This window comes from Parabacteroides goldsteinii DSM 19448 = WAL 12034 (genome assembly GCF_000969835.1).
GTDB lineage: Bacteria > Bacteroidota > Bacteroidia > Bacteroidales > Tannerellaceae > Parabacteroides > Parabacteroides goldsteinii.
In genome coordinates this window covers 115,343-173,013 of sequence record NZ_KQ033913.1, presented here as the reverse complement: position 1 = coordinate 173,013, position 57,671 = coordinate 115,343, and the positions used below count along the sequence as shown (strand labels likewise).

The 57,671-nt window shown below is 39.8% G+C and carries 50 protein-coding genes and 1 pseudogene (2 of these 51 running past the window's edge); 19 read left to right on the top strand and 32 right to left on the bottom strand.

Annotated elements, in window-relative coordinates; all coding sequences use genetic code 11:
• From HMPREF1535_RS13815 to HMPREF1535_RS13770, 10 genes are all read right to left on the bottom strand, one after another.
• Positions 1–1,690 carry the 5' portion of an alginate lyase family protein gene (locus HMPREF1535_RS13815; RefSeq protein WP_046146610.1) on the bottom strand. 182 nt of this gene lie to the left of the window's left edge, so 1,690 of the gene's 1,872 nt are visible here — the first part of the coding sequence; the start codon lies at positions 1,688–1,690; the stop codon falls past the left edge of the window.
• A 14-nt stretch (positions 1,691–1,704) separates the two neighbouring features.
• A complete protein-coding gene (locus tag HMPREF1535_RS13810; protein WP_046146609.1) occupies positions 1,705–3,828 on the bottom strand; it encodes a bi-domain-containing oxidoreductase in 2,124 nt (707 codons plus the stop codon).
• A gap of 2 nt (positions 3,829–3,830) precedes the next feature.
• The gene (locus HMPREF1535_RS13805; protein WP_046146608.1) at positions 3,831–4,826 is read right to left on the bottom strand and encodes a glycosyltransferase family 4 protein; all 996 of its coding nucleotides are present in this window, start codon (positions 4,824–4,826) and stop codon (positions 3,831–3,833) included.
• Positions 4,827–4,861: 35 nt separating this feature from the next.
• Complete coding sequence (locus tag HMPREF1535_RS13800; protein ID WP_148499114.1) at positions 4,862–5,998, bottom strand: glycosyltransferase family 4 protein; 1,137 nt, start codon at positions 5,996–5,998, stop codon at positions 4,862–4,864.
• On the bottom strand, positions 5,988–7,085 hold the full coding sequence (locus HMPREF1535_RS13795) for a glycosyltransferase WbsX family protein (RefSeq protein ID WP_046146606.1): 1,098 nt from the start codon (positions 7,083–7,085) through the stop codon (positions 5,988–5,990). Before HMPREF1535_RS13795 ends, HMPREF1535_RS13800 begins: the two co-directional genes overlap by 11 nt.
• Positions 7,085–8,527, bottom strand: coding sequence for an oligosaccharide flippase family protein (locus HMPREF1535_RS13790; RefSeq protein ID WP_046146605.1), 1,443 nt, complete (start codon positions 8,525–8,527; stop codon positions 7,085–7,087). The genes HMPREF1535_RS13795 and HMPREF1535_RS13790 overlap by 1 nt, the downstream gene beginning before the upstream one ends.
• Positions 8,527–9,714 (bottom strand): EpsG family protein, encoded by a 1,188-nt coding sequence (locus HMPREF1535_RS13785; RefSeq protein WP_046146604.1) that lies wholly within the window; start codon positions 9,712–9,714, stop codon positions 8,527–8,529. Before HMPREF1535_RS13785 ends, HMPREF1535_RS13790 begins: the two co-directional genes overlap by 1 nt.
• A complete protein-coding gene (gene wecB, locus HMPREF1535_RS13780) occupies positions 9,711–10,868 on the bottom strand; it encodes a non-hydrolyzing UDP-N-acetylglucosamine 2-epimerase (RefSeq protein ID WP_046146603.1) in 1,158 nt (385 codons plus the stop codon). Before wecB ends, HMPREF1535_RS13785 begins: the two co-directional genes overlap by 4 nt.
• Before the next feature lie 10 nt (positions 10,869–10,878).
• Entirely contained in the window at positions 10,879–12,087 is a 1,209-nt protein-coding gene (wecC, locus tag HMPREF1535_RS13775) for a UDP-N-acetyl-D-mannosamine dehydrogenase (protein ID WP_046146602.1), read from the bottom strand.
• A gap of 110 nt (positions 12,088–12,197) precedes the next feature.
• Positions 12,198–14,129: a polysaccharide biosynthesis protein gene (locus HMPREF1535_RS13770; protein ID WP_046147548.1), complete on the bottom strand. Its 1,932-nt coding sequence runs from the start codon at positions 14,127–14,129 to the stop codon at positions 12,198–12,200.
• Between the two features lie 672 nt (positions 14,130–14,801).
• On the opposite strand from HMPREF1535_RS13770, the pseudogene HMPREF1535_RS13765 reads away from it, so the two are divergent.
• Positions 14,802–15,056, top strand: a pseudogene (locus tag HMPREF1535_RS13765) (GNVR domain-containing protein); the annotation flags it as partial.
• 25 nt (positions 15,057–15,081) lie between these two features.
• On the opposite strand, the gene HMPREF1535_RS13760 reads toward HMPREF1535_RS13765, so the two are convergent.
• Positions 15,082–17,919, bottom strand: a complete 2,838-nt coding sequence (locus tag HMPREF1535_RS13760) for a bifunctional fucokinase/fucose-1-phosphate guanylyltransferase (protein ID WP_046147547.1) — start codon at positions 17,917–17,919, stop codon at positions 15,082–15,084.
• Positions 17,920–18,197: 278 nt separating this feature from the next.
• On the opposite strand from HMPREF1535_RS13760, the gene HMPREF1535_RS13755 reads away from it, so the two are divergent.
• The 5 genes from HMPREF1535_RS13755 (at position 18,198) to HMPREF1535_RS13735 (ending at position 22,338) form a co-directional block, all read left to right on the top strand.
• On the top strand, positions 18,198–18,800 hold the full coding sequence (locus HMPREF1535_RS13755; RefSeq protein ID WP_007657826.1) for a master DNA invertase Mpi family serine-type recombinase: 603 nt from the start codon (positions 18,198–18,200) through the stop codon (positions 18,798–18,800).
• Between the two features lie 619 nt (positions 18,801–19,419).
• On the top strand, positions 19,420–19,881 hold the full coding sequence (gene ndk / locus HMPREF1535_RS13750) for a nucleoside-diphosphate kinase (protein WP_007657824.1): 462 nt from the start codon (positions 19,420–19,422) through the stop codon (positions 19,879–19,881).
• Positions 19,882–20,165: 284 nt separating this feature from the next.
• Positions 20,166–20,675, top strand: coding sequence for a DUF4494 domain-containing protein (locus HMPREF1535_RS13745; RefSeq protein ID WP_044215177.1), 510 nt, complete (start codon positions 20,166–20,168; stop codon positions 20,673–20,675).
• Positions 20,672–21,340 carry a YggS family pyridoxal phosphate-dependent enzyme gene (locus tag HMPREF1535_RS13740; protein WP_007657822.1) on the top strand — a complete coding sequence of 223 codons (669 nt, stop codon included), beginning with the start codon at positions 20,672–20,674 and terminating at the stop codon, positions 21,338–21,340. Before HMPREF1535_RS13745 ends, HMPREF1535_RS13740 begins: the two co-directional genes overlap by 4 nt.
• A 20-nt stretch (positions 21,341–21,360) precedes the next feature.
• Entirely contained in the window at positions 21,361–22,338 is a 978-nt protein-coding gene (locus HMPREF1535_RS13735) for a dihydroorotate dehydrogenase-like protein (RefSeq protein WP_046146600.1), read from the top strand.
• A gap of 57 nt (positions 22,339–22,395) precedes the next feature.
• Here the strand turns inward: HMPREF1535_RS13735 and HMPREF1535_RS13730 are convergent, their stop codons facing one another.
• Positions 22,396–22,722: a cupin domain-containing protein gene (locus HMPREF1535_RS13730; protein WP_007657820.1), complete on the bottom strand. Its 327-nt coding sequence runs from the start codon at positions 22,720–22,722 to the stop codon at positions 22,396–22,398.
• Positions 22,723–22,892: 170 nt separating this feature from the next.
• Between HMPREF1535_RS13730 and HMPREF1535_RS13725 the strand changes: the two genes are divergently transcribed.
• Complete coding sequence (locus HMPREF1535_RS13725) at positions 22,893–23,258, top strand: MarR family winged helix-turn-helix transcriptional regulator (RefSeq protein WP_010800092.1); 366 nt, start codon at positions 22,893–22,895, stop codon at positions 23,256–23,258.
• Positions 23,259–23,324: 66 nt separating this feature from the next.
• A complete protein-coding gene (locus HMPREF1535_RS13720; RefSeq protein WP_046147546.1) occupies positions 23,325–25,781 on the top strand; it encodes a CoA-disulfide reductase in 2,457 nt (818 codons plus the stop codon).
• A 144-nt stretch (positions 25,782–25,925) separates the two neighbouring features.
• Here HMPREF1535_RS13720 and HMPREF1535_RS13715 read toward each other — a convergent pair whose 3' ends face one another.
• The 4 genes from HMPREF1535_RS13715 to HMPREF1535_RS13700 all read right to left on the bottom strand — a co-directional run bounded on the left by HMPREF1535_RS13715 (position 25,926) and on the right by HMPREF1535_RS13700 (position 29,766).
• A complete protein-coding gene (locus HMPREF1535_RS13715) occupies positions 25,926–27,218 on the bottom strand; it encodes a DUF3472 domain-containing protein (protein WP_046146599.1) in 1,293 nt (430 codons plus the stop codon).
• 96 nt (positions 27,219–27,314) lie between these two features.
• Complete coding sequence (serS, locus tag HMPREF1535_RS13710) at positions 27,315–28,589, bottom strand: serine--tRNA ligase (protein ID WP_010800095.1); 1,275 nt, start codon at positions 28,587–28,589, stop codon at positions 27,315–27,317.
• Positions 28,590–28,668: 79 nt separating this feature from the next.
• On the bottom strand, positions 28,669–29,199 hold the full coding sequence (locus HMPREF1535_RS13705; RefSeq protein WP_046146598.1) for a C40 family peptidase: 531 nt from the start codon (positions 29,197–29,199) through the stop codon (positions 28,669–28,671).
• Positions 29,200–29,358: 159 nt separating this feature from the next.
• On the bottom strand, positions 29,359–29,766 hold the full coding sequence (locus HMPREF1535_RS13700; RefSeq protein WP_046146597.1) for a DUF1848 family protein: 408 nt from the start codon (positions 29,764–29,766) through the stop codon (positions 29,359–29,361).
• A 220-nt stretch (positions 29,767–29,986) separates the two neighbouring features.
• Here HMPREF1535_RS13700 and HMPREF1535_RS13695 point away from each other — a divergent pair, with 220 nt between their 5' ends.
• Positions 29,987–30,451, top strand: a complete 465-nt coding sequence (locus HMPREF1535_RS13695; protein WP_007657813.1) for a YdeI/OmpD-associated family protein — start codon at positions 29,987–29,989, stop codon at positions 30,449–30,451.
• 189 nt (positions 30,452–30,640) lie between these two features.
• Here HMPREF1535_RS13695 and HMPREF1535_RS13690 read toward each other — a convergent pair whose 3' ends face one another.
• Together HMPREF1535_RS13690 and HMPREF1535_RS13685 are read right to left on the bottom strand one after the other, a co-directional pair.
• On the bottom strand, positions 30,641–33,022 hold the full coding sequence (locus HMPREF1535_RS13690; RefSeq protein ID WP_046146596.1) for an ABC transporter permease: 2,382 nt from the start codon (positions 33,020–33,022) through the stop codon (positions 30,641–30,643).
• Between the two features lie 12 nt (positions 33,023–33,034).
• A complete protein-coding gene (locus HMPREF1535_RS13685; RefSeq protein ID WP_010800097.1) occupies positions 33,035–33,733 on the bottom strand; it encodes an ABC transporter ATP-binding protein in 699 nt (232 codons plus the stop codon).
• A gap of 214 nt (positions 33,734–33,947) precedes the next feature.
• Here HMPREF1535_RS13685 and HMPREF1535_RS13680 point away from each other — a divergent pair, with 214 nt between their 5' ends.
• Both HMPREF1535_RS13680 and HMPREF1535_RS13675 read left to right on the top strand, forming a co-directional pair.
• The gene (locus tag HMPREF1535_RS13680) at positions 33,948–35,300 is read left to right on the top strand and encodes a sigma-54-dependent transcriptional regulator (protein WP_046146595.1); all 1,353 of its coding nucleotides are present in this window, start codon (positions 33,948–33,950) and stop codon (positions 35,298–35,300) included.
• Entirely contained in the window at positions 35,297–36,553 is a 1,257-nt protein-coding gene (locus HMPREF1535_RS13675; protein ID WP_046146594.1) for a sensor histidine kinase, read from the top strand. Before HMPREF1535_RS13680 ends, HMPREF1535_RS13675 begins: the two co-directional genes overlap by 4 nt.
• Here HMPREF1535_RS13675 and HMPREF1535_RS13670 read toward each other — a convergent pair.
• From HMPREF1535_RS13670 to HMPREF1535_RS13630, 9 genes are all read right to left on the bottom strand, one after another.
• On the bottom strand, positions 36,509–37,051 hold the full coding sequence (locus HMPREF1535_RS13670; RefSeq protein WP_046146593.1) for an RloB family protein: 543 nt from the start codon (positions 37,049–37,051) through the stop codon (positions 36,509–36,511). The genes HMPREF1535_RS13675 and HMPREF1535_RS13670 overlap by 45 nt on opposite strands.
• 8 nt (positions 37,052–37,059) lie before the next feature.
• Complete coding sequence (locus HMPREF1535_RS13665; RefSeq protein WP_046146592.1) at positions 37,060–38,304, bottom strand: AAA family ATPase; 1,245 nt, start codon at positions 38,302–38,304, stop codon at positions 37,060–37,062.
• Between the two features lie 331 nt (positions 38,305–38,635).
• The gene (locus HMPREF1535_RS13660) at positions 38,636–39,088 is read right to left on the bottom strand and encodes a DUF6078 family protein (RefSeq protein ID WP_007657808.1); all 453 of its coding nucleotides are present in this window, start codon (positions 39,086–39,088) and stop codon (positions 38,636–38,638) included.
• A 22-nt stretch (positions 39,089–39,110) separates the two neighbouring features.
• Entirely contained in the window at positions 39,111–39,524 is a 414-nt protein-coding gene (locus tag HMPREF1535_RS13655) for a DUF3592 domain-containing protein (protein ID WP_235438440.1), read from the bottom strand.
• Between the two features lie 96 nt (positions 39,525–39,620).
• Positions 39,621–39,887, bottom strand: a complete 267-nt coding sequence (gene rpmA, locus HMPREF1535_RS13650) for a 50S ribosomal protein L27 (RefSeq protein WP_007657806.1) — start codon at positions 39,885–39,887, stop codon at positions 39,621–39,623.
• Between the two features lie 22 nt (positions 39,888–39,909).
• Positions 39,910–40,227 (bottom strand): 50S ribosomal protein L21, encoded by a 318-nt coding sequence (gene rplU, locus HMPREF1535_RS13645; protein WP_007657805.1) that lies wholly within the window; start codon positions 40,225–40,227, stop codon positions 39,910–39,912.
• A 183-nt stretch (positions 40,228–40,410) separates the two neighbouring features.
• Positions 40,411–41,322 (bottom strand): helix-turn-helix transcriptional regulator, encoded by a 912-nt coding sequence (locus HMPREF1535_RS13640; RefSeq protein WP_046146591.1) that lies wholly within the window; start codon positions 41,320–41,322, stop codon positions 40,411–40,413.
• A gap of 21 nt (positions 41,323–41,343) precedes the next feature.
• Positions 41,344–43,539, bottom strand: coding sequence for a DUF262 domain-containing protein (locus HMPREF1535_RS13635; RefSeq protein WP_052716715.1), 2,196 nt, complete (start codon positions 43,537–43,539; stop codon positions 41,344–41,346).
• Complete coding sequence (locus HMPREF1535_RS13630; RefSeq protein WP_046147544.1) at positions 43,526–45,193, bottom strand: DUF262 domain-containing protein; 1,668 nt, start codon at positions 45,191–45,193, stop codon at positions 43,526–43,528. Before HMPREF1535_RS13630 ends, HMPREF1535_RS13635 begins: the two co-directional genes overlap by 14 nt.
• A gap of 810 nt (positions 45,194–46,003) precedes the next feature.
• Between HMPREF1535_RS13630 and HMPREF1535_RS13625 the strand changes: the two genes are divergently transcribed.
• Positions 46,004–46,816 (top strand): MBL fold metallo-hydrolase, encoded by an 813-nt coding sequence (locus tag HMPREF1535_RS13625; RefSeq protein ID WP_046146590.1) that lies wholly within the window; start codon positions 46,004–46,006, stop codon positions 46,814–46,816.
• Between the two features lie 7 nt (positions 46,817–46,823).
• On the opposite strand, the gene HMPREF1535_RS13620 is transcribed toward HMPREF1535_RS13625, so the two are convergent.
• Genes HMPREF1535_RS13620 through HMPREF1535_RS13605 form a run of 4 tightly spaced genes read right to left on the bottom strand, consistent with a single transcriptional unit; the run spans position 46,824 to position 49,265 of the window.
• Complete coding sequence (locus HMPREF1535_RS13620) at positions 46,824–47,414, bottom strand: Maf-like protein (protein WP_046146589.1); 591 nt, start codon at positions 47,412–47,414, stop codon at positions 46,824–46,826.
• An 18-nt stretch (positions 47,415–47,432) separates the two neighbouring features.
• The gene (locus tag HMPREF1535_RS13615) at positions 47,433–47,954 is read right to left on the bottom strand and encodes a KdsC family phosphatase (protein ID WP_007657803.1); all 522 of its coding nucleotides are present in this window, start codon (positions 47,952–47,954) and stop codon (positions 47,433–47,435) included.
• Entirely contained in the window at positions 47,947–48,714 is a 768-nt protein-coding gene (locus tag HMPREF1535_RS13610; protein ID WP_046146588.1) for a Rossmann-like and DUF2520 domain-containing protein, read from the bottom strand. Before HMPREF1535_RS13610 ends, HMPREF1535_RS13615 begins: the two co-directional genes overlap by 8 nt.
• Complete coding sequence (locus HMPREF1535_RS13605) at positions 48,711–49,265, bottom strand: nitroreductase family protein (protein ID WP_007657793.1); 555 nt, start codon at positions 49,263–49,265, stop codon at positions 48,711–48,713. Before HMPREF1535_RS13605 ends, HMPREF1535_RS13610 begins: the two co-directional genes overlap by 4 nt.
• Before the next feature lie 145 nt (positions 49,266–49,410).
• Between HMPREF1535_RS13605 and HMPREF1535_RS13600 the strand changes: the two genes are divergently transcribed.
• The 6 genes from HMPREF1535_RS13600 (at position 49,411) to HMPREF1535_RS13575 (ending at position 56,553) form a co-directional block, all read left to right on the top strand.
• Complete coding sequence (locus tag HMPREF1535_RS13600; RefSeq protein ID WP_046146587.1) at positions 49,411–51,825, top strand: TonB-dependent receptor; 2,415 nt, start codon at positions 49,411–49,413, stop codon at positions 51,823–51,825.
• A 200-nt stretch (positions 51,826–52,025) separates the two neighbouring features.
• Entirely contained in the window at positions 52,026–52,436 is a 411-nt protein-coding gene (gene mce, locus HMPREF1535_RS13595; RefSeq protein ID WP_007657779.1) for a methylmalonyl-CoA epimerase, read from the top strand.
• 37 nt (positions 52,437–52,473) lie between these two features.
• Positions 52,474–54,027: an acyl-CoA carboxylase subunit beta gene (locus HMPREF1535_RS13590; protein WP_007657778.1), complete on the top strand. Its 1,554-nt coding sequence runs from the start codon at positions 52,474–52,476 to the stop codon at positions 54,025–54,027.
• 22 nt (positions 54,028–54,049) lie between these two features.
• On the top strand, positions 54,050–54,934 hold the full coding sequence (locus HMPREF1535_RS13585; protein WP_046147543.1) for a lamin tail domain-containing protein: 885 nt from the start codon (positions 54,050–54,052) through the stop codon (positions 54,932–54,934).
• Positions 54,935–54,956: 22 nt separating this feature from the next.
• The gene (locus tag HMPREF1535_RS13580; RefSeq protein ID WP_046146586.1) at positions 54,957–55,388 is read left to right on the top strand and encodes a biotin/lipoyl-containing protein; all 432 of its coding nucleotides are present in this window, start codon (positions 54,957–54,959) and stop codon (positions 55,386–55,388) included.
• Positions 55,389–55,392: 4 nt separating this feature from the next.
• Entirely contained in the window at positions 55,393–56,553 is a 1,161-nt protein-coding gene (locus tag HMPREF1535_RS13575; RefSeq protein WP_046146585.1) for a sodium ion-translocating decarboxylase subunit beta, read from the top strand.
• 90 nt (positions 56,554–56,643) lie between these two features.
• On the opposite strand, the gene HMPREF1535_RS25970 is transcribed toward HMPREF1535_RS13575, so the two are convergent.
• The gene (locus tag HMPREF1535_RS25970) at positions 56,644–56,784 is read right to left on the bottom strand and encodes a hypothetical protein (RefSeq protein WP_165364434.1); all 141 of its coding nucleotides are present in this window, start codon (positions 56,782–56,784) and stop codon (positions 56,644–56,646) included.
• Between the two features lie 272 nt (positions 56,785–57,056).
• On the opposite strand from HMPREF1535_RS25970, the gene HMPREF1535_RS13565 reads away from it, so the two are divergent.
• A protein-coding gene (locus tag HMPREF1535_RS13565; protein ID WP_046146583.1) for an ATP-binding protein crosses the window boundary here: on the top strand, positions 57,057–57,671 show its beginning. It continues 1,128 nt past the right edge of the window; only the first 615 of its 1,743 coding nucleotides appear in the window; the start codon lies at positions 57,057–57,059; its stop codon lies off the right edge, out of view.

Here is a 57,671-nt window from a genome sequence, read left to right as displayed (position 1 = left end):
TCGGCTTACCATCCATATAATCCTCTATCTCCCACCTACATACATTTTTCCATTTTACAATTCTTCTATAATGTTTCATTTTTTTATTCAGATAAGTAAAACAGGAAACCGCCCCTTCAAATATGTAAGCATCCTCTGTCTCTTTCAATGAGCCTACTTCTGCCTGCGACCAATTATACCAAATAAATCGGGAGCCCTTCAACATCTGATCATATCCATCAAGCATTATTGTATTATGAGATTCAGTACCCATAAAATACCGAAGCAACTTCTCTGTTGTATTATATTTGTAACTGCCTCCATCAAATAACAAGTTTTCTCCCTGATACCAAATATCCAAATGCAAATTATCCGCATGCGCAGGCCGATCTTTATATTTTCCGCATCTGATAAAAGAAAAAGTATCTTTTTCACGAATACAATAATATCCCCCCGTCTCAAAAGAGATGCATCCCCACTGCTTTTTCACCGGCGGATACATGTATCGGTTTGCTTTCCACTCACACAAATACCATTCCCTATCTTCATATTGGCAATCATACAAATGTTCAGAAGTAAGTAAATAATGCAAAGCATCCAGTTGAGGACGATAGTCACGATAATTGCAATCGTTCAGTTTAAAAAACAAAGCTCCATCATTTGAACCGTAATTGGGCAACCAACCGGTTGAATCATCTTGACATTGATACAAAAAATTCACAGACCGATAAGCACGTTCATACACTTCCTTACAAAATAATTCCCCATTTCTATCTGCCAGCGTAATGGCCCATGTCAAAAGCTGAACCACCACCCGATGATAGTTCATACTGAACTGCAAATAAGTGCCATCTTCTGCCACCTGATATTTTATTTCCTCTTCAAACCATCTCTTTCCATTCTTTTTCCAATTTTTAGCTTCCGGAAATTGAGGAAACAGCATACCGACCAAATACAACGCCAATGTTTCCGTTATCGCATGATTATTACGAACAGCAATCCGAGAGAAGTTTATATTTGTACGTACATGCTTCATCTGCCCATAGACAGATTGAATGATTAACTTGAAAATATCTTCTGTCAATTCGGCTGAATCTTTATAATAGTAAAGGGCAAATACCCAATTCAAAACACGCAAAGAGATTTCCTGACTACATTTATAATTCGGTCCACAATTCAATGGGTTTTTATAAATCCAGTCCTTAATTTGAGAAAACACAAAAGCCGCATGATTTTCCCCGGATTCTTGGTCATAACGGATTATATCATAAAGAAAAGAAAAACGAGATTTTTCCCATACATATTTTATATCTCCTGCTTCAGCTACAATATCCTCTATTTCTGTCCAATGCACTTTAGAATCATATTTATAATTCGTATCAGGATTTGTCATCCAATCATAATCCATACCAAGATTGTACCAATGGGATGAAAAAAAGCAAAATTCACCACATAACATACGATTCACCTTTTCTGAAAGCAAAGTGATATCAGTGTTAGTGGATCTTACACTATCTCTATTTGAAAAGAAAAAAGGCATTGCATGACTTCTCCACTCAACCAATGACAAGTACTTCTTATTCTCCAAAGAAACCGGATACACTTTCTTCAACATTCCCCCCTTACGACGTATTTCATACTGAATACGAAACGTAAAGTACTTCATCCCCATGTTACGCAGTAACTGAAAATAAAGAAGATATTTATTCATAAAAAAACACTGAATTATTCTATATCAATCCACTTGTTCTGTTTCAAGCTATTGATACAAGCAAACGATGCTTTGGTCGTATTTACAATGGAATCAAATGGAATCAGAGCCTCTCCCCCTTTTATTATTCTATCATTCAATAAAGCGAATTGAGCCGTATGTCCTTTATCCATGCCTTTCTTCATTTTGGAAAATCCTTTACAACCATATCCTTTCAAAACCCTCCAATTATCAAGAACCAATGTTTTTTCTTGCGTATAGATTTCCACCCTTTCTTTCGAATAGGATTTACTTCCATTAGCAAAATAGTTTATCACGGCATTCGAACCATCCTCATATCTTAACAGAATACTCACATTATCCGTATTCTCTTCCGGATTTTCTCCCATTGCATTCATACATACCGAAACGACTTTGCTACCTGTAAAAAACGAACATAAATCAATGAAATGACAAGCCTCACCAATGATACGTCCTCCTCCAACTTTCAAATCATGCACCCATACTTCAGGTGGGATAAATCCAGCGTTCATCGTTGCAACTATATTCTTCACTCCATCCCCCGCAAGTTGTTTCATCTTTACTGCAAAAGGTGAAAAACGCCGGTTATATCCTACAGTCAACGTTATCCCTTTCTTTTGTACTTCTTTATAAGCTTCAGTTATCTCATTTAATTCCAACTGATTTAAGCACAAAGGTTTTTCCACAAACACATGCTTTCCTGCTTGTAACACATCCAATACCATTGGAGCATGAAGATTATGCCTGGTTGTAATCATTACTAAATCTACCGCCTCATCCTTCAATATTTCCTTGTAATCAGAAGTAGCCTTCATCGCACCTGCCTTTCGAGCTAAAACTTTAGCTGACAGTCCTTGCGCACTTGCAATATATCGGATATGTGCTCCAGTTTTCATCAAAGCAGGAAGCATGGTTGCCGATGTGAAATTTCCAGCACCAATAATACCTATCTGTCCCTTTGTTGCAGAGAATTTAGCAGAAGTAACATCAACTACCGTATTTTGCTTTGCATCAACAGGATATTTCAAGATGGAAGCTATGGAACCATGTTTACGCATGTCTCCGTATATCTTTTCATAATCGTTCAAGTCAACTTCTTCAGTGATCAATGATTTCACATCAATATTCCCCATGGATATTGCCTGTAAAATTGTTTCAAAGTTTCTTTTTTCAGTCCAACGCACAAAAGGCAACGGATAATCTATTCCTTTGTTTTCATAATCTTCATCATAACGTCCCGGACCATATGAACAAGAAACTTGAAATGACAATTCTTTTTTATAAAAATCATCTCTCCGAATATCCAACCCTATCACACCAACAAGAACGATACGTCCTCTTTTTCTTGACATCTCAGCAGCTTGATGAATCACTTCATCTGTTTTAGTCGAAGCTGTTATCAGTACAGCATCAGCTCCATGTGAAGCCGTTTCTTCAAGTACATACTTTACAGGATCAGTGCCTTTTGCAGGATTTATACCTATCACTCCCTTAGTGCGAGCCAATTCTACTTTTTCTTCATCAAAATCAATACCTATCACCTTGCATCCATTTGCTTTCAACAACTGAGCCGCTATTAATCCAATCAAACCCAATCCAACCACCACAACAGTCTCTCCCAACTGCGGATTCAGCAAACGAATACCTTGTAAACCAATAGAACCGATTACAGTAAAAGCTGCTTCTTCATTTGAAACATTATCTGGTATTTTAGCTACCAAGTTTTTAGGGACACAAACATACTCGGCATGCTGCCCATTAGATGCTACACGATCACCTACTTTAAATTCAGTAACTCCACTTCCCACAGCAACCACTACACCAGAGTTGCAATACCCCAAAGGCAATGGTTGACCCAATTTATTAAAAACAGCCTCTAATGTTGGTTGTAACCCGTCTGTTTTTATCTTATCAAGTACTTGCTTTACTTTATCTGGTTGTTGACGAGCTTTATCTATTAAATTTGCCTTTCCGAACTCAACAAGCATACGTTCTGTACCTAAAGACACTAAAGAACAGGATGTTTTAACTAAAACATAGCCTGATCTAACTTGAGGAACCGGTACTTCTTCAAGTACAGTTCTCCCTGATTTCATATCTTGAATGATTTGTTTCATAGTTATCCTTTATATTTTGTTACAACATTCATTATATCTTTTTCTCTTCTTGTCATTGAAAATAATGATTCAATCCTATTATGAGCTGCAATACTAATACTCTCTAAATCATTCTCCCAGTAATCCTCTACAGCATTAGCAATAGTTCTCGGTAATGTATCCTTTATTATTACCCCTGCATCTCCAACAACATTCAGTACTTCTCCAACATCTGTTGTTATAACCACAGCCCCACAACTCATAGCCTCCGCAATAGCCAGCCCAAAACCTTCATAGCGAGATGGCTGTAAATAAAAACGGCATTTTTTCAGATAACTCAATTTTTCATCCTCGGAAATTGAACCTAAAATATTAATATAAGCATTTAATCCTTTTCCTGATATATATTTTTTCACCTCATCAAAAGCATCCCCCTCATGTCCTGCAATATTAAGATGTACATCCAACTTATCTTTCAATAATTCAATCGAGTCTATAATTTCATACAAGCATTTTCGTTTTACATTTTCTTTTCCTGTCCAACAAATAGTAAACAATTCATTTCTTCTATTGCAATATGTCTCTCTTGAATACTTTATAGTGTCTATACAATGTGGAGAATATATCATATTTCTAAGCTTCCAATCTTTAGAAATTTGCTCATACTCATTTTTTGAGACCAGAATATTTTTATTTGCATATTTTATAGAGTACTTAATCAATAGCCTTTCTAATAACGGTCTCCTATAATAATCAGAAGCAGCCATTGGACACTTATAATTAAAAGTACCTGTTATTATAAGTTTCTTCCTCAACAATTTTGAAACAAACACAGGAAAAAAAGCATATGTCCACCACCAAACAAAAATAATATCTGCACTCCAATCTATTTCACTATATTTAGTTGCTATCGTCAAATTAGAATCTATTCTTTTTAGGATATTAATATCCTGATTATAAAATTCAACAAGAAACAATTTGCTCCTATCTGATATTTTACAAAAAAAACATATTTTCATAATTACGTCTTAAATAGTTCAAATCACATTTTTTTTCACTCCCTCAATATTCCTTCTACAATATCTAACATATCAACACTATTATATAACTGTACTGAAGCCTTTGAATACGATTCATAATTTCTGCTAATTTCAAGAATTGATTCGCATACATTTTCCTCAAACAAAATATCAGTACAAATACCTGCTTCAAATTTTGAAAAAATAAAATTCAAGGCAGGTAAATTATTCGAAATCATAGGAATACCAAACATCGAATATTCATACAATTTATTAGGCGCACAATATAAAACATTAATTGCTCGATTTATCGGTTCACCATTTACAACATATACCAATATACCAATATACGCTAATTTAGTAATTTCCAAATGTAAAGGAGGTGGTAAGAAAGGAAGAAAAACAATTCTATCACTTTGATATTTATTTCTAAGTTCATCATAAAAAGAATTTTCTCCTCCCATTAAAAATAGCACATAATCATCAGGTAAAGAATTAACAGCTCTAATAAAATAATCAACTCTTCTCTCGGGAATAAAAACTCCTTGATACAATATTATTCTTTTATTTCTGTATTTGGATATTATTTCTTGAATAAAGGATGGCAAAGATTGAGTAACTTGAGTATTTTTATTATATGGTTTATTTGGCAGAATATAAGGAACTTCATTTAAATTATAAATAGATTTTGTTATATGCGCTCTATTATATTCACAGCAAACAACCTTTTTTGATTTTTTTAAATTTTTTTCAAACGGATAACAAGGACTTAATAATCTGTATGCAATTCTTTGAGTTGGATTTTTAAATTCAAACAAATGAGATATCACATCATACTTATCTAAATAAGCAGAAAACAAACTAACTGTTTCTGAATGCAAAAGCCATAAATATGTCGTTTCCTTCACATATTCACTTTTCAGTACTTCCAATACATACTTACGATATTTATACTGTTGAATTATTCGTTGTATTCCATTTCCACCATACAATGATGTCTTATAAAATCGTACACGATTTTTTTCCATTAATACTTCTTCTGTATTGATATCTGAACAACCACCAATGTACACGATTTCATAATTCAATTCTGACAATATATTACATATAGATATCACTGGTGGAAACAACTTGATATCATATATCATCGTTAATATTACTCTATTTTTCATTTTCTAATTCCTGTGATAAAACATTTATATATCCTAAACCATACTTCAAATCAGGTTCCATATAATTCCCCTCTCCCCATTCATTCCAAGACTTTAAAAAAACATATTTCCGTTCTTGAGGCTTATTTCTTATATTATATAAAATTGAGCTAACATGTCTTCGAAACAAATCAGGAGTTGATCCATGCAAAATATATCCCCCAGTACCACTTCTTGGAGTATGATCCCAATTAGGTATTATTGTTGGAAATACCTTCACATCCTCATATTCACGATTCATTAAAGACATTCTTTTCACCATATCTGAGTATTTATGAATATACGGAATATTTAACACATCAGAATAAAAACGCCTTTTAAGCTTATTCAATAATAAATTTTCAGTTTTCCATTCCCACAATCCTACATAATTAACTGCGTCAAAACCAAATGAAAGCATTTTATCTATATCTGATCGTATTGTGGCTTGAGCAATAAAATAAATGTCACCTATATTATTCTTTTTAGCAAGATCTCTCCAAACCGATATAAAAGTTGTTACATCAAGAAACTCTAAAGGCCTATATATCATGAACACTGGTTTACCATCTATCTTATAATAACGTTTATCCTTAAAGGCCTTTAATAAAGAATTAAAATGAAATATATAATCCTCCACACCTATATACCGTTGTTCTATCAACAAATTCTTTTTGCAAGTTCCATCCCGATTCCAAAATTTTGCATGCCATGATTCATTAGCCCAACACAAACAAAAAGGAAAATCGGGCTCATTAAGTCTTAACACCTCTTTAATAGGATAATCAAGTTCCTGTTTTCCTTCTCCAAACCAATAATGATAATAACAAAAAGCTTCAATTCCAGCCTTATGCGCAAGATTTGCTTGTTCTTTCCTAACTTCAGGTAATCTCAAATCATAATATCCCAAATCTGCAGGTACCTTAGGTTGATAATGCCCTGGATATAAAGGACGAGCCTTTCCGACATTAGTCCATTCTGTAAATCCTTTTCCCCACCATTTATCGTTATCCCTCGTAGGATGAAATTGTGGTAAATAAAATGCAATAACATGAGTTTTATTTATCATTACTTATAGTTTTTATGTTTAAAAAAATTTTGAACATAATACACAATTATCGGATTTTTCACTAAAAATAATTGTGATAAAAAGAAATATACACTACAACAAAAAAAGGAAGATAGCAATATTTGCAAATTATCACTTAATATTCTCTTCACAAAAAAGACAATAACCAAATATGGAATTGAATAAAATATATTCAATTTAACACTATCAAAAAGAAGAAATAATAATTTATTCCTAATCACATAAAAAAGGAGAAAAAAAGTAACTAAAAATTCAGAACATAATAATGTAATAGCTGTACCTATAGAAGATAAATGACTAACTAAAATCAAATTAAGAGACAATCCAAAAACCGCACCTACCACAGCTGTCTTTAAAACAATTTTATCTTTTTTTAGAGGTATAAGAATTTGAGTTACTAACATTTGAGCGATTCCAACTATCAATATCAAAGGAGTGATCAATTGCATAGGCAATATAGCTCCTTCATATCCATTTCCTGCTACAACAGTTATAATTTCACCTGACAATGGTATAATTGCAAAAACAAGAGGAATACTGATCGAAAAAAACATCCCAAATACAACATTTATCTTCTTTCTAAACTCAATCACATTGCCCTTAGATAGCAAAGCTGACATACGAGGCATCATAACATTTGTTAAAGAAGTAAACAATCCCAATATAATCGTATATATTTTTAATGCTGTCACATAATATCCCACCTCTTTTTCTGAAGAAATAAACCCCAAATATATTACATTAAAAGTAGTATAAGCAGAAGACAATATCAAATAAAATCCGAGATAAACATAAGGTTTTATATACAGTTTAAAATCTTCAATACGCACTAAAACATATGATACAACTTTCCTAGAATATATCCAATTTACAATGGAATTAGAAATAACTAGTAAAACAGTTATACTATAATAAATATATACATCAGCAGCATTTTTCACAAAAACAAACAACAAAACAATGTAAAAAAGCCTTAAAACCAAAGCACGTATAGTTATATATTTAAAATTTTCAATCCCTTTGTAGAACCATTCAATCAAAAACAAATTGAACAACAACTTAAATATACCTAAAAAAAAGAAATCACGTTTTTCATAAAATTGTGGTATAAGAAATATCAATCCAATATACATTAATGACACAATAATCGTGAAACACAAATTTATAGAAAACAATACCGAGAATATTTTATTCCTTTTACTAACATCATTAGAAACCTTTGCTATTTCACGAATCCCCAAGATATTCAAACCTAACATTGAAATCATTATAAAATAATTAACAATTCCATCAATAAAATTCACTATCCCAATATTTTCAACACCTAATACACGAGATAAATATGGAAAAGTTACTAATTGTATTGCATAATTACTCGTCGTTAAAATAGCACTATAAATAATATTTTTTTTTACCCCCATTATTCTCTATTTGACCTTATAATAGATTGATTATACATGGCGTTATAGAATATCAACTCTCTATCAGAATGCTTAACTGGACTAAATACAGACTCATAAGGATACCATAACTCATATTGCCTTGTATGAGCTACTAAATGAGAAGTATCAGTCATATAATAATAACTCTTTTGAAATATCAATAAGCTGAAACATCCTATAAATACAATCTTGCTATTAACCGATTTTTTCATTGAAATCAGAGAATAACCAACATTTACTATATATGGGATTGCAAATGGAATTAGATAATTTGAAATCCTCATCAATCCTTGATTCATTGCCCCTAAAAACAAAAACAAAAGTAACATCTTCATGATATTATTATCCTGTTTATCCATAAGTTTATTTTTAATCGCAATTAAATAAAAACCAAGAAATGCTATAAAAGAAATTGCATAATACAAAATGCCCAACACATTATTCATTTCTAATGTAGAATAAGATTTCAATTTCAAACCTATAACAGGCACAAAATCCATAAAAATCACATAGTTATTGGGAAGAATATAAAAGAATATAAAGATAATTAATCCTCCTCCTATTCCCAATATCAAATTAGCATGTTTTATCTTTAATAAGTAATTCAACAAAGGAAAAATCAATAACACTAATGCTGAATAATGAAAACCTATAGAAAACACGCATCCCAGATAGTATCTAAAATATTTTCTCTCTATAAGATTGGATATATTAAAACAAAATACACAAACAGCTAATGCTTCACGCAATATCTCCATATTATAATAAATATAATATATCAAGAAATATACTAAGAAACAAGATATTATATTTACACTTTTTTTCCTAAACACATAGAAGAATGTGAGATTTACTATTATAGCATGTAACAATTGAAGATATACAAAATCCTCACCTAATGTTTTAGATATTGCACAAAATAAATACCATAATGGACCGTATCCTTCATCAAAACTAAAAAATTCCCAATTTTCCCATGTAGGCATTGAAGTATATGTATCTATATAGTACAAAGAATCACCGCCAACCCTGTACCTTAATCCTGCAATCAAAATCAGAAATACAATTATTGCATACACACAAACAGCAAAAAGCTTTCTATAATGTTGTAAATCAACCAGTATCCAACCATAGAAAATCAGGGTAAAAGCGGCAATATATATCATTTTGATATAAACATATTTATAATACGAGTACAAGCTTTCCCATCCCCATAAGGATTCACCGCCTTACTCATTTCCTCATAACGCACTTTATCATCCAACAAAATAGAAACTTCATTTACAATCTTATCATAATCTGTTCCTACCAATTTCACCGTACCAGCTTCTAAAGCTTCCGGACGTTCTGTTGTATCACGCATCACAAGTACAGGCTTACCAAGTCCTGGAGCCTCTTCTTGAATGCCACCACTATCAGTCAAGACAATAGTCGATTTCTCCATTAAATAAACAAAAGAAAGATATTCCAAAGGCTCAATGAAAAACATATTCCCCAAATTGGACAAATCTTCGCCAAACACTTCATGAATAGGTTTACGAACATTGGGATTTAGATGCATCGGATAAACAAAGTCAACATCCGGATATCGCTTTGTAAGAGTCTGAATAGCCTTACACATAGAAATAAATCCGTCACCGAAATTCTCACGCCGATGTCCTGTTATCAAAACCAATTTCTTTCCCCCCTGCAAACGATTAACATCATAACCGGAAGTACGCAAAATTCCTTCCAACTCTTCATCAAGTTTCTCATCTTTCTTTATCTTATCTATAACCATGTAGAGCGCATCTATCACCGTATTACCAGTTACGATAATAGAAGTGGCTTTTACTCCTTCATTCAACAGATTCTGCTTGCTTAACGGCGTTGGAGAAAAATGGTAAGTGGCAATACGACCTGTTATCAACCTATTCATCTCTTCTGGCCAAGGACTATAAATATCATGAGTACGAAGCCCTGCTTCTACATGGCCTACAGGAATCTGTTGATAGAAAGCAGCCAAAGCCGAAGCGGTTGATGTAGTTGTATCACCATGAACCAAAACAACATCCGGTTGCGCATCCTTCAACACATCACGCATACCCGTCAAAACACGGGCTGTCACGTCGTATAAATCCTGCCCCTGTTTCATTATGTTCAAATCATAATCCGGAGTGATTTCAAATATACGCAATACCTGATCAAGCATCTCACGATGCTGCCCAGTGACACATACGATTGTTTTGAACTCTTGGGGATGTTTCTGAAATTCCTTTACTAAAGGAGCCATTTTTATAGCTTCGGGACGAGTCCCGAAAACCAACATTACTTTCTTCATGCTACAACGATTAATCATTTTTATAGATTCCGCAAAAGTCAAGAATTACCTTCCGGTCATTATAAGGCAAAGTTTTAAATACCGAATGAGCAACCAGAAAAACGACTATGTCCGCTTTCTCATAAGCCTCTTTATAATCTGTAAGTTTAAATACATTATGTGTTTGCACATTAGGCTCTACAACCAATATGTCCGCATTGTTACAACCTTGCATCACTTTCGTTGTGATATATTTAGCAGGCGCTTCACGCAAATCATCAATGTCAGGTTTGAAAGCCAATCCCATCATGGCAACAGAGGGTTTGCGATGATGTTCCAACTCAAATTTAAGCATAGCATTTTGTACTTTTTCAGCACACCAGAATGCTTTATAATTATTGATTTCTCGAGCAGTGGATATTATCTTGGATTCCATAGGGAATTCTGCCGTGATGAAATAAGGATCTACTGCAATACAATGGCCTCCCACACCGCATCCAGGTTGAAGGATATTCACACGAGGATGTTTGTTCGCCAAACTTATCAACTCCCAGACATTGATTCCCGCCTTATCACAAATCAGAGAAAGCTCATTAGCAAAGGCTATCTGCACATCACGAGAAGAATTCTCAGTCAGCTTACACATTTCCGCCGTTTTAGCATTTGTCTTGTGCAGGGTTCCTTTGACAAACTGGCTATAAAACCCGATCGCTTTCTCCGTCGACTCAGGGTTGATCCCACCGATGACACGATCGTTATGAACCAATTCATAAATGACATTTCCCGGTAATACACGTTCCGGACAATAAGCTATATAGATTCTATCTCTTAACTCCGGACGCAACTCAAAAATCAGCTCCGCCATCTTATCTGTAGTTCCCACTGGTGATGTAGATTCTATAACATATAAATCCCCCTCTTTCAACAAAGGAATCACGGCACGTGTAGCAGCCTCCACATAAGAAACATCGGGTTCATGATTTCCCTTGAAAGGAGTAGGCACAACCATGAAATAGGCATCACTCACTTCCGGAGTAGTAGAAGCCTTCAACTGACCGGAGGCCACAACTTCTTGGAGCATCTCCTCCATGCCCGGCTCAATGATATGTAACTTTCCTTGATTAGTTTTCTTTACAATCTCAGAATTAATATCTACTCCCAAAATTTGAATACCGTATTTGGCAGCAATAATTGCTGTGGGAAGACCAATATAGCCTAACCCCATAAAACATGCTTTCATTCTATTTTTCTATTAAAAATAAGTCTCAAACCAAGCCATAATACAGCTTGAATGCGACATATTAAAGTTATATGAATTATCAACAAACCTATTTATTCAAAACAATCCACTTAATCCAAACTCTCAAACTGTGAATTACGGCTCTTAAACTCCGGGACGAAAGCTTTCATTTCTTTCACCATTTCTATTATATCTACACTTCTGGATTTATTTTCTATACTATCCAAATATTGCTTGACTATGTTATATTCGTATTCACGGACAGTCGCCACACGAATCTTCCGATGTGGTGTCTCCTTCGTATTTTCCTTATGACTCAAAAGTTCCTCATACAATTTCTCACCTGGACGTAATCCTGTATACTCTATCTCAATATCCTTCCCTACTTTCATGCCTGAAAGTTCTATCATTCGCTGAGCTAAATCAGCAATCTTCACAGGTTGTCCCATATCAAATACAAAGATCTCTCCTCCATTCCCCATCGTACCAGCTTCCAAAACCAATCGACATGCCTCGGGAATAGTCATGAAATAACGAATTATTTCTGGATGGGTTACTGTTACTGGTCCTCCGTTATTAATCTGTTCACGGAAACGAGGTATGACAGAACCATTACTTCCCAAAACATTGCCAAAACGGGTCGTTATAAATTTTGTGCTACCTTGTACTTCACCTTTTATAATAGCCAAACTCAAGCTCTGTACATAAATTTCAGCCAAACGCTTGCTGCACCCCATAATATTAGTTGGATTCACTGCTTTATCCGTACTAATCATTACAAACTTTTCAACACCGTACTTTACGGCTGCGTCTGCAACCAACCGAGTCCCGTAAACATTCACCCGTACAGCTTCACAAGGATTCTCCTCCATCAATGGTACATGCTTATAAGCAGCTGCATGGAATACAATATGAGGATGCCAATTGCGAAAAACATAATCCAACCGGTCTCCATTTCGAACATCTCCTATCACAGGTACAAAATTCAAGTTAGGAAATTTATCTTCCAACTCTAAACGCAAATTATGCATCGGTGTTTCAGCCGAATCAAAACAAATCAACTTACAAATAGGGAAATGTGCTAACTGACGACAAATCTCACTGCCAATACTTCCTGCAGCACCTGTAACCAGTATCACCTTATTTTCAAGTAAGCAAGCGATCTCCTGCATGTTGATCTGAATTTCTTCACGTCCTAACAAGTCTTCAATCTTTATATCACGGATAGATCGTTTTATCGCACCGTTATGGACCTCTTCCATCTCAGGAACCACCAAAGTATGCAAAGATATCTGCTCACAAAAACGGATCAACCGATCTTTTTCTTGTTGTATAGTTTTGAGATTGGGAAAAAGTATACCGTCTAAAGAATTTCTGTTTACTAGCCGCAAAAGATCTTCGCGGGAAGCTATCTGATACACTGGCAATTCTGCTATACGGAAATTCCTTTTCTGTTTATTGAAAGTGAGAAAACCGGTAATACTGTAATCTTGCATAAAAATATGCCTTGTTGCTGTTGAAGCAATCATAACACTCTCATCTCCCGTTCCATAAACCAATACTTGTTTCCGCTTTTTCCCAAGCTGCAACAAAGCCATATTATATATGTTTATAATAAAAATACGGAATGTTACCAACATTAGCATTGTAAGGACACAATCGATAAATAATCCGACCAGATAGACTTTCGGAGTAAACGAGGCTTTCAGAACTAGGAGTAATATACATAAAACCACCGATTTCAATATAGCCACTCCCCAAATTCTCCATAAACCACGTAAAGTAGAATGACGGATCACACCGTGATAGACCTTAAAAGTAAAGAAAGCAATCAAACTTCCGACCAAAGAGGCAAAACCTCCTTTTAAAATATCTTCCTGAGTATAGGAAACCCCTAGAAAGGACAATAGTCCTAATACACCTATTAATGAAACACTTAAAGATATGATCAGGTCAAAGCTGAAAATGATCCATCCATTGATATATCTCATTTTGGTAAAACGAGAGAAAAGGCGCTGTAAGCCCACGTAATGATTATTCATTTCCATTGGAAGAGTATAAATAAAATTAGTTTTGGAATTTTCCGAAAGACATAGGTATAGCTAATAACAGCTTTCGATCAGCCATTACCAGAACCTGCGGATTAACAAGATCAGAGAACAAGGAATAGATCACCAGAAAGGTGATTATCAAAAGATAGGACATTAATACTAGTTTATTTTTTACACAAAAAAGTTCGTCAGTCACATAGCTGCAACGACGACCCTGATAAAAAAATGATCCTTTTTAACCGCCGCAAAAGTATGCATTAATTTTCGAACAAACAAAATACAAAAAAATCATTAACCCTTGCCTAACAAGGTATAATGAAAAACCTAACACTTAAAATTAACAAAAAAAACTACTTTGTAAAGGTGATAAAGAGAATCATTATTAGCTACTTTTTCCAATATTCACACAAAAAGTCCAGAACCCGCATATATCATAGTATACAGACTTACAGAGACATACGGTATATAAATCAAATATTAAATCAGCCCCAATAAAAACATGCCATGTCATAAAACAATTCATTTAACCATTCAAGAAGGCAGACCTGATTAGCTAAAACAAATTATTCTCTATTCATTACTTATTTAATATTTTTTACCAATCGGCTGTTATCTTGCGATTTACAGAAAAACACATTTCGGAGAAGAACTGAAAATTATGGTTACCGGACAGAGTTAGAACGGTTGAAAAATGAGATGACACTGACATTCAATGTCTATAATACATTAGCACAAAAACAGGTACAGGATAAATTACGGGTACAGGAACAAACACCGGTCTATACCATTATAGAACCGGCTTCCGTCCCCCTGAAAGCTTCAGCACCAAAAAAAGTACTGATCCTCATCGGTTGTATTTTTCTTGACCTGATAGCAATAAGCGGATATGTACTGATCAGAGACAGGCAAATATTCTGATCAGTACATATTCTTGTAGTCGGAATTACGACCGGCTGATCTGCAACCCCTTATCGGAAAGGCTCATCTCAACGAAACGGGCATTCGGATTATGCGGCGAAGCAGTCAGCTGTCTGCGTATTTGTAAGGCCGCATCCGGATCTTTAGCGACGATATACAGATAACCGCCTCCACCTGCTCCGGGTAATTTATATCCCAAGGCATACTCTTTAATCTGGGTGATAAGTGCCTCTACTGCCGGAGGATTTGTTCCGGAATCGAGTGCTTTCTTTTGTTCCCAGGTCTTTGCGATAAGTTTGCCGTAGGTTTCAAAATTACCGCACTGGATGGCTTCAAACATATCCAGGGCATGTGTTTTCATTTCTGAGAGCAGGTGGAGATGGGTCCCACTGTTCAGGAACATCCCTTGCACGATCTCAGCCAGGATATTTTTTGCCGTACGGGTTATACCGGTATAATAAAGTAAATGACAGCCCTGATATTGCGGGTCTGTAAACAAATATTCCGGCAACCAGCGCACGGAAGGATTCTGGTTGAATCCCTCTCCTGTTTGTAAAAGTTTCAGACCGTGCAATACTCCGCCATACTGATCCTGCCAGCCTCCGCCGGTTGTCAGCAATTGTTCCAAGATCAATGTACGGTACCCTATCTTACTTTTATCCCAGGCCAGACCGCAAAAATCAGAGATTGCACCCAGAACCGTTGCTGCCAGGATAGAACTGGTACCAAGTCCGGAACCGGCAGGAATAGCCGCCAGTAAAGTTACCTCCAACCCGCAACCGAAACTCTTCAACTGATCTTCCAGCGAAGGGTAATGCTCTGCTGAAAATTCCGGGACAAAGCCGGCAAGTGCTAACGCTGCTTTCGGTATAGAGAAAGGAGAACCGATCTTTTTATAATCATGCAATTCATCCCAGGTTGAAACAACCTCCATAGCCCCCAGGTCTATGGAACGCAAAATAATTTTATATTCTTTCGATGGCTTGACATATACTTGCAACGGCGGCTGGCCATTCAGTTCGATAGCTACATTAACCACGTTTCCACCGGCATACATACAGTAAGGAGGTGTGTCAGTCCATCCGCCAGCCAGGTCGATACGTACCGGACTACGTCCCCAGACAATCTGATCGCGATAGACATTCAGGAAAGGAGATTGTTTTTCACGGGAAACAGACCCGATCAGTCCTTCTCTCAACAATGAAAAAGCATCCTGTTGTTCCTCTTCATAAGGTTTCCCTTCCAGTTGCAATACACGAGCCCGGAACATCCGGTTATGTATCCGTTTCATTAAAGGAACTTCAGAGGAAAGCACCTCAGGTAAAGCCAGATTTCCACCGGCAAATTCACGTGCAGCATCAGCAAGGTCCAACTGATAGAAGACACTTTTCTCGTGATTAGCGGCCAGCATCGGCCAGTTGGCATAACGGAACTTTTCACGTTGGGCAAACAACCGATCCAGATTCGCATAATCAGATAATTCATTCGCCGACATTTTCTGGGAAGTTTCCCATATCTTACGGCCATTTTCCAGTCCGGGTTCGGAAACCATCCAGCGTATTACCAGTCCTAATTCGTCCACATTTTTACAAACGGGGAACAACGGGGCATTCTGTAAATCATCAAAAGGTTCGAATGTTACTCCCCTATCCTTTCCCCATTGAATGACAGGACATCCCATGAAAAGCGTTTTCTCATCGTCAGATGCTCCTTTAAACGGATCATTAAAACCATAAGGACGTGCAGCCCAGTCTTGCTCACCGACCGGAACGACATCGATACAAACACCGGAGGGCAGATCCAATTCCCAGTTATTTGCCGGGACACCGGTTAGTATATGGCGGTTATCCAGTTTCCAATTCTTTCCTATATAACTGTTTTCAATCCATAGCTCAGAGTTCTCGGCTGTCAGCGTCAAATCGATAGCTGCATTCTGCACGAACATGGCCGGGTGAGGTTTAACCTTTCGGTGCATAATTGCCCGCTGGTCACGTACCAGATTCTGAACGGCTAGTGTGGAAGAGATCAGTTCACGACTTGTGCCATAATGGTAAAACTCTCCTCCTTCCAAAGGTAAAATAGCCACACTTAACTGATTCAGTTCAGTATCGGCAATACGGGGATGTTCTCCCAATGCCAGTCCAAATTCAGAATACAGATCGTAAGATTTCATAGTCTTCCCGTCGGCTGTATAAGAATGTTTCATCAGCAACTCCATTGCCCGGTCGCTAAGTAACCAAACCCCTATATCCATCAGGAAAAGATGTGTCTGTGCCAACTTCCCCAAATCATCCAAAGAAGGCTTCTGAAGCATAAAGTCCAGTTTATCGGGCGTCTGCCGGTCCGACACAAACACACCATGGTTGGTCGCCAAGGCAGGATCGACCCACAATCCGTAACAAACAACATCCACCTCCGGAATATCCTGTAACGGCTCACTGTTTCTTATATACACATCACCACTGGCAATCAGGGTATGGAGTGAATCCGGCGCTTTATGCATGATCTCCTCATATAAAGGAAGTTGCAGGGATAGCAGATTTTGTGATAACTTTTGCCCTCTCGCCCATCTGAAAACAGGTATCGGAGTCAAAATCTTTCCCGACGGGGCATATCCGGGTAACCGCCGGCTTTGACCTCCGGCATGCAACAAAATTCTTTTTTCTTTTGCCAGCCATTCCTTTACAGATATTTGAGGTGCTTCATTTTGCCGGCATGCTTCGATCAACCAGGTTGTACCACCACCGGAACCAAGCCGTGCCCCTACCGGGTCGGAAGTACAAAACCATTCATCCACATTTACTTTCGCTATCTTGTGGAAACTATTCACCAAATTGGGCGGTAACGATAATAATTTCTTCATATTTATATATGTATCAGGAAACGATGAAATCATTCCTGCCTAGTTATTCTATCTTTATCACAAAAGTAGTTTTTCCTTCCATTATGATCACACGTAAGTTAAATTTTAATTTAATTTTACCATTCAATATGCCATTGGTTTAAATTATTATATTCATATTTGTAGTGAAAAGCAACTTACATATCCAGTTGACGATAAAAAACGTTGGTTTTTACTAATCACCCCCTATCATTTAGTTTTCTAACGTATCTTTAGTTATTCATTTAATATTCAATTGTATGATATACGGTTATGTAAGAGTCAGTACGGATAAGCAGAGTACTGAAAATCAGCGATTTGAAATTGAAAAGTTCGCAAAAGCCAAAAGCATGCGTATTGATCGCTGGGTAGAAGAAACAATCAGTGGAACAACAGATGTTGCAGAACGGCAACTAGGACGGTTAATCAAGCAAATCCGTAAAGGAGACATCTTGATTACAACTGAGTTATCCCGTTTAGGTCGTAACCTGATGCAGGTTATGAGCTTCCTCCATCAATGCATGGAGAGAGACATTTTCGTGATAACAGTAAAAGAACGCTATGAGTTGGGAAACAACATCAACAGCAAAATCCTGGCCTTTGCTTTCAGCCTGAGTGCCGAGATAGAACGTAACCTGATTTCTCAACGTACAAAAGAAGCGTTGGCACGAAAGAAAAAAGAAGGGACAAAACTAGGTCGTCCCAAGGGGGGAAAGTCGGAACAGTACAAACTGTCCGGTAAAGAAAATCTCATTCGTAAACTTCTGGAAGAAAAGAAAACCAGATTGTACATCAGTAAAAAGTTAGGAGTAAACAGACAAACTTTAAGAGATTTCATGAGGATGAACCCGGAGTTAGACTGATTATAGAAATATTAAGTTTTTTGTCGCCCGAAGAACATGTGTCCCAATTGTTAAACAATGCAATCCAGGTGAATAAAATCTAAGCTAAATTGTTTATTTATAGTTGTTTGTTCTAAATACATAAGAAAAATGTGTATTGAAACATCTAATATTAATACTGTTTGTGTTCTGAAGGAATATTTTATCCACCATTACACTCTCATTATGAAAACATTAGATACAATTATCGATCAACAAAAAATTAATTTTTAATGATTCACATATCAGAAGCAAATAACAGGCCGTCTTCGGACAAGACAGACATTTTTTTGAGAATAAAAAAGAGATTGTAAAAATTACACCAAGAGAAAAAATTCAAGGAATAAAGTGATATGGATATAAGTATTTAAGTTAAAAGCTAAGAAGTTATTCTATTAGGCGCAGCAAGGAATAGAAAGAACAAGAACTCTGGGATTCTACTTTAGTAAATAATTACTTGTGTATTGAGAAAACTTCATTTTTTCATCTCACTTTTACACATTATTATACTATAAATTAACTAATTGTGAATAAATATACTATCTTTGGGATAAATTGCGCTAGTAGAAATATTCGTTGAACCTTATAAAAAGAAAAAAGTATGGAAAGAACACTTGTTATATTAAAACCATGCACCATCCAGCGAGGTCTGATTGGTGAAATAATTGCCCGTTTTGAAAAAAAGGGATTGATATTGGAAGGCATGAAAATGACCTGGTTGACGGATGAGATTTTAAGCGAACATTACGCTCACCTGAAAGAAAGGTCTTTTTTTCAAAGGGTTAAAGACGCAATGGCTGTATGCCCTGTGATTGTTTGTTGCTGGAAAGGAGTCGATGCGGTAAATGTAGTGCGTACGCTGGCCGGATCAACCAATGGAAGAAATGCCGCCCCGGGAACCATCCGCGGAGACTACAGCATGAGTGTACAGGAAAATATCGTACATGCCTCCGATTCACCGGAAACAGCCGCAATCGAATTGAAAAGATTTTTCAATGAGGATGAATTATTTAGTTATGAGACAAAAAACCTGCTCAGTCTTTATGCAAACGATGAATTCTGAGAGATAAAGTAAACAAAAAGCCGGAAAAGAGAAATCATAGACTCTTTTCCGGCTTTTTTATTTCTACGATATCATCCTATCCTCCCGAACCGGATGAACAACCTCATTACTAATCTAAAAATCTAATACCATGAAAAACACACTACATTATATAAACAAGCCCATTCTATGAAATGTTCCGAAAAAATAAAGAAATTACTTGCAGTTGTATTATTCCCGAATTGGACCTATATTTGTACTGTATTTTAAACACGAGTACAGACAAAAAATTAAAAGAAAACAATATGCACAGTTGGTTTGAATGTAAAGTCTCCTTTGAAAAAGTACTGGAGAACGGAATGCAAAAGAAAGTAACAGAACCTTATCTGGTCGACGCCCTCTCTTTCACAGAAGCGGAAGCCCGTATCATTGAAGAAATACGCCCGTTCATATCCGGCGAATTTACTGTTACTGACATCAAACGTGCCCGTCTTTCAGAATTGTTCTTCAACGAAAACGGCGACCGTTTCTACAAAATTAAAGTATATTTCATCACACTCGATGAAAAAAGCGGCGCTGAAAAGAAAACGGCTGCACAGATGCTTGCACAGGCTTGCACACTGAAAGAAGCCATCGCCGTACTGGAAGAAGGCATGAAAGGCACCATGGCCGATTACACAATCGCTTCGGTTACAGAAACCATGCTGATGGACGTATTCCCTTTCTCCGTCAATGATGACAAAACGCCCAAATCAGGAGAAGAACTGATTGCCGAACAGAAAAAACAGGCTGAGGACAAAGCACAGGAAGCATGAGTATCTCCCAGAACATAGTACAGTTAAAGGCATCGCTACCGGCAAACGTCACATTGGTAGCCGTGTCCAAGTTTCATCCGGCAGAAGCATTGATGGAGGCCTACAATGCTGGCCAGCGTGTCTTTGGCGAAAGCAGGGCACAGGAGCTGACGGCTAAACAAAAAGTACTACCGGGTGATATCGAATGGCATTTTATCGGTCCGCTGCAAAGCAATAAAGTGAAAGATATTGCGCCATTTATCCATACAATCCATAGCATCGACTCACTGAAATTATTACAGGAAGTAAATAAACAAGCCGCAAAAAACAACCGTATAATCCGTGTATTACTGGAGATACATGTTGCTCAGGAAGAGACCAAACACGGACTAAGTCCTGACGAGTGCCGTGAGCTTCTGCAAAACGAACAACTTGCCGAACTAGGCAATATTCAGATATGCGGATTGATGGGAATGGCGACCTATACCGATGACATTGCGCTCATCGAACAGGAATTTCACATCTTACATGAACTTTTCAGCGAATTAAAAGCTATATATTTCATAGGAAATGATAATTTTGCAGTACTATCTATGGGAATGAGTCACGATTATCCGGTTGCCATTCGCCAGGGTAGCACCATGATACGGGTTGGAACCAGTATTTTCGGCGAACGCGAGTACTAACACATTAAATTGAATCTGACATGATTGACATTAAAACCCAATATGCGGGACTAACACTTCGTAATCCGTTAATTGTAGGAAGTTCAGGTCTGACAAACAACCCTGAGCGAAACAAGGAATTCGAAAAGGCAGGTGCCGGAGCGATTGTTCTCAAATCTCTTTTTGAAGAACAAATTGAAATGCAAAGCGATTCGCTTATGCAGGATTCAGACTATCCGGAAGCTGCCGATTATATCCGTGGTTATGTAAAAGCAAACCAGGTAAACAACTATCTGGAACTGATAAAAAAGACAAAAGAACAGTGTACCATTCCTATCATTGCCAGCATCAACTGTTACAAGTCTGATGTGTGGATTGACTTTGCCCGTCAGATAGAGCTGGCAGGAGCCGACGCACTTGAACTGAATGTCTATTTTCTTAAAACGAGTCTGGAATACAATCCCGACGAGATTCGTGACCTTTACGTCAACATCATCCGGAAAGTAAAGGAAACGGTTTCAATACCCGTTATCATGAAAATCGGGAAGAACGTCGGAAACATTCCGGCACTGGTTAATACATTAAAGGTTAATGGGGCAGATGGCGTAGTGATGTTCAACCGCTTTTACCAGCCGGACATCGACATCAACAATATGCAGATAGTATCGGGCAACGTATTCAGCAACCACTCCGACCTGAGCGACACAATCCGCTGGACGGCAATCATTTCAGGTAAGGTTCCCGGAATAAGCATCGCTTCGTCAACCGGTATCCACGATTGGGAAGACGTTATCAAATGCCTGTTGGCAGGAGCTTCTGCCGTACAGATGTGCAGCGCATTATATACTCATGGCGGCGAAATCATATCACAGGTACTTACTTGTATTGAAGAATGGATGCACCAGACACATTATCAGAATCTGGCACAATTCCAGGGTAAACTGAATTATGCCAATATCCCCGATCCGGCCATGTATGAACGTTCACAGTTCATGAAATACTTCTCAAACAGAGACTAAGAAACAAATCTGATAAAACAGAAAAGAGACAGGGTTCCAGCCTTGTCTCTTTTTTATTTATTCCTTAATCATTGTCAGAAGCATTTTAAAACGTTGCACCGCTGTTAAAGCATGCGGTACATTGGCAGGAAGCACCAACGACTCCCCTGCTTTCATCCGGGAATGATTTCCATCGACAACGATTTCCATTTCACCTTCCAGTATTTGTACCAGAGCATCAAAAGGTGCGGTATGTTCACTCAGTCCTTCCCCTTTATCAAAAGAAAACAGAGTAATGTTACCTGCTGCACTTTTCACGATTTGTTTGCTGACAACCCCACCCGCTGAATAATCAACCAAATTGCTTAAATCGACTACAACTCCTTTTTGAAATAATTTTTCCATATCTTTTCTATTTACTGGTTTATAATAATCAATTCTGTTTTTCTTAAAACAACAGATGAAAAACATTTGTTCTCAACTACCCTTCAACAAGCCGGATAAAATATTTTCCACTAAACAATATCAATATTAAAAATATTATCTATCTTTGCATCATTAATAAAGAATACGACATGGAAGCAATCTGCGTAATCAAAGACATATACAAAACATTATATCAGTTTGAAAAGGCTTTTTCAGACGTTCATGAAATTACAATCAACGAAGCAATGCTGCTTTGCTGCCTGAAAGACAACCAGCCCAAATCAGCAGGCACCATCTGTGAATATATCGGATTATCGAACTCACGTGTATCCAAAGTAATCACTTCCGTTGAGAACAAAGGCTTTATCGACCGTACGATGAGTAAGGAAGATAAACGGCAGATGTTCTTTTCTCTTACCCCGAAAGGAAAAGAAAAAGTACAGAAAATGATGAATGCCGAATTACGTTTCGACGGCCTGTTCGGAAAACTGCAACAATGTATGGAAAAGGGATAATCCCTTTTTTTACTTATTTATTTTCCATTAGAAAATATGTATAATAACAATAACAAAGAAAGTAAGATGAAATATTTAGTAATCGGAGGAGTAGCCGGCGGAGCAACAGCCGCCGCACGTCTGAGAAGAATGGACGAAAATGCAGACATTATCCTGTTTGAACGGGGCAAATATGTATCATATGCCAATTGCGGACTACCTTATTATATCGGTGGCGTCATTGCAGAACGTGATAAATTGTTCGTACAAACCGCCGAAGGTTTTACCGCCCGTTTCAATATTGATATACGGACCGAGCAGGAAGTTACCGTTATCCATCCCAAAGAAAAAAACGTAGAAGTGAAGAATCTCCGCACCGGACAGTCTTATACCGAAAGCTATGACAAACTGGTACTCTCTCCGGGAGCCGAACCTTTGCGTCCCGGCATCGAAGGTATCGACAGCAAAAAGATATTCACCCTACGCAACGTACCCGATACCGATACGATCAAAAAGTATATAGATCAGGAGCATCCCCGCCATGCAGTAGTTGTAGGCGGTGGATTCATCGGACTCGAAATGGCCGAAAACCTGCACGATCAGGGTCTTGATATCGCCGTTGTCGAGATGGCTAACCAGGTAATGGCTCCGCTCGATTATTCAATGGCCGCTATCGTACATCAGCAACTGATTGAAAAAAAGGTAGACCTGCGTCTGGAAGACGGCGTATTACGTTTTGAAGAGACAGACGGAGGTATCATCGTCCACCTGAAGAGCGGCAAACAGATTCCGACAGACCTGGTTATCCTCAGTATCGGTGTACGCCCTGAAACAAAGCTGGCCAAAGAAGCCGGACTGGCCATCGGAGCCCTGGGAGGGATTGCCGTAAACGATTATATGCAGACCTCCGACCCGGACATTTATGCCCTGGGAGATGCTGTCGAAGTGCTCAATCCGGTAACAGGCAAACCGGCTTTAATCCCGCTGGCTGGTCCGGCGAACAAACAGGGACGTATCGTAGCCGATAATATCGTATTCGGCAATCGCGAAACTTATAAAGGTACGACAGGCACTTCTATTGCCAAAGTGTTTGATATTACGGTCGCTGCCACCGGTGCCAATGCCAAGTTACTGAAACGGGAAGGCATCCCCTATCAGTCATCATACACCCACTCGGCTTCGCACGCCGGTTATTATCCGGGAGCCGTTCCGATGTCTATAAAAATAGTATTCTCACCGGACAACGGACAGTTATACGGTGCCCAGATTGTTGGATTCGACGGAGTAGACAAACGAATCGAAATGCTTGCCCAGGTAATACAACGCAAAGGAACAGTCTACGACCTGACCGAACTGGAACAGGCCTACGCACCTCCTTATTCGTCAGCCAAAGACCCCGTCAACATGGCTGGTTATGTTGCAGAGAATATCCTTACCAAAAAGGTCGAAACCATTAACTGGCGCGACATAGCACAGCTGGGCAGCAATTCCCTGTTGGTCGATGTACGCACTGCCGACGAATATAACCTGGGTTCCATACCGGGAGCTATCAATATCCCGGTCGACGAACTGCGCAACCGCCTGCCGGAACTGCCAACCGACAGACCAATCGTAGTGACTTGTGCCATCGGATTACGCGGATATCTGGCTTACCGCATTTTGGTTCAGCATGGTTATAAAAATGTAAAGAACCTGTCGGGAGGATTCAAAACATGGAGTGCAGCGACAGCCGGAATAGCTTCCAAACAAACAGAAGGCAATTCCCAAACAGCAATGACACCAAAAACGTCTACCGCCGCCGCATCTTCTTCTCCCTCACAACAGACTATCCGGATTGATGCCTGCGGTCTTCAATGCCCCGGTCCAGTCATGCAGCTGAAAAAACATTATGCTGAGATAAATACAGGTGACCGTCTTCTGATAACCGCCACCGACCAGGGATTCGGGAAAGATGTAGCCGCCTGGTGCAATATGACCGGAGCACAGCTGGTCGGAGTTGAGAATAAATCGGGAGTCATCCATGCTACAATCGAAAAAGGTGAACCTAAAAGTTCCTGTAAAATGGTGAACGGTGCGGACAACAAGACGTTGATTGTATTCAGTGACGACCTGGATAAGGCCCTTGCCTCCTTCGTTATTGCCAACGGAGCCGCCTCGACCGGCAAGAAAGTAACCATGTTCTTCACTTTCTGGGGACTGAATGTCATCAAGAAACGGCAGAAACCGTCTGTTTCAAAAGATATATTCGGCAAAATGTTCGGCTGGATGCTTCCCGCCCACAGCGGTAAACTGAAACTATCAAAAATGAATATGGGTGGTGCCGGAAGTTGGATGATGCGCCTCATTATGAAGAAAAAGCATATCGACAGCCTGGAAAGCCTCATCGCTCAAGCCGCTGAGAACGGTGTCGAAATGATAGCCTGCACCATGAGTATGGATGTGATGGGTGTCAAAAAAGAGGAACTGATGGACAATGTCACGCTTGGCGGAGTAGCCACTTATCTTGAACGGGCGGAAGATGCAAACGTAAACCTGTTCATCTAAACACTCCGGTTATTTTCCAAAGGATATATACCCCATAAAAAAAGCATATATGTTTTGCGTTTAAAACATATATGCTTTGCTTACAAAAGTCCCTTATTTTGATTTCAAAAGTCCTATGTTTTTTTCTTGACAAATAATAGGCCTCTATTTCAGGGGCAATGTCGTTACGTCGACATCCGGAGCAGTTCCGTTCGGCTGACGTGTAAAAACGGATTTGAACTCTGTATTATCATTGAAGAAACCGCCGTTACGGAGGAAGAACATATTATCTTCCACCCCACCGGCATAATCCTGACGGACACCGGCACGGGCGGTGGCATCATAAGTGAACATGCCTTCGGTAAGTTCTTTCCACTCTCCTTTAGCCGTACGGGCCCATTGGTTTCCAAAATGGACACTACGTTCCAGATAACCTTGCCCGGGCATAAAGTTTTCAAGGAAAGAATGTGCTCCGGTGTACCATGCGTTTGTCTGCGGCCGCAGAAAACCGGCTATCAATCGCCACTCGCCTTCTTCAGGAGCAAAGAACCAGGCATAATAGGCCGTATTCCCTTTACCGTCCGGATGAACACGGGTAATGACACGATAAGTTTGTCCGGCTTTCCAGGGATATTTCAGATAACTCTGTCCCCCCGACCCTTCGTTACCGAACTCTCCGATATGTACATCTTTTCCCTGCGCCAGCAGCTTGATGCGGTGGTCTTCCGGTATCGCTTTCGGGTCGTCCGTTTCAAACGGGCTCCATACGGAAAACAAGACACGGCGTTCCGTATCGCTATTCGCCTGGATACCGCAATAACCTTCACCGAAACCATTCGTCATAAAGTAACTGCCAATCTTATCTTCTCCCTCCGGAACCGTTATTTCATTGTAGAAATATTCGACCGATTCTTCCGGCAATGTATATTTCATATGTACGGAAGGTCCACGCATTCCCCAGTAAGGTTCAAAGTTACGCACAAAATAAAGAGGCTCCTGCGCAGCCGGCCCGTCTATCAGCAGTTCGGAGATATTGGCAAACTGAGCGCCTTCTTTCTCTTCTCCCTGCAAATCTACACGGATATACCCCGGTTCCGTAACGGATACCTTCCCTACCGGAATAACCGTTTCCTCTGCTTCCGTCACTTTTACGGTAAAACTTTTACCTCCGAAAGTTACCTTTACAGTCGACGGTCCGTCTGCCGCTTTCCCTTTCAGGAAAAGATTCAAATCACCGGGCTGGCTGGTTTTAAACCACGCCGACAGGACGGCATCCGTCCCCGTCCACGATTTGATACCATCGGTAGAAACCTTCGCACTCTCTTTTCCGGCAGTCACATAAGTGTTTCCGCCTAACGGAACCGATACCGCCTCAGCCGAAGGTTCCATCTGCTTACTCTGGCAGCTGCACATCAGGACAGCTATGCCGAACAGGATAATTTGTTTAATCTTATTCATTCTTATTTTAGATTTAAAACAAAAACGGGACAGAAGTAAACCTCGCTACTTTCTGTCCCGTTTTTCTATTTATTGTCCGTAGATAAACTAAGGTAATTATTTAATCATATCGAAACCTGTATAAGGAATCAACGCTTTCGGAATGCGGATACCTTCAGGTGTCTGATTGTTTTCAAGCAATGCAGCAACGATACGCGGCAAAGCCAAAGCACTGCCATTCAGTGTATGGCACAGTTGTGTCTTTTTGTTCTCATCACGATAACGGCATTTCAGACGGTTAGCCTGATAATTATCGAAATTGGAAACAGAACTTACTTCCAACCAACGTTTCTGAGCTTCCGAATATACTTCGAAGTCGAAGCAAAGAGCGGCAGTGAAACTCATGTCGCCACCACACAGACGCAGGATACGGTACGGAAGTTCCAGCTTCTGGAGCAGGCCTTCCACATGGTCCAGCATTTCCTGATGAGACTGCTTAGAATGCTCCGGCTTGTCGATACGAACCAGTTCCACTTTAGAGAATTCGTGCAGACGGTTCAAACCGCGTACATCTTTACCATAAGAACCGGCTTCGCGACGGAAACATTGTGTATAGGCACAGTTCTTGATAGGCAACTGTTTCTCATCGATAATTACATCACGGTAGATATTGGTGACCGGCACTTCGGCAGTCGGTATCAGATAAAGGTCGTCCACTTCGCAATGGTACATCTGTCCTTCCTTATCCGGAAGCTGACCGGTACCGAAGCCGGAAGCGGCATTTACCACGGTCGGCGGCATGATTTCCATATAACCGGATTTGCGTGCCTCATCCAGGAAGAAGTTTATCAAAGCACGCTGCAACTGAGCGCCCTGTCCTTTATAAACCGGAAAACCGGCACCTGTAATCTTCACACCCAGGTCGAAGTCAATCAAGTCATATTTTTTAGCCAATTCCCAATGAGGCAGTGCGTCCTTCGGCAGTTCTGTTTCCATACCACCCATTTTTTCTACCACATTGTCCTCAGCAGCAACGCCTTCGGGCACTTCATCGTAAGGCACATTCGGAATTGTATAAAGCAGGTTCTGCATCTCTTCCGCAGCCTGGTCCATTTCAGCCTGAATGCCCTTGCTCAGTTCCTTGATTTCGGCAACACGCTTTTTAGCAGCTTCGGCTTCTTCTTTTTTGCCTTCTTTCATCAGGCCACCGATTGTTTTCGACAGCGAGTTAACCTCTGCCAGGTTTGTATCTAATTGATTCTGTGTACTACGTCTTTTATCGTTCAGTTCAATCACCTTAGCGATGCTTTCTTTTGCACCCTTAAAGTGTTTCTTCTCCAGACCACGAATCACGCGGTCTGTTTCTTCCGTAATCATTTTAAGCGTCAACATACTTGCTCTATGTTTATTTATTTTGAAATGCAAAGATACATAAAAAAGCAACTTCCGCTCAGATGTTTACAAAAATATCTCACTTCACCCGTCCTCCCGTTATCCAGCTCCGGGTATAATAGGGTTCGCTCAGGCTACTGACCATTACTCCCCTGGAAGTACTGGTATGGATAAACTTCCCGTTCTTCAGATAAATTCCTACATGGTTAGGTGTCTTTTTCTTGCCTCCTCCTGTTTTAAAAAACACCAAATCGCCTTCCTGCAATTTGCCGCGGCTGACCTTCTTACAATTATATTTCAGCATATCCGCCGACGAACGTGCCAACTGTTTTCCATAAACCTCGCGAAACACAATCGCCACAAACCCGGAACAATCCACGCCCCGCTTGGTACTTCCTCCCATCCGGTGAGGTGTCCCCAGCCATTTCGCCCCTTCATTATAAAGAAAGATATTATCATCCGGCGTAATACGCACACCATATAAACGTGACAATTCCTTCGGCCCTTTAAAATCAGCCGGAAGTGCCACACGTTTCTTACTGCCGCAGGATGTCAGGACCAGTACAAACAAAAACAGCCAAAGGCTGAATATAGGATTTTTATATATCATGATTTATTTATTCTCTTTCTGTAGTTGGAGCAATACGATGAACCGTTTCTTTTATTTGCTTTACAACATCTACCCCATCTCATACTTATTAGGATTGATTCTTATAATGCAAATATACATATTTTTCAACACCATTCGAAAAGTTTTTAGAAAACACCATCACATTCCAACGATCGATTCAAAGTAAGGATTCAGTTTGTGCTGGTTATAATTAGCTTCCGCTATCATTTTTGAAGAGTTTGCATAACAATACTCACATTTATGCGGACAGGTATATTTGTTCAACCCCATCAACCCTCTCGCCAGATACTCCATATCATCCTTCTCAAAAAGCCGGTAATTAATATGATTCTTTTCCATATTCGCTTTTACCTTCTTATATTCCAGAATATCAGCAAAACTGAATACCAGCTTCTTCGTATACCCTTTTAACTGATTTCCGATACGCTCAACCTTTTCCAGTAAATCATCTTTAAAAATCCGGTCAGTCAGCACCATCGGGTCAAAGCGCCAGATAACCCGGTCGCTATCCAGACAGTCAACCAATCGTTTAAACGTATCTATCAACTGACTTATTCCTTCTCAAAATACAATTGTTTTTAATTGCAAATACAACTGTTTTTGTTTCTAAATACAATTGTATTTGTATTCAAATACTTAAGTCTATGAAATAGAGAACATTTTGAATATTTGTTTTCTTAGAGTTGAAAGAAGATTATTTCACCTACTGACATACTGTTGTCACCGCGATGGTCTATATTTGTAACCTTACTATCAATATTGCAAAATGAAAACAGAAAAGCCATTAGTAGACAAAGATTACGTATTAGATAAAATTGAAAGTTGGACATTTGTCGAAATACCGGAAATCCCAATGCCTAAGACTCCTTTTGGAATGCTAAAAGTAAAAGGAAAGATAGATAACTATGAATTTTCCAATGTACACCTGATGCCTATCGGAAACGGACATATAGGTCTGGCTGTAAAATCGGAAATAAGAAAAAAAATAAAAAAGCAAGCTCCTGATATCGTACATATAACACTGTATGAAGATAATACGCCATTAATAATACCCGAAGAATTATTGTTATGCATGGAAAATGAGGAAGGCCTCTTAGATAAATTTGAAAAATATAAGCATGGTCAAAAAAAAGCATTTATAGATTGGATTAATTCTGCAAAAACAGAACAAACCAAAGCCAACCGCATTGCCAAAACGATAACAATGATACAAAAGAATGAAAAGATTTAACAGTAGAAACCTGATCGATAGAATACGATCCACTCCTGACTCTTATGGAAATATCACCTGATGATAAATCCATAAAAGACTGGAGCGAACGTAAATGGGCGTTATGACAGGACTTTACTTCAAAAACATAGGCAAGTGAACAATAAAGACTATATCCAAAGTCTGTACATACTTTCTCTTGGATACGAATTACTCCGTCTTTATAGACTTCACCGGATTGTTGAGAGCCGCTCTTAACGATTGGAAACTAACCGTCAGCAAAGCAATCAGGGTTATCAGCAAGGCCACTCCTGCAAAAATATCCCAACCGAGTGTAATCCGGTAGGCATAATCCTTCAGGTAGTGGTTAGCGGCATATAAAGAGACAGGAATACCTATTACAAAAGAAATAAGTAAAAGTACCATATACGCTTTTCCCAACAAAAATAGTATATCTATTATTTTAGCCCCCAATACTTTGCGGACACCGATTTCCTTTGTTCGCTGTTCGGCAGAAAAGGCACTTAATCCCAGTAACCCCAAACAGGAGATAAAAATTGCCAGCATAGCAAATAAGGCAGACAACTTTTCTACCAGATGTTCATCCTCAAACAAATCATCGAAACGGTCGGTCATAAAGATCGGCTCAAACGCATGATACGGTGTAAAAGAACGCAATACCGTCTGTACCCGCCCTATCGCTTCATACGTATCGATATCCGGTTTCAGACGAACAAACAATATATACGTTCTTTGAGGATCATAGAAAAACAAAGCAGACGCCGGCTCAAGTGTATAAAAATCATCGAACACGAAATCTTTCATAATACCAACTATCTCCCATTTGTGATCAGGCGACTGACCGATTTGTCCTCCTACACGGCCTTCCCTTCCCATTCTTTTTGCCAGAGTCTCATTGATAAGGATTCCTGCCCCTCCCTTATTATTTTTCTTAGCCGGATCGATATCCGTTCCGTCAAGCAGTTTTATCCCGGCAGCATCTATCAAACCTTCCGACACAAAATTAAAAGAAATATAGGCATCATCTTCCGGATCTTTTCCATTCCAATACCAAGGATTGGTACGCATACTCGATTTCAGAATCGGACTGGCTGAAAACCCACAATTTTCTACTACACCGGTATTGATCAGCTCATTCCGCACAGCCGAAGACGCATTACACAATTCTTCAGTGGCCGGAAAACTTACCAGATTTTCTTTTTTTATTCCGATATCCCGTTTTTGTACCAGCTGTATCTGAAGATAAATAACGAAAGTACTACAAATCAGGATAAATGCCATCGTAAATTGAAAGATAACCAACCCCTGACGTATCCATGCGGCACTTCCCCCTTTACTCACTTTCTGCATTTTCAGCGTAGTCAACGGATTGAAAGAGGACAGATACAACGCCGGATAACTACCGGCCAGAAAAGTACAAAACAATCCGATCGCCACCAGTCCGGTCACAATCGTCGGATCGAGCAGACTAAAGGATAATTGAACGCCTATAAATTCATTAAACCAGGGAAGACTCAGCCAGATCAATCCGACCGACAGCAAAAGAGCTATCGATGTTATCAGTCCCGATTCTACCAGAAATTGCCGGATCAGGTGTTTTCGTTTGGTTCCGAAGGTTTTCCGCACACCGACTTCCAACGCCCGTTTTTGGGAACGTGCAGTCGATAGATTCATAAAATTGATACAGGCAATCAGGAGTATCAACACTCCGATCAGAAAGAAAAGGGAGACAGTCTTTATGTAGCCGCCACCAGTTTCTATCCCATCTTTAAACTGACCATACAAAAGCATTTTATTAAGAGGATAAAGGAATATCTGAATACTCTCACAAGCCGGCCCGGCTTTACGAAAAGCGAGTCCTTTCAGCTTCTCATTCAACTGCTCCAGATCCACTCCCGGTTCCAACTCGACATAAGTTTGCAGCCAGGAAGCCCCCCATTCGTTTACATTAAATACTTTTTTCATTTCCTCTACGAAGACACGAAAAGGTATCAGCCATTCAAATTGGAACGAAGTATTACCGGGCATATCCTCAAACACACCCGTTACTTGATATATAACTCCTTCATGAATCAACCCCTTTCCTATCGGATCTTCTTCGTTATATATCTTTCGAGCCATCGACCGGCTGAGGACAATGGAATATTGCGGTTCGAAAACAGAAGAGGCATCACCACTTATGAACTTCATACCGATCAGATTAAAGAGAGTGGAATCGGCATAAGCTCCCTTTTCTTCAAAAGAGTCTGTTGTATTTTCAGGGACAAAAACGACTGGCTGAGCACTATATCTGCTACAACTCTTCACTTCCGGAAATTCGTCTTCCAAAACTTTTGACAGCATAGAATTTGATTCGAAGCTTGTTATACATTCATTCGAGACAGGAAAATAATGAGATGCACTGACATATATATTTCGGGAATTAGGGATTGCCTTGTTGAAATTCACTTTACTTTCCACCCAGAGAAAGATAAGTGCAGCCGAAGTAATTCCGATTGCCAGCCCCAGGATATTCAGAAAACTATATATTTTATTCCGGAAAATAATCCGGAGAGATCTTCTTATATTCATTGTGTAAGTTTTTTAGTTTGCGGTATAAGCTAATTCTTTCAGGAAATTTTCCGAAACAGGTTTCCCATCCAGCATATGAATAATCCGGTGGCTGTAACGGGCATCGTGTTCACTGTGTGTTACCATAACGATCGTGGTTCCGGCATCATTGAGCATAGTCAGCAGATCCATTATTTCCAGGCCATTGCGACTATCCAGGTTTCCGGTTGGTTCATCTGCAAGGATCAGTTTCGGATCATTGACAATTGCCCGGGCAATCGCCACACGCTGCTGTTGTCCGCCCGAAAGCTGCGACGGGAAATAGTTACGGCGATGATTGAGAAGGACGCTTTTCAAGGCTTTCTCTACTTTCATTTTGCGGAGGGAGGCTTTCATTCCACAATTTTCCAACGGCAATTCGATATTCTCAAATACAGTTAACTCTTCTATCAGATTGAAATTCTGGAAAACAAAACCGATATTCTCCCTTCGCAAATCGCAACGTTTGTCTTCATTTAATCCGGTAACCTCAACCCCATTAAAAAGATAGGAACCCGAATCAGGATCGTCAAGCAATCCCAGTATATTCAGTAAAGTAGACTTTCCACATCCCGACGGTCCCATAATGGCAACAAACTCATGTTCCTTTACATGAAGCGACATATTATCCAAAGCAATTGTCTCCACCTCTTCCGTCCTGTAGACTTTCCTCAAATCATTTATTCTAATCATAGTCTTATGAATAATTTAGCATGTTACATATAAATCCGGAACAATTGATATGCCAAAACAGCAATCCCCAATATATTAACCCATTAACAAAACGACCGCCCTTGAATAGTGTCCATAAACGGACACCTTATGTCTGCCTACAGACAAAAAACAGGAACAGCTTGGGCATTCACTCCATTCTTGATATATTTGCAACCTACTAACAAGAGTAATTATGAACTTACACCAGGCAAATATACTGATTGTTGATGATGATAAAGACGTTCTGACCGCCGTACGTTTTTTGCTGAAGATGGAAGTGAAAACAATACTGACAGAAACAAACCCGGACAACATTCATAAGCTGGTCACAGAGAATGACATAGACATTATTTTGTTGGATATGAACTTCAGAAGCTCCATCAACACCGGTAACGAAGGTCTGTTCTGGCTGAAGGAAATAAAGAAACGGAAACCTTCCCTGTCAGTCATTATGATTACAGCCTATGCAGATATAGACCTAGCCATCAAAAGCCTAAAAGAAGGGGCGGCCGACTTTATCGTCAAACCCTGGCATAACGAGCATCTGCTGAATATCCTGTCGGAGACACTTCGGAAACAGGCAACTCCGGACAGTAAAGAGAAAACAAATAAAAGAAATACTGATATAGAGATTATCGGAAACTCGGAAAGCATGCAGCTTTTGTTCCATAAATTACAAAAGATAGCACCTACCGATGCTAATATATTGATCCTGGGAGAAAACGGAACAGGAAAAGATCTTGTTGCCCGCTACATCTATCAGTCATCCCTTCGCCGGAATCAGCCATTTGTAAAAGTAGACGTAGGTTCCCTGACGGAAACCCTTTTCGAGAGCGAACTTTTCGGACATAAAAAGGGAGCATTTACAGATGCGCGTGAAGATCGTACCGGTTTAATCGAGGCAGCAGATAAAGGGACACTTTTCCTGGATGAAATCGGAAATATAACTTTGCAACAGCAGGCCAAACTGTTGACCGTACTGCAAAACCGTGAAGTGACTCGCCTCGGAGCCAATACCCCGATGCCGGTAGATATCCGTCTGCTGTCAGCAACCAACCTGCCATTACGGGAGTTAGCCAACGAAGCAAAGTTTCGTAAAGACTTGATTTACCGAATCAATACAGTAGAGATAACCGTACCGCCTCTACGTGAACGAGGCGAAGATATTATCCTGCTGGCAGAACATTTCCTGAAAATGTATGAGAAAAAGTATTTCAAACAAAAGTTCCGTTTAGCCGACTCAGCCAAAAAGAAACTGATGCTGTATCATTACCCCGGCAACGTACGCGAGCTGCAATACACCATAGAAAGAGGCGTTATCATGGCCGACAGCGATGTACTGAAAGCGGAAGACATCACCTTCTCTCCCTTGGAGCAACAGGAAGAAAATGCCCAACCGATACCGACACATAATCTGGATGATCTGGAAAAGACAGCCATCGAACAGGTCATTCAAAAACATAACGGAAACATATCGCAAGCGGCAAAAGAACTGGGATTAACCCGGGGAGCCTTATACCGCCGGCTAGAAAAACACGGACTATGACGATCGCCCTATCCATCCTAATCGTTATACTTCTGCTATATATAATATATGTACGCAGGAAAACAAAACAGGATATCGACGAATTTACCGAGTCCATCATTAACAGAGATTTTTCAAGGAAATCCCCCCGGTTCCAATCTATCACGGATGCCTTCCTGAATCTGGCGGCCGAGAAAGAAGCGCAGCAGCATTACCTGAAAGAGATGCTGGAACTGGTTGATACAGGCATCCTCGCCTATGATGTGGAAACTCATGAATCACTATGGATGAATGACTCTTTTACGACCATGCTCAACATTCCTCATATCAAGAATATCAACTGGCTGAAAAAGCTAAACGAAAACCTTTTCAATGAACTGCTCGATATCCCGGTAAACAAAAGTACCCTGATAACGATCCATGCCCGGAAGCAAACCATCAAAACAATGACAAACGCTTCCGTCTTTCAAACTGGAGGAAAAACCTACAAACTGATTGCATTCCATAATGTAAGTGCAACGATGGAAGAAGTCGAATCGGGTGCCTGGAAAGGATTACTCAATGTAATGACTCATGAGATTATGAATTCTATCGTCCCTGTCTCATCCCTCTCGGATACGCTCAGAAGAAAAATACATACATTGAAAGAAAATGTATCCGAACCGTCTACTACGAATCTGGAAGATATGGAACTGGCGATGGACACAATTCACCGGCGAAGTGAAGGCCTACTGCGCTTTGCCGAAACCTATCGCAATCTAAGCCAAAAGATAGTACCTGATATGAAATCATATAATCTCTATGATTTGCTGAGTTCTGTTCATTCCCTGATGAATCCTTCCCTTCAACAAAAAGGGATCGCTTTCACGCTAAAAACAAACGCTCCGGAAGTCACCGCCTTTATGGACAGGGATTTGATAGAACAGGTTATCATCAACTTCATAACCAATGCCACCTATGCCACAAGTGAAAAAAAGAATCCGCAAATACATCTTTTCTCAGGGTATGACTCAGAAGGACATCCTTACATCACCGTTGCCGATAATGGCAGGGGCATCCCAGACTCAATCCGCGACAAGATTTTCATTCCATTTTTCAGTACCAAGAAAAACGGTAACGGCATCGGCCTGAGCATTTCCCGGGAAATCGTCAAACTGCATAACGGAAAGCTGCACGTGCAAAGCCAGGAGAAAGAAGGAAGTGCCTTCACTATCCTATTCAGTAAGAAATTACAAACTTTCCAGCAAGTCTGTCATTTTATAGACGGTAGTTGATGGATTATTATATATCTCCAACACCTTGGCTCTTGCCGTTGCTTCTGATGTCTTGTCAGACAGTAGCTGTTTCTCATTCAATGCCAAAGTTCCCTTTGTGTAGTGTTCAAGATGTCTTTTCAATTTTTTTATGCAAGTGTTTTGAGTTAGTTCGGCATGACACTCCTCAAAGTGCAGTAAATACCACAACTCAATACATGGATTCGACACCAGCAATACCGCATCCGGAATACTTTGCAGGTGTTCCAGCATTCCGTCCACATCTAGGTCAAACATTAGAAATGTTTTATCATTTTTGGTTGCAACATATTCCCGTTTACAATTCTCTATATACCGAACGGATATGTTCGAATCGCTCTTTCTAGGGATAATCTGAATAGGCGCACGGTATTGCGAACGAAGGTGACTGATATAGGCAACCTCAGACTCCCCCTCACAGAAAACAAAGAAGTTTGGTTTCATTGTTTTACCTTTAGATTTTCTTATTTGTCGTCCCATATCGATTTCTATTTTATAAAACTATCCGCCTGTTCGTCAATATACGGGATGGCATCAAAACGACCTTGCAGATATGCCTTTTCTGCATCTAGTCCGTCGCGAAAATCTTTGTAATCAAACAGCGAATACAAATCCGAGGACCCGTCATCCCGTTTGTTGACAAAATATATCTGATCCTTACGCAACTTATTGGTATTAAGCAGATATGTATTATGCGTAGTATATATCAACTGCGCCGATTCACTTTTATTGAACAAACCGATAATATACTCTACCAGTTTTATATGCAGCTGCGTCTCGATTTCATCTATCAACAAGATTTTATTATTCTTGACGATATCCAGAATCGTCAGCATCATATTGAATAAACGCTGTGTCCCATCAGACTCTTCAGTAAAAAAATTGAAGGGTATATCCGGATTATTCTTGTGGTAGGTAGTAATAACCAACTGCGATTTCTGAATATCCTCTACCGACAATATCTGGTTTTCAGCCGGATCAATCACCGCAGTAGACAGGACTTTATTCTCGTGCCGGCTGTCGATTTTGACAATGTCGCTGTCGGCAATTCGCAGCACATTAAGGAACTGCTCTTTGTTCTCATTCAACAAGCGCTCGACAGAGAACGAATTATATCCGAAATAATTCAGAATAAAACGCTCATTGAAATATCTAAAAACATCTTTTGCGACATCTCGGTCCATCTGGCTGGCACGCGATACGAAAAGCGTTTTCTTGGAGGTGTTAGCAGCAACATCCATAGGGCGGCGAATCACCGAGCGGAATTCATAGATATCCTTTTTGTCGGGTCCCTTTGTCTCATCACGAGAAAATACCAGTGAACGACGACCATTCGGATAATAATACAGTGCCTCTTTCAATATCTCAACTTTATTGAGTTCAAAAGAATATTCATATTCGATACCTTCAAGAAGGAAGCGAATTAAGAATGTGCTTGGCCTGCCAATGCCCCCGAATTTGAACGGAGTAAAGGCAAATATCGTATTCTCGTTGTAATTGTGAGATGAGAATATCATTCCCACACAAGCGCGAATAGCCTTGATAACACTGCTCTTTCCTGAGGCATTTGCACCATAAATGGCAACAGTTTTAAGCAACCGTTCATCACCGCATACAAATGTATTTTCTTCAAGTTCCTTTGCCTTTTTAGTCTGTATGCTTGCTGCCTGCATATCCAGTACTACCTCATCTTTAATTGAGAAGAAGTTGCTCAAACGAATTTCAAGTATCATTTTATCCTCCTAATTTGCAATTCTTTCGCAAATATAACAAATTAAACGACAAAATCATAATTCAAACAACTTTTTATGGATTAGAGACAGCCTGCATAGACGGAAATATAGACCTTTCTGCATTTTCCACCAATTTATTTTGCTTTTTGACCGTAAATTTTGAAAACAACCATCATAAAACCGGAACCATCCACTTCCCTTTCCGGCTTCTTTTCAGTTTTTCCATACTATCCTGACGTCTTTGCACAATAGAATGCAAGAATTTGCATTAGTCAATGCAAACCTTTGCACTACCGAATGCAATTGTATAAGCAGTTGGATGCAAAACAGATTACAGCTTATTCCATTCATAATGCCATTCGTAACGGTCGAACTCGATAGGCTCTTCCAGTCCACATCGTATCAAGATCTCAACGACTTTCTTCTGCATATGCGGATAGAGAGGCTTATCCCCACGCAACAGATAATAATAGTCGCGCTGACACACTATGCCGCACATAAAGGAACGTACCATGCGAACTTTCCCTGACTCCACCTTCGCCAATGCTCGTTTGAATCCGTAAGCCACACGTACCTTCTCCGCCTTGCGAAAGAAACGGCAAGACGAAACGCCCATGGAATCAACCAACAGCGGATTTATAACAGACACAACAACCATCTTCTCTGTCAGGTCGCGGGCAGCCAATCCTCTAAGGCATTCGCCAGCCGAAGCACAGTCTGCGTTCAGACAAAAACTGAAATCACCGGGTGCGTTTTCACAAAAGTTATATTTATCGTCGTACATATTGCTATATTTAAAATAGTTCTTACACATTTTTACTTCTCAAAGCCAATCCGCCACCTACACAAACGACCCCGCCCACAAGCAGAATACTCCACAGCCATTTCTCACAAACCGGAAACCGGACCTCCCGGGGTCGTTCCGGATGATAAAGGATCCGGATTTCATCACCCTTCCCCCACAAAGAAAGAATAGGTTCTTTCAAAACACTCAACTCACCATACCGATGGGTATCATATCTCAACAATATCTCACATTTGGTCAGTACTTTCCGGTGCCTGCGCACCCTTTTATAATCCACACGCTTAACTATACCGACCGTCGATTCATACGCCTTTTCAGCCTGCCGGATAGAGTATAATCCGTATCCTCCTCCCAACAGTAATGCCATGCCTATCAACAAAATAGCCATTACCAAATAATTGATTTCCTTTCCCATTTCACTACTGCATTCAAAACAAAATCTCCAAAATACAAAAAGCGGAACATCTTTTCAGACATTCCGCTTTTCCTATTCTTTATTGAACAAAAACGATTATGCTTCTGCTACAACCTCTTTAATAGAAACGAAAGAACGGTTTTCTTTTCCTTTGTGGAAAGTTACAACACCATCTTTCAATGCATACAACGTATGATCTTTACCGATACCAACGTTTACGCCCGGATGATGAACTGTACCTCTCTGGCGAACCAAAATGTTACCAGCTTTAGCAACTTCACCACCAAAAAGCTTAACACCTAATCTTTTACTTTGTGATTCACGGCCGTTCTTAGAACTACCCACACCTTTCTTATGTGCCATTTCTTCTTTTCTCCTTTAAACGTTAAGCAACAATTTCTTTAATACTCACTTCAGTGAACTGCTGACGGTGACCGTTCAGTTTACGATAACCTTTTCTTCTCTTCTTGTGGAAGATCAGCACTTTATCACCTTTTACCAGCGGAGACAGTACTTCACATACTACCTTTGCGCCTTCTACTGTAGGAACACCTACTTTAACTTCTCCGTTGTTGTCAACCAACAACACTTTGTCAAACTCAACAACAGCACCGCTTTCTGCGTTCTGAATGTGATGAACGAACAACTTCTTACCTTCTTCAGCTTTGAACTGTTGTCCGTTAATTTCTACGATTACGTACATCTGTCTTTTTATATTTAAACAGGTTATGTCCCGGGGGTGGATACATATTCCATATCACTTGTTTACCCTCTGCGGAATTTCAGACTGCAAAAGTACTGTTTCCGAATATATTATGCAAGAAATAGTACTTTTTTTTGCAAAAGAAAAGAAATCTCTGGCATCTTAAATTCAAAAAACAGTAATTTACAAATAATTATACTTGTATCTATCAAGCATTTCATTCACAGCCTCGAACATTTCATTTCTAAAAAACTTTGGAGATAATACCTCTACTTCAGCACCTCTGGAAAGCAGTTCCTGCTTGAAGTCGAAAGTTGGTTCCATCAGATATTCAAAAATAACATATTCTTCTGTTGCCTCTATCTCTTTTTGAGAAGGATGCAAAGGAAGAGCACGGATATAATAATAATGTAACCCATAAACTTTAATACGGATACGCTCGACTTTCCCTTCTCCTACTATAATACCGAAATTATTAATGAAATAGCCTGCCGGATCAAACTCTTTAGGATAAATAAAGTGCGACTCTAAAACTGTCAATGAGTGGATTCTGTCCAAGGAAAATATACGGATAGCATTACGTTCTTTACAAAAACCTATAATATACCATCTTTGCCTGAACACCTTTACACAATAGGGTTGTACGGTATAGATTTTCGGCTCATCGTACCAATAGCTTTGATGATATAATTTTATTTCCAGTCCTTCGTGCATAGCTTCGATAACAGGAGTCAAATATTGCCTGCCTGAAGGAATCTCTTCAAACAAGATCCGATCTTTCAAAGAATGACTTTCGTTAATAAGATTATTCACAGTGAAAGTATTCAATAACCAGTTGCGAAAGCCATCCTTTTCCAAATCGTCCACATTTTGAATATAGTAATAATAACCACCTTTGCGATTACATTCAATATTTATATTAAAAATCTGCTCTATGGCTGTACGCCAATTATGAAAACTCCTAAGTGGAATATCCACACCTCCACTTAATTTTGAGCGAAGCCATCTTTCATTTATTTCTTCAAATGTAATCTTTTCGGTGCGGTAAATCGTATCTACCAACCAGATATATCGATCAAACAGATCTTTTGTCATGGTATTATTTCTATTATGCTTTTACAACAGATGAAGCAATTGATCTACTAATTCTATTATCCGATCTTTCTCTTCATTCTTTAATTCGTAACGAAATCCGTTCCATAATAATCCGCTCTTGTTTGCCACTTCCGAATACATGGAAAAACTTTTATTAGCAACCCGGTTAAATAAATTTAATGCATATTTGTTATCCCCCGTATGCCATACGTCAATAGCAGTTCCACCAGCTTTCTCCATAAAAGCACAACTCGAGTCACTACTCCAAAAGTCAATTTTCCAATCTGTGTTAGAAACAAATCGCTGCTTCAACTCCAAATACAACCGATAAGATTTCAGATTAGCAAATTTCGTAGCTTTCTTTCTTTGTATCAATATCCAGCCCAAACTATTTCCCCGCCATTGAATATTCTTTTGTTCACAATACTTCAACAGTTCCGGTATTTTTACAAACTCGGCATAATCTTTTTCATCAGGATACTTCTCGATCATTTCTTGTTGCTTCACATAGATATCATCCTCCTTAATCAATTCCTTGAAAAAGGCACCCATCACGGCTACATTCTCATTTATTAAAGTTTGCCAATCAGAATATTCCCAACAGAATGAAGTATTAGTATATCCATTAAATATTTTAGGATATTCCTTCAGACCTCTGGTTAAAAGAGCCCGACGAGTTATATCCAACTCAGGATATTCCAATGTGTCATGAAATAGTCCTGTAAACACTCGATTATATTGATCAAATAAATTGACATCAATGCTTTCATTTGAAATACTCCATTTCAAAAGAGGAAGTATCTCTCCCTTCCAAATCGGATGTTCTTCCGAATGCCAGAATCTTTCTTCCAACTCATTTCTTTCATTTCCTATCTTATTTCGATATAGAGTTAATTTCAATATATTCTCTTCACTCAATATCAGTTTGGAAACATTTTCCACACTCAATAACGAAGCAATATCCGCATCAGGCAATTCTCTGATTATTCTTACCGACTCGGCAACCAACCCCTCTATGTTTTTTGAAATACGATCGTTCTTGGCCAAATTACGAAAAAACATTTTTACCCGGAGAATATTTCTTTCATTTTCCTTTCCAAAACGCTTGACATATTCCATGACAGGAAGTAAACGGAACAGAGCTATCTGCGAGTTCCGATAGTTACTACTTTCATCCGGAGAGAGCCAATCCTGATTATTCTTGAATACTCCTTTCTCCTTATCAAATAAAAACTTAACTATATCAAAAAACGAATCAATCTTGTCAAATGCTATGTCTGTATCAAACTTTACACTTTTGCCGGCTTGGATAGATTTAAAACGCTCACTTTTGAGATCCGCTTCCAACAGCATCACCCATCTAAAAAATTCATTCAACCCGTTATCCGAGGTATCATTCTTTTTATTGCCGCCCCCTTTTCTGTTATGCCAGAAATAAGTTTCCCAATTTTCCCATTTATTGCTACACTCGGCTTGTTGCTCTTCAGGTTGCTTTGTGATCAACAAAGGTTTCAAATTTTCCGTTGCAGACAAAGGTTCACCTGTCGTATTGATAATGACAAATGTCTCTTCTCCGTTCGCTCTGCTCCCCATATCATAATATATAAAAGATAAACCTGTAGATACAAATTCACCAAAAGTCTTACACTCAACAGCTTCATCTTGTATCAACTTCTCTATCTGCGACATTGCCGCCAACATGCTAACAATGCTGGGATCATAATCATACTCTTTAAAATACCAGGACTGTTTTTTTATATCATCAACCCTCAAACCATTATCGTTTATAAAAAAGTACCAGACCAAATCACTCAAAAAATAGAGAGAACTTTCCCGAATAGCATACTGCAAATAAGGTTCCCTACCGTCATTTATTTCTAATTCCGACATGAGCCTTCCCCTAAACGCATTATTCGCTTTTCTATTTAACATACCAAGCAACAAAAACAATGTAGTAATTCGTTGTTGCCCGTCACATAACTGAATATGCCCCTTAGGTACTTCATAGCCATATAAAATCCCTAAGTTCATAGTTTCACTATTCATCTTATTAATAAGACTTTTAACAAAAGCCTCTGCCAAATAATAACCTTCTTTGTTTTGGGTTGTACCCCAGCAATAATCACGCTGTAAATCAGGTATTACTATTTTATTATCTTTAGCCAATAAATCTGACAATGTATACGATTTTCCAATTTCCAATTTATTGTATTCCATAGTAATTTCTTATTTCTTTTATGATACATTCTTTGTTTTCTTTGATTTGATCTTTACCCCATTCACTTTTTGCAAAAACGGAAAGGCTATGTAATAAATGTCGGCTTTTAAATGCTTCCTCTCTTTTCAAATCAAAATATATCTTTTTCTTATCTTGAAAATCCTTATTACTAAAAGCCGAGTTTTCATTTTTATATAATAATACCAGGTTTCCTATACAATGCTGTGAACAGTTTTCAAAATCAGCCTTGTCAATCATACCAGGTTCTATTACTTCTATTACATTCCCATCCTTATCGCTATAACAATAACCATCTTTTTTATGATATACTTTAGACTGAGGGTGAATATGCTCCAACGATTTCTTCTGCACAATACTAAAATCAAAACATCTGTTCAATTGTGTATCTGCATCTATGTTAAGACGTAGTAACTGCCGAAAAGCATAATCATAAGCTTCATTATACAAATTATCACTTTCCAATGCTTTTACTACTTCTTCTTTCTTCAATTGAAGAATTTCATCTGTATCGTTCTTTTCAATTTCGGTATGCGATGCACTCAGAAAAACATATTTATAGTAATCATCTATTTTGTCTATTTTTTCTTCTGAGAAATAAGACCTAATAAACTTACTCCTATCATTTTCGGAAAGCAAATACAATATTGCTCCTACTTTATTATGTAATTCATAATTATTATAGACATCTTCAAATCTTTTTTGCAAATGACGAAGTTTATAAAAAGTATCCTTTGCATTCTTCCTGTCACCTTTCAAGCACAAGTCTCTGAAATTTTCAAAGCTATACACATTCTTTAATGAATCATTTTTCTTTAATGAATCATAATAAGTTCGTATAAGCAATCCCATTACATTTTTCGTATGATAAAAACAGGAAACCTCTTCACGATTCCACCAATATTGCCATTTATCCCATTCTCGTGCATACTTGCTACGCAATAAATTTTGTTCCCAACGAACCGCATCTACATCATCATTATTAAGCGAATTGTCTTCTAAAGAAACCAGTCGAAGTATTTCTGCTTTAATAATTTCCTCGGTATGCATTTCTGCTTTACTTCCATTCATCATTGAAAATACAATCGTAGCTTTCTCTTTAGGAATAGAAATAAACAGGAATTTAATATGCTCCAACAAATATTCACGCAAGTGCATAATCTGTTCTTCGTTGAAATCTTCCAGCATTTCATGTATAGAGCGAATCGTTTTTTTAAAGTAGTATATATCTTGAAACCCTTCTGTTTCATCCTCATGACAAAACTCCACAATTTCATTTCTGCTCATTGACTTTAAACGATCTAAAAAATGTTGTGATTCAATACGAATCGGATATTTCAGATCAAAGAGCTTATCGTATTTCAAATAACAAAGTAACAAGTAAAAAAAGGTCGTTCTTTGTTGTCCGTCAATAAGTTCAATATTATCATCAGACTCACAAATAGTCATTCCTTGTAGGAATAAATCTTTTTTATCGTTAAAATGCCCGTTTATACTCTCCAAAAGAAACTGCACTGAATCCTTTTCCGAACCACGCGACTTTCCCCAAATATAACCTCTCTGATAATAAGGAATCACTATATCTTTATGGTCAGCAAGATACTCCCCTAAAGAACTGATTAACTTTTCTTTCATAACTAATAATCTGCTTTTTATTTCATATTCACACATACTATTCTCATAACGCAGGAGCATGCTTTCCTCTATTCGAACCGTTCGGATGCCTCGGGCAACTACATGTAGTCAACGTGGCAAGAGAAGAATATTGTAACCCGCAATATTTACAGGTGTATTTACTCTTTTCACTCCCCTCATACAGTTTGTGTTTTCCTCTATTCAGACCATTCGGATGCCTTGGACAAGAGCATGTTGTCAAACTAGAGAGATTTGAATACTTTGCGCCACAATACTCACAATAATAATTAGCCATAATGTAAAGATTTAATGTTATGCCTACTCTATGCGGTTTTCAGCATCCCCAGTTATAAAAAAGGAAGGACACAGTACTGTCTTTCCCCTTATCTGTTCGGTTCGGCTCTGGTAAGCCTGAGATCCAAATAAGTAAAAGCAGTCTGTGCCCTTGTGAGGGTACAAACATGCTTAGACTAATTATTTCAGATCTCATGTTTAATTTACCAGATTTAACCGAATCAAATAATTGTCAGCAAGTTATGCAATATGTCATTAAATATCTATTCCTGTTTCTTTATTTTCTTTGTTTACCTACAAAAGTAACCAAAAATTTTGAATACAGTATACAATCATTCGACTTATCACAGACTGCTATATTAATGCAAAGAAACAATTAAGATATGCCAAATCATTTCATAAGATAGGATAATTTACCATCCTATAATAATGCGACTTTGATAAAAGCCGCACTTCATACATTTTTATCTATCTTTACAATTGAAACAAACTCTATAGACAAAATAATTCAGGTTTATGAAATACAAAATAACAACACTGGTTGAAAATTGCTCCTACAAGCGCAGTTTGCGAGGAGAACACGGATTGTCACTATATATTGAGACACCAAAACACAAGATACTTTTTGACACCGGAGCATCCGATCTATTCATTCACAACGCCCATGCATTGAATATAGACCTCAAACAGGTAAACTACTTGATACTTTCACATGGACATAACGATCATACCGGAGGATTACGTGATTTTATGGAACTGAATCAAACGGCTAGAATTGTCTGTAAAAAAGAAATATTCGACCCCAAATTCAAAGATAACAGAGAGAACGGAATTAAAGATACCAATCTGCTTGACCAATCACGTTTCTTATACATTAATAGTATAATTGAACTTGTCCCGGGTATCTTTATTTTCCCACAAATAAAAATTATAGACTCACTAGATATACATTTTGACCACTTCTATACACAAAGAGAAAAGAAAAAAATTCCCGATTGTTTTGACGATGAACTAGCCATCACCCTAACAACGAACAGTTCATTTTCAATTATCAGTGCCTGTTCACATCGGGGAATCACCAATATCTATCATACTGTACAGCATAGTTTTCTGAAATTATCACCTGATTTAGTTTTGGGTGGTTTTCATATCCATAATGCAGAAACGGAGAAATTCAATGTGATTACCTCTTACCTAAAAAAGGTTCAACCCAAAAGGATTGGTATCTGCCACTGTACTGGAGTCGACAAATATGCACTCTTTTACCAACAATTCGGCAACCGTGTATTCTATAATTATACAGGTAAAGTTATTGAAATTGAAGAATAACTACAACTCAAAACTTTTTCAATTCCTGATACAACCGTTGCACTGGCAACCCCATTACATTATAGAATGAGCCGTTGATAGCTTCTACCCCGACATAACCGATCCATTCCTGTATCCCGTAACTGCCGGCTTTATCGTACGGACGGTATTTATCTACATAATAGATAATGTCATCCTTTTCAAGTTTGGAAAAGGCGACTGCCGAAGAGACGGAAAAAAAAACCGTTTTCTGTTTAGTCGTCAGGCAAACGCCGGTGATGACTTCATGTACATGGTCCGACAGGTGGCAAAGCATCTCGATTGCTTCCTCACGGTCGGCCGGTTTGCCCAGGATACGATCCGGTTGCCCATAAGTGACAACGATTGTGTCAGCCGTAATGAGCAATTCGTTATCAGTCATTTTTTCCAGATACGCTTCTGCCTTTTTACGGGCGATATAAGCAGGTATCTCGTCTGCCGTCAAGTCATCAGGATATGATTCGTCAATGCCGGGAATTACTTCGACCTCGAATTTGAGGTCAAGTCCGGCCAATAATTCTTTTCGCCGGGGTGAGTTAGATCCCAGCACGATTCGGTAATGTTGTAGGTTAGTCAGCATAATTATTTTTCATTGTTATTACCATCCGAACGCTTCTGCGCTCATCCAATGGCCTTGTGCTTTCATTGTTTGTTCTATCACATCGCGGGCAACACCCTCACCCCCTTTGCATAAGGAGATATATTTCGCTATTTGCTTGATTTCCGGGGCTGCATCCGCCGGAGCAACCGGCAAGCCTACCCGCTTCATCACATCATAGTCGGGGATATCGTCTCCGGCATACATGACTTCTTCAGGCGTCAATCCCGTCTTTTGCAGGAAATCATTGAAATCGTGTATCTTTACGGCACTCCGCATATATATATGTTCAATACCCAAGCGGGAAAAACGGATTTGCACTGCCTCCGTATAGCCACCGGTAATAATCCCGACCTGGTAACCTTTCTTTACAGCCAGTTGCAGGGCATAACCGTCTTTGATGTTGACTGTACGCATCGGATCGCCGTTGGGATGAAGTGATACCACATCGCACGACAGCACGCCGTCTACGTCAAACACAAATGCTTTTATCTTTGTCAGGTCATAATTGATACTACTCATTTTGGGCCTCCTTATGTATACTTTGACTAAGAAGCCGGTAGATCGCTTGCATATCCGGATCGTCCAGCATAGCCAGGTGTTTATTGATCACATTTTCATCATACCGGATTGCCGGCCCGGTCTGAGCCGCAGCAGGCGACATGGAATGTATTTTCGATACTGTCTCATCGATAAGCGGCAAAAGGACATCTGCCGGAATGGATTCGTTTTCCAGTAACTTATAAGATAATGTATAAATATGATTGGTAAAATTACAGGCAAAGACAGCCGCCAGATGCAAACTCCGGCGTTTTTCCGAAGACATAAAACGAACATTCTCAGAAAGAGCGCTGGCTATATTCTTCAGATAATCCGCATTCTTATCCGTGTTTGCTTCCAGAAAAATAGGAATCACATCAAAATTCACATTCCTTCCCTTACTGAATGTCTGCAAAGGATAAAGAACTCCGAAACGTTGGGCATATCCTTCAAATACGCTCATCGGCATACTTCCTGCCGTATGGACCCACATACCGTTATTCGGTTTGACCTTCGATATTACATCCGACAAGACAGTATCCTTCAGTGAAAAGACATACAGATCGCCATCTTCCTGCAAAGCGGATAAATCATTCGTCCACGGACACCCTAGTCGTGTTGCCAACTGACGGGCACTCGCCTCTGTATGGCTGTACACCTGACCAATCTGCATACCAACCCGTTGCATAGCGAGCGACAAACGTGTCGCCAGATTTCCGGCTCCGATAAAAACTATTTTCATGCTTCCTTGTTTTCTTCCGGCATTTTATAAGTGCCCAGGTGAATCTTTTCCCATTGCAAATGCGCTTCATCAAACGGTTTGCGTTCCTGGTCCTTATAACCGAAACCGATAATTGAGAGCACCTCCAGCTGATAAGGAATATCCAGCAGGCTACGGACATACACATTGGCATCCGCATCATCTTCCGTCTGCCGGTTACGTATCTGGCACCAACAGCTGCCCAGACCCAGATCTTCCGCCTGGAGTTGCATATAGATAGAAGCGATCGAGGCGTCTTCCACCCAGACATCGCTATCCATTACATTCGCCATTACCACAACAGCCAGTGCACAACCTTCAAGAAACGAAGCTCCGGCCGGCTTACAACCAGCCAGTTTTTTCAACATTTCCTTATCTTCCACCACAACGAATTGCCAGGGATTTTTACGCTTGGAAGCGGGTGCCATCAAAGCTGCCTTTAAAATCATTTCGACTTGTTCAGGTGAAAGCAACTGGTCGGTAAACTTACGCGTGCTTCTTCTATTCTTTATCAGTGTTGCAAAACTCTCCATTTTTATCTTATTTTGTAGCTGTTAATTAATCATCTTCATTCTGTAAGGAAGATATTTCTGAACAGGACAAAGATAAATATTTTTTACACGCTGAATATACGCTTCCTTCATTTTTCGCGTTAGTAAAGCTATAACATTATTAATTATGAAGATTCGTGCGATAGCTGCACTGCTATTTATATTAGTTTCAATCAGCGCTTTTGGACAAAAGCATGTTAAAATCACGGGATATGTTCGGGATGCCGACGGTAGTCCGCTTGAACTTGTGCTTGTTCAGATAAAGAATACGCTGAACGGGGCAATGACCAATGAAAAGGGTTACTATTCGATCACCACGTCGCCGGGCGATTCCGTTGCGGTTATTTTCTCTTGCCTGGGATATAATAAGGCAGAACGTATTCTACCCAGTTTGCAACAGGACATGCAGCTGAATGTACAGATGAACTACACGAGTATCGACCTGGGGGAAGTTGTTGCTGTAGGTACCCGTTACCAAACCAGTACTCTTCAAACCATGAATGCAGACCGTGTCAAGCTCCTCCCCGATCCTGCCGGAGGAAGCATCGAAAGTCTCGTGGTCACTTTTGCCGGAGTTTCATCCAGCAACGAATTAAGTTCCCAGTATTCAGTTCGCGGCGGTAGTTACGATGAGAACATAGTATATGTAAACGGCCTGGAAGTATTCCGCCCGTTACTGATCCGTTCCGGCCAGCAGGAAGGTCTGAGTTTTATCAATCCCGACCTCACCGAAGCTGTCAACTTCGCAGCCGGAGGATTTGAAGCACGGTACGGAGATAAAATGAGCTCTGTTCTTGACATCACCTATAAAAAACCCAAGTTATTTGAAGGATCGGCCTCCGCCAGTTTACTGGGAGCAAACGCCTATGTGGGAAGTTCCATCGGCAAGTTCACACAAATAACCGGTGTTCGTTATAAGACAGGACGTTCGCTACTAAAAACAATGGATACGGACGCCGAATACCAGCCGGATTTCGTCGATCTGCAATCATACATGACTTATCAGTTAGCTCCGAAATGGGAAGTAAACTTTCTGGGGAACCTGGCGTCCAACACGTTCAAATTCACCCCGCATAAACGGGAGACAAACTTCGGTACGGTAGAAAACGCCCAACGATTTGAAGTGTATTTCCCCAACAGCCGCGAGCGGGATAAGTTCCAGACAATCTTCGGCGCACTGACCTTGAAACACAATCCGAACGAGAAAACAGAACTGGGCCTTCAGGCATCCGCTTTCTCCAGCAAGGAAATAGAAACCTACGACATCACCGGCGAATACTGGCTGGGTGATGCTACAACAGAAAACGACAATAACCAGAATGCCCTTGAAATAGCCCGCTACCATGAGCATGCCCGCAACCGTTTAAGTTCAACCATCATGAATGTAGGACATTACGGCAGCAGCAAGATCAAAAACAACACGCTGAAATGGGGAGCCACCGTACAGATGGAAAAGATAAACGACCGCATCAGCGAATGGGAAAAACGCGACTCGGCAGGTTACTCACTTCCTCAAACAGGGAACGGGGTAAACGTGATCTCCAATCTTTATTCGGACAATGATTTGTCGACTACCCGGATATCGGGATATTTGCAGGACGTTTTCAAGTTCCGTACCAAGCAAGGTATGTTCACACTCATCGGCGGTATCCGCGGAAGCTACTGGAGCTATAACAAAGAATTCATTTTCAGCCCACGCGTTTCTTTAGGTTTTATCCCTAATTTCGATCAGAATCTGACCTTTCGTGCAGCGACAGGTATCTACTACCAGTCATCGTTCTATAAAGAATTACGAACCACCGTGCAGGATGCCGCAGGCAATGATATTATCGAACTGAACAAGGATATCAAATCGCAACGTTCCATCCATTTCATTCTCGGTGGCGATTATACGTTCCGGGCAGCCGACCGTAACTTTAAAGTCAGTGCCGACCTCTATTACAAGAAACTGGACGACCTGATTCCTTACACCGTCGACAACGTAAAGATCCGGTACTACGGAGAGAACTGTGCCAAAGGCCATGCAATGGGTATCGATGTTAAATTCTTCGGTGAATTTGTACCCGGAACCGATTCATGGATCAGTTTCTCGCTTATGAAAGCAGAGCAAACAATCCGTGACATGGTAACCGTTCCCATGCCCAACAGCCAGGGATATAACGTATCGTTATTCTTTCAGGATTATTTTCCCGGATACAAACGTGTAAAACTGAATCTGAAAGGCGTCCTCTCCGGCGGACTTCCTTTTATTGCACCACGCACGAAATACGAAGATGTGAAGAGTACTTTCCGCACGCCGGCCTACAAACGTGTCGATCTCGGCTTCTCTTACCAGCTGGCCGGAGGAACCGATGCGATCATGGACCGCGGAGTCTTTCGTCACCTGAAAAATATCTGGATCGGAGTGGACGTATTTAACCTGTTCGATATAAAAAATGTCAGTTCCTATTACTGGATCACCAACATCGACAACCAGCAATATGCTGTACCGAATTACCTGACAGGCCGACAACTCAATGCACGACTGATTGTCGATTTCTAAAAATATGCCAATAAGATAATTTGCCAATATGCCGATAAAAAACAGGATTTGCCAATGAGAAGTCAAGGCTTTCATTGGCAATTTTGCATATTGGCAAATTGGCAAATTATTATTAATGAAATATTTCTTGATTCTTCAAAAAGAATGTACCTTTGCCATCAAAACAAAAAGCATTTATCAATTATTAAATTCTTATTGACATGGAAATTACACATATTGAACATCTGGGAATTGCAGTAAAAAGCATCGAAGCTTGTCTGCCGTATTATGAAGAAATTTTAGGCATGAAATGCTACAACATCGAAGAAGTTGCTGACCAAAAAGTAAAGACTGCGTTCTTTAAAGTAGGCCAAACAAAAATCGAATTACTTGAACCGACCAGCGAAGACAGCACTATCGCCAAATTCATCGAAAAGAAAGGCGAAGGTATTCACCATATCGCATTTGCTGTACCTGATGTACAGGCTGCATTGGACGAAGCTGAATCAAAAGGTGTCAAACTGATCGACAAAGCTCCCCGCGGTGGTGCAGAAGGTCTGAACATTGCATTCCTTCACCCGAAATCAACTTGCAGCGTATTGACTGAACTTTGCATGCCGGGTAAAAAATAATTAATCAGTTCATTTCTAACAACAAATCAGAAATACAATGAGTAACCAACTTGAAAAAGTAAAAGAGCTTATCGCTCTTCGCGAACAAGCCCGTTTAGGTGGTGGAGAAAAAAGAATCGAATCTCAGCACAAGAAAGGCAAGTACACAGCACGCGAACGTATCGCCATGTTGCTTGACGAAGGTAGTTTCGAGGAGTTTGATATGTTCGTTCAGCACCGTTGTACTAACTTCGGTATTGAAAAAACAAAATTCCTGGGTGATGGTATCGTAACCGGATATGGTACGATCGACGGCCGTCTGGTCTACATCTTCGCACAGGACTTCACCGTATTCGGAGGAGCTTTGTCAGAATCACTGGCCATGAAGATTTGTAAGGTAATGGATCAGGCCATGAAGATGGGTGCCCCTGTCATCGGCTTGAACGACTCAGGTGGAGCACGTATCCAGGAAGGCGTTAACGCCCTGGCAGGATATGCTGAAATCTTCCAGCGTAATATCCTTGCATCCGGTGTTGTACCTCAGATTTCAGGTATCTTCGGTCCGTGTGCAGGTGGCGCAGTTTATTCTCCGGCGCTGACTGACTTTAACATCATGACACGTGGTACCAGCTACATGTTCCTGACAGGTCCGAAAGTAGTAAAAACCGTTACCGGTGAAGACGTAACTCAGGAACAACTGGGTGGCGCAAGCGTACACACAACCAAATCGGGTGTTGCCCATTTCGCTGTCGACACAGAAGAAGAAGGTCTGCAACTGATCCGCAAATTGCTCAGCTTCCTTCCGCAGAACAACCTGGAAGAAACTCCGCTGATCGAATGTAAAGACCCGATCGACCGTCTGGACGATGTATTGAACGACATCATTCCTGACAACGCTAACCAGTCATATGACATGTATGAAGTAATCGGCACAATCGTTGACAACAACGAATTCCTGGAAGTACATGCTGATTATGCTAAAAATATTATTGTTGGTTTCGCACGTTTCAACGGCCAGTCTGTTGGTATCGTAGCTAACCAGCCGAAAGTAATGGCAGGCTGTCTGGACAGCAACGCATCCCGTAAGGCAGGCCGCTTCGTCCGCTTCTGCGACGCTTTCAACATTCCTTTGGTAACATTGGTAGACGTACCGGGATTCCTTCCGGGAACAGGCCAGGAATACAATGGTGTAATCCTTCACGGAGCCAAATTGCTTTACGCTTACGGCGAAGCAACTGTGCCTAAAATCACTGTTACATTGCGTAAATCTTACGGTGGTGCTTACTGCGTGATGAGTTCTAAACACCTGCGTGGCGATATGAACTACGCATGGCCGACAGCAGAAATCGCAGTTATGGGCCCGAGCGGTGCTGTAGAAGTTATCTTCGCAAAAGAAGTTGCCGCATCCGAAGATCCTGCAAAAGCAACAGCCGAAAAAGAAGCAGAATACAAGAAGGCATTCGCAAACCCGTACAACGCAGCTCAATACGGTTATATCGACGATGTGATCGAACCGCGTAATACCCGTTTCCGTATCATTCGTGCTTTACAACAATTGCAGACTAAAAAGTTAAGCAATCCTGCTAAGAAACATGACAATCTGCCTCTATAATTCTTAAAACAGGAAAATGAATATGACTAACAAAAGATTTGGAGTATTGCTGCTGTTCATCCTGCTCGTATCATTCGGGGCACAGGCACAGCGTGCAACCTCCATGCGAATAAATGAAGTGCTGGTCATCAACGAAGATAATTTCGTTGACGACTATGGCAAACGTCACGGCTGGATAGAATTATTCAATACTTCTGCCGGAACGGTTAATATTGCAGGTTGTTTCTTGACAGACGACAAGAACAATCCTAAAAAATATCCGATCCCCAAGGGTGACGTACTAACTCAGATCCCCCCCCATCAACACACTCTGTTCTGGGCGGATGGTGAACCTAACCGTGGTACTTTTCATGTCAATTTCACGTTAGACCCGTCAAAAGAAAATTATATAGCACTTTATGACGCCGATGGTAAATCCTTGATCGACGAAATAACAATTCCGGCTGCACAAAAACCGGATGTTAGCTATGGTAGAATTATTGACGGAAAAGAAGAATGGGCACAACTCACAAAAGTGACTCCCAGCACAAACAACCTGACGTTAGATTCTAACGAAAAGATCGAAAACTTTAAGACAAATGACTCTCTGGGTATCGGTATGACTATTACAGCTATGGCTGTTGTTTTTCTAGGCTTGCTCCTTCTTTTCCTGATCTTCAAACAAGTCGGAAAAGCAGCTATCGCAGCCAGCAAACGTAATGCTCAGAAAGCAGGGGCACCTGTTAATGTAAATACACCGGACGAAGTTTCGGGCGAAGTTTTTGCAGCAATCGCTACAGCTTTGTATGAAATGAGTGATGACAATCACGATATCGAACATACAGTGCTTACAATCCGCAAAGTTCGTCGTGCATATTCTCCATGGAGTTCTAAGATCTATAGTTTACGTGAAACTCCCAGAAAGTGATTATCTCTAAAAACAAACAAGAATGAAAAGTTTTAAATATACCATCAACGGTAACGTATATAAAGTACACATCAATTCAGTGGTCGACGATATCGCTGAAGTAGAAGTAAACGGTACTCCTTATAATGTAAAAATGGAGAAACCGGCGAAGAAACAAATGGTTACACTCAAACGTCCGGCACAGGCTCCTACTACAGCCAGCGGCGAACCGGTTGTTACTCGTCCGGCAGCATCTACAACCCAGGGCGCCGTTAAGACTCCGCTTCCAGGTGTTATCCTGCAAATCAAATGCAATGTAGGCGACACTGTGAAGAGAGGACAAACTTTACTTATCCTCGAGGCTATGAAGATGGAAAACAACATCAACGCTGACCGCGACGGTAAGATTATTGAAATTAAAGTACATAAGGGAGACTCCGTACTGGAAGGTGCTGATCTCGTCGTAATCGGATAAGAGTATGCAAGAGAGTTTTTTATCATTCCTGGGTGACAACCTACAGTTGTTCCTCACCTATACAGGAGTATATAATGCAACTCCGGGCCATATCATTATGATATTGGTTGGTTTGCTCTTTATATTCCTTGCGATTAAATATGAATTTGAACCCATGTTGCTGATCCCTATCGGATTCGGTATCCTGATCGGTAACATTCCTTTTAAAGATGCAGGGCTTCAGGTAGGTATCTACGAACAAGGGTCTGTACTTAACATCCTCTATCAAGGGGTAACCTCCGGATGGTATCCGCCGTTGATCTTCCTCGGTATCGGGGCGATGACCGACTTCTCCGCTTTGATTTCCAATCCAAAGCTGATGTTGATCGGTGCTGCCGCCCAGTTCGGTATCTTCGGTGCTTATATTATCGCTCTTCAGATGGGATTCGAACCGAACCAGGCCGGTGCTATCGGTATTATCGGTGGTGCTGACGGTCCTACGGCTATCTTCCTGTCTTCCAAGCTGGCCCCTAACCTGATGGGTGCTATTGCGGTGTCGGCCTACTCATATATGGCGTTGGTACCTATTATCCAGCCGCCGTTCATGAGACTGCTTACAACAAAGAAAGAACGTCTGATCCGTATGAAACCGCCGAGAGCCGTTTCTTCTACAGAAAAGATCATCTTCCCGATCGTAGGTCTGTTGCTGACTTGCTTCCTTGTACCTTCAGGTCTGCCCTTGCTGGGTATGTTGTTCTTCGGAAACCTATTGAAAGAAAGTGGTGTAACCCGTCGTCTGGCTGAAACAGCCCGCGGTCCGCTGATCGATACAATCACCATCCTGTTAGGTATCACAGTAGGTGCTTCTACACAGGCAACTCAGTTCCTGACACTGAACTCTATCAAGATCTTCGGTTTAGGTGCGTTGTCATTCGTGATTGCAACCTGTGCCGGTGTATTGTTCGTTAAGTTCTTCAACCTGTTCCTGAAACAAGGCAACAAGATCAATCCGCTTATCGGTAATGCCGGTGTATCTGCCGTTCCCGACTCAGCACGTATCTCTCAGGTTGTAGGTCTGGAATATGACCCGACCAACTATCTGTTGATGCACGCCATGGGTCCGAACGTAGCAGGTGTAATCGGTTCTGCTGTAGCAGCCGGTATCCTGTTAGGATTCTTAGGATAATAAAACAAGTGACAGTTGATAGATGGCAAGTGACAAATAAATAGAATCTTTTCTAAATCTGTCAACTGTCACTTATCAACTGTCAACTTTTTATACATTTTGTTCGACCTCCATCGGATTTGTTTCCGGATTAGTTACTTCTTCCAATGTCGTCCCCACAAACAACCATACCATCAAAAGGACAATCGCAATAATAACCCCGATGATCAACCATAGATTTTTCTTTTTCATACCTTCGTAATTCTGATTTTGTTTTATATGAGCATAAAACAACAGAAACAAGTCTTTGGTTTAAAAAGATCTATGAGTAAAATACGAAACCTACTGCCATACTATCATAGTTGACAAATATTCATCCGATTACAAATGATTTAGCACCATACTCTCATACGCAATTCATATAATAATAGACTGTAAAACACAAAGCTGGAATACTTTCTCAAACATTGTTTTATTTGCCGGAATAAACTAACTTTGTCTCTATATCTTAAAAAGCATCCAACATGAGCCAAGTAAAAGGAATACCATACGGAATATCTGATTTCAAACGGTTGAGAAACGAAAACTTTTATTACGTAGACAAGACGATGTATCTGCCGCTGATCGAAAAGATGCCCAGCTACTTGTTTCTTATCCGTCCCAGACGATTCGGAAAAAGTCTGTTCCTTAGCTTGATGCGTACCTATTATGATATATTGCAAAAGGATAACTTCGAAAAGTATTTCGGTGATTTATGGATTGGCAGCCACCCGACTGACCAGCGTAACCGCTTTCAGGTGCTTTACTTCGATTTCTCAAAAGCCGGTTGTTCGCAACCGGGAACCGATATGATGACCAGCTTCAACGACTATTGCGGTCTGATCATCAATCAGTTCGCACATGAATATGCATCCTATTACGATGCCGATTATAAAGCTACGATCGAAAATATAGCAAGTGCCAAAGCAAAACTGTCGTACATCGAGATAAAAGCAAAAGAAAAAGGGTATCCGCTTTATCTTATCGTAGACGAATATGACAACTTCACAAACGTCATACTGAGTGAACACGGACAGAAAATGTTTCACGACCTAACACATGCCAGCGGTTTCTACAGGGAATACTTTAAACAGTTCAAA

Coding starts and splice junctions, on each gene's coding strand:
- wecC (WP_046146602.1), bottom strand. CDS start 12,087: ATGAAAGCATGTTTTATGGGGTTAGGCTATATTGGTCTTCCCACAGCA.
- HMPREF1535_RS13705 (WP_046146598.1), bottom strand. CDS start 29,199: ATGATATATAAAAATCCTATATTCAGCCTTTGGCTGTTTTTGTTTGTA.
- HMPREF1535_RS13635 (WP_052716715.1), bottom strand. CDS start 43,539: ATGGAATACAATAAATTGGAAATTGGAAAATCGTATACATTGTCAGAT.
- HMPREF1535_RS13600 (WP_046146587.1), top strand. CDS start 49,411: ATGAAGATTCGTGCGATAGCTGCACTGCTATTTATATTAGTTTCAATC.
- HMPREF1535_RS13735 (WP_046146600.1), top strand. CDS start 21,361: ATGATTGACATTAAAACCCAATATGCGGGACTAACACTTCGTAATCCG.
- HMPREF1535_RS13720 (WP_046147546.1), top strand. CDS start 23,325: ATGAAATATTTAGTAATCGGAGGAGTAGCCGGCGGAGCAACAGCCGCC.
- HMPREF1535_RS13790 (WP_046146605.1), bottom strand. CDS start 8,527: ATGGGGGTAAAAAAAAATATTATTTATAGTGCTATTTTAACGACGAGT.
- ndk (WP_007657824.1), top strand. CDS start 19,420: ATGGAAAGAACACTTGTTATATTAAAACCATGCACCATCCAGCGAGGT.
- HMPREF1535_RS13630 (WP_046147544.1), bottom strand. CDS start 45,193: ATGAAAGAAAAGTTAATCAGTTCTTTAGGGGAGTATCTTGCTGACCAT.
- HMPREF1535_RS13575 (WP_046146585.1), top strand. CDS start 55,393: ATGCAAGAGAGTTTTTTATCATTCCTGGGTGACAACCTACAGTTGTTC.
- HMPREF1535_RS13730 (WP_007657820.1), bottom strand. CDS start 22,722: ATGGAAAAATTATTTCAAAAAGGAGTTGTAGTCGATTTAAGCAATTTG.
- HMPREF1535_RS13590 (WP_007657778.1), top strand. CDS start 52,474: ATGAGTAACCAACTTGAAAAAGTAAAAGAGCTTATCGCTCTTCGCGAA.
- HMPREF1535_RS13810 (WP_046146609.1), bottom strand. CDS start 3,828: ATGAAACAAATCATTCAAGATATGAAATCAGGGAGAACTGTACTTGAA.
- HMPREF1535_RS13610 (WP_046146588.1), bottom strand. CDS start 48,714: ATGAAAATAGTTTTTATCGGAGCCGGAAATCTGGCGACACGTTTGTCG.
- HMPREF1535_RS13670 (WP_046146593.1), bottom strand. CDS start 37,051: ATGGGACGACAAATAAGAAAATCTAAAGGTAAAACAATGAAACCAAAC.
- HMPREF1535_RS13675 (WP_046146594.1), top strand. CDS start 35,297: ATGACGATCGCCCTATCCATCCTAATCGTTATACTTCTGCTATATATA.
- wecB (WP_046146603.1), bottom strand. CDS start 10,868: ATGAAGAAAGTAATGTTGGTTTTCGGGACTCGTCCCGAAGCTATAAAA.
- HMPREF1535_RS13625 (WP_046146590.1), top strand. CDS start 46,004: ATGAAATACAAAATAACAACACTGGTTGAAAATTGCTCCTACAAGCGC.
- HMPREF1535_RS13770 (WP_046147548.1), bottom strand. CDS start 14,129: ATGAATAATCATTACGTGGGCTTACAGCGCCTTTTCTCTCGTTTTACC.
- HMPREF1535_RS13800 (WP_148499114.1), bottom strand. CDS start 5,998: ATGAAAAATAGAGTAATATTAACGATGATATATGATATCAAGTTGTTT.
- mce (WP_007657779.1), top strand. CDS start 52,026: ATGGAAATTACACATATTGAACATCTGGGAATTGCAGTAAAAAGCATC.
- HMPREF1535_RS13740 (WP_007657822.1), top strand. CDS start 20,672: ATGAGTATCTCCCAGAACATAGTACAGTTAAAGGCATCGCTACCGGCA.
- HMPREF1535_RS13655 (WP_235438440.1), bottom strand. CDS start 39,524: ATGGGAAAGGAAATCAATTATTTGGTAATGGCTATTTTGTTGATAGGC.
- rpmA (WP_007657806.1), bottom strand. CDS start 39,887: ATGGCACATAAGAAAGGTGTGGGTAGTTCTAAGAACGGCCGTGAATCA.
- HMPREF1535_RS13785 (WP_046146604.1), bottom strand. CDS start 9,714: ATGATATATATTGCCGCTTTTACCCTGATTTTCTATGGTTGGATACTG.
- HMPREF1535_RS13695 (WP_007657813.1), top strand. CDS start 29,987: ATGAAAACAGAAAAGCCATTAGTAGACAAAGATTACGTATTAGATAAA.
- HMPREF1535_RS13715 (WP_046146599.1), bottom strand. CDS start 27,218: ATGAATAAGATTAAACAAATTATCCTGTTCGGCATAGCTGTCCTGATG.
- HMPREF1535_RS13755 (WP_007657826.1), top strand. CDS start 18,198: ATGATATACGGTTATGTAAGAGTCAGTACGGATAAGCAGAGTACTGAA.
- HMPREF1535_RS13640 (WP_046146591.1), bottom strand. CDS start 41,322: ATGACAAAAGATCTGTTTGATCGATATATCTGGTTGGTAGATACGATT.
- HMPREF1535_RS13665 (WP_046146592.1), bottom strand. CDS start 38,304: ATGATACTTGAAATTCGTTTGAGCAACTTCTTCTCAATTAAAGATGAG.
- HMPREF1535_RS13760 (WP_046147547.1), bottom strand. CDS start 17,919: ATGAAGAAATTATTATCGTTACCGCCCAATTTGGTGAATAGTTTCCAC.
- HMPREF1535_RS13660 (WP_007657808.1), bottom strand. CDS start 39,088: ATGTACGACGATAAATATAACTTTTGTGAAAACGCACCCGGTGATTTC.
- HMPREF1535_RS13620 (WP_046146589.1), bottom strand. CDS start 47,414: ATGCTGACTAACCTACAACATTACCGAATCGTGCTGGGATCTAACTCA.
- HMPREF1535_RS13805 (WP_046146608.1), bottom strand. CDS start 4,826: ATGAAAATATGTTTTTTTTGTAAAATATCAGATAGGAGCAAATTGTTT.
- HMPREF1535_RS13585 (WP_046147543.1), top strand. CDS start 54,050: ATGACTAACAAAAGATTTGGAGTATTGCTGCTGTTCATCCTGCTCGTA.
- HMPREF1535_RS13580 (WP_046146586.1), top strand. CDS start 54,957: ATGAAAAGTTTTAAATATACCATCAACGGTAACGTATATAAAGTACAC.
- HMPREF1535_RS13795 (WP_046146606.1), bottom strand. CDS start 7,085: ATGATAAATAAAACTCATGTTATTGCATTTTATTTACCACAATTTCAT.
- rplU (WP_007657805.1), bottom strand. CDS start 40,227: ATGTACGTAATCGTAGAAATTAACGGACAACAGTTCAAAGCTGAAGAA.
- HMPREF1535_RS13680 (WP_046146595.1), top strand. CDS start 33,948: ATGAACTTACACCAGGCAAATATACTGATTGTTGATGATGATAAAGAC.
- HMPREF1535_RS25970 (WP_165364434.1), bottom strand. CDS start 56,784: ATGAAAAAGAAAAATCTATGGTTGATCATCGGGGTTATTATTGCGATT.
- HMPREF1535_RS13690 (WP_046146596.1), bottom strand. CDS start 33,022: ATGAATATAAGAAGATCTCTCCGGATTATTTTCCGGAATAAAATATAT.
- HMPREF1535_RS13745 (WP_044215177.1), top strand. CDS start 20,166: ATGCACAGTTGGTTTGAATGTAAAGTCTCCTTTGAAAAAGTACTGGAG.
- serS (WP_010800095.1), bottom strand. CDS start 28,589: ATGTTGACGCTTAAAATGATTACGGAAGAAACAGACCGCGTGATTCGT.
- HMPREF1535_RS13615 (WP_007657803.1), bottom strand. CDS start 47,954: ATGAGTAGTATCAATTATGACCTGACAAAGATAAAAGCATTTGTGTTT.
- HMPREF1535_RS13725 (WP_010800092.1), top strand. CDS start 22,893: ATGGAAGCAATCTGCGTAATCAAAGACATATACAAAACATTATATCAG.
- HMPREF1535_RS13685 (WP_010800097.1), bottom strand. CDS start 33,733: ATGATTAGAATAAATGATTTGAGGAAAGTCTACAGGACGGAAGAGGTG.
- HMPREF1535_RS13605 (WP_007657793.1), bottom strand. CDS start 49,265: ATGGAGAGTTTTGCAACACTGATAAAGAATAGAAGAAGCACGCGTAAG.